This is a genomic window from Mycobacterium malmoense (assembly GCF_019645855.1).
Lineage (GTDB): Bacteria > Actinomycetota > Actinomycetes > Mycobacteriales > Mycobacteriaceae > Mycobacterium > Mycobacterium malmoense.
On the sequence record NZ_CP080999.1, the window covers coordinates 2,451,480 to 2,509,150 of the forward strand.

Annotated in this window: 45 protein-coding genes (2 of these 45 cut by a window edge); 33 read left to right on the forward strand and 12 right to left on the reverse strand. The window is 68.9% G+C overall.

All coding sequences use genetic code 11. From position 1 onward, the window contains the following. The 7 genes from K3U93_RS11395 to K3U93_RS11425 form a co-directional block, all read left to right on the forward strand. Window positions 1–270, forward strand: the 3' portion of a protein-coding gene (locus K3U93_RS11395) for an argininosuccinate synthase (RefSeq protein WP_071511904.1). 927 nt of this gene lie to the left of the window's left edge; 270 of the gene's 1,197 nt are visible here — the last part of the coding sequence; its start codon lies off the left edge, out of view; its stop codon occupies window positions 268–270. 94 nt (window positions 271–364) lie between these two features. Continuing rightward, on the forward strand, window positions 365–1,786 hold the full coding sequence (argH, locus tag K3U93_RS11400; protein ID WP_083012683.1) for an argininosuccinate lyase: 1,422 nt from the start codon (window positions 365–367) through the stop codon (window positions 1,784–1,786). A 105-nt stretch (window positions 1,787–1,891) separates the two neighbouring features. Next, complete coding sequence (locus tag K3U93_RS11405) at window positions 1,892–2,953, forward strand: type III polyketide synthase (protein ID WP_071511902.1); 1,062 nt, start codon at window positions 1,892–1,894, stop codon at window positions 2,951–2,953. Between the two features lie 44 nt (window positions 2,954–2,997). Further along, window positions 2,998–9,378, forward strand: coding sequence for a type I polyketide synthase (locus tag K3U93_RS11410; RefSeq protein ID WP_083012676.1), 6,381 nt, complete (start codon window positions 2,998–3,000; stop codon window positions 9,376–9,378). A gap of 16 nt (window positions 9,379–9,394) precedes the next feature. Beyond that, complete coding sequence (locus tag K3U93_RS11415; RefSeq protein ID WP_220688612.1) at window positions 9,395–15,739, forward strand: type I polyketide synthase; 6,345 nt, start codon at window positions 9,395–9,397, stop codon at window positions 15,737–15,739. A gap of 28 nt (window positions 15,740–15,767) precedes the next feature. Then, window positions 15,768–18,842, forward strand: coding sequence for a type I polyketide synthase (locus tag K3U93_RS11420; protein ID WP_083009795.1), 3,075 nt, complete (start codon window positions 15,768–15,770; stop codon window positions 18,840–18,842). Window positions 18,843–18,990: 148 nt separating this feature from the next. Next, window positions 18,991–20,052, forward strand: a complete 1,062-nt coding sequence (locus K3U93_RS11425; protein ID WP_083009794.1) for a type III polyketide synthase — start codon at window positions 18,991–18,993, stop codon at window positions 20,050–20,052. Window positions 20,053–20,069: 17 nt separating this feature from the next. Here K3U93_RS11425 and K3U93_RS11430 read toward each other — a convergent pair whose 3' ends face one another. Then, window positions 20,070–21,851, reverse strand: a complete 1,782-nt coding sequence (locus tag K3U93_RS11430; RefSeq protein ID WP_083009793.1) for an ABC-F family ATP-binding cassette domain-containing protein — start codon at window positions 21,849–21,851, stop codon at window positions 20,070–20,072. Between the two features lie 291 nt (window positions 21,852–22,142). Here K3U93_RS11430 and lpqS point away from each other — a divergent pair, with 291 nt between their 5' ends. Beyond that, window positions 22,143–22,511: a putative copper homeostasis (lipo)protein LpqS gene (lpqS, locus tag K3U93_RS25790; protein WP_083009792.1), complete on the forward strand. Its 369-nt coding sequence runs from the start codon at window positions 22,143–22,145 to the stop codon at window positions 22,509–22,511. Here the strand turns inward: lpqS and K3U93_RS11440 are convergent. Then, complete coding sequence (locus K3U93_RS11440) at window positions 22,463–22,615, reverse strand: hypothetical protein (RefSeq protein WP_176219892.1); 153 nt, start codon at window positions 22,613–22,615, stop codon at window positions 22,463–22,465. The genes lpqS and K3U93_RS11440 overlap by 49 nt on opposite strands. An 84-nt stretch (window positions 22,616–22,699) precedes the next feature. Between K3U93_RS11440 and K3U93_RS11445 the strand changes: the two genes are divergently transcribed. Further along, window positions 22,700–23,812: an FAD-dependent oxidoreductase gene (locus tag K3U93_RS11445; RefSeq protein WP_083009827.1), complete on the forward strand. Its 1,113-nt coding sequence runs from the start codon at window positions 22,700–22,702 to the stop codon at window positions 23,810–23,812. Window positions 23,813–23,862: 50 nt separating this feature from the next. Then, the gene (locus K3U93_RS11450; RefSeq protein ID WP_230981637.1) at window positions 23,863–24,675 is read left to right on the forward strand and encodes a DUF4396 domain-containing protein; all 813 of its coding nucleotides are present in this window, start codon (window positions 23,863–23,865) and stop codon (window positions 24,673–24,675) included. On the opposite strand, the gene K3U93_RS11455 is transcribed toward K3U93_RS11450, so the two are convergent. From K3U93_RS11455 to K3U93_RS11475, 5 genes are all read right to left on the reverse strand, one after another. Beyond that, window positions 24,609–25,730 carry an enolase C-terminal domain-like protein gene (locus tag K3U93_RS11455; protein ID WP_083009825.1) on the reverse strand — a complete coding sequence of 374 codons (1,122 nt, stop codon included), beginning with the start codon at window positions 25,728–25,730 and terminating at the stop codon, window positions 24,609–24,611. The genes K3U93_RS11450 and K3U93_RS11455 overlap by 67 nt on opposite strands. A gap of 1 nt (window position 25,731) precedes the next feature. Continuing rightward, window positions 25,732–26,733, reverse strand: coding sequence for an SDR family oxidoreductase (locus K3U93_RS11460; protein ID WP_083009791.1), 1,002 nt, complete (start codon window positions 26,731–26,733; stop codon window positions 25,732–25,734). A 29-nt stretch (window positions 26,734–26,762) separates the two neighbouring features. Then, entirely contained in the window at window positions 26,763–28,556 is a 1,794-nt protein-coding gene (locus K3U93_RS11465; protein ID WP_083009790.1) for a glycoside hydrolase family 15 protein, read from the reverse strand. 261 nt (window positions 28,557–28,817) lie between these two features. Beyond that, window positions 28,818–29,321 (reverse strand): GNAT family N-acetyltransferase, encoded by a 504-nt coding sequence (locus K3U93_RS11470; protein WP_083009789.1) that lies wholly within the window; start codon window positions 29,319–29,321, stop codon window positions 28,818–28,820. A gap of 8 nt (window positions 29,322–29,329) precedes the next feature. Continuing rightward, a complete protein-coding gene (locus K3U93_RS11475) occupies window positions 29,330–29,593 on the reverse strand; it encodes a type II toxin-antitoxin system TacA family antitoxin (RefSeq protein ID WP_071509118.1) in 264 nt (87 codons plus the stop codon). Window positions 29,594–29,797: 204 nt separating this feature from the next. Between K3U93_RS11475 and K3U93_RS11480 the strand changes: the two genes are divergently transcribed. Together K3U93_RS11480 and K3U93_RS11485 are read left to right on the forward strand one after the other, a co-directional pair. After that, window positions 29,798–32,788, forward strand: coding sequence for an acyl-CoA synthetase (locus K3U93_RS11480; protein WP_083009824.1), 2,991 nt, complete (start codon window positions 29,798–29,800; stop codon window positions 32,786–32,788). Further along, on the forward strand, window positions 32,788–33,015 hold the full coding sequence (locus K3U93_RS11485; RefSeq protein ID WP_083009788.1) for a Trm112 family protein: 228 nt from the start codon (window positions 32,788–32,790) through the stop codon (window positions 33,013–33,015). The genes K3U93_RS11480 and K3U93_RS11485 overlap by 1 nt, the downstream gene beginning before the upstream one ends. Here K3U93_RS11485 and K3U93_RS11490 read toward each other — a convergent pair. The 4 genes from K3U93_RS11490 to K3U93_RS11505 form a co-directional block, all read right to left on the reverse strand. Next, window positions 32,981–33,595, reverse strand: coding sequence for a TetR/AcrR family transcriptional regulator (locus K3U93_RS11490; protein ID WP_083009787.1), 615 nt, complete (start codon window positions 33,593–33,595; stop codon window positions 32,981–32,983). The genes K3U93_RS11485 and K3U93_RS11490 overlap by 35 nt on opposite strands. A gap of 79 nt (window positions 33,596–33,674) precedes the next feature. Then, on the reverse strand, window positions 33,675–34,424 hold the full coding sequence (locus K3U93_RS11495) for an ABC transporter permease (RefSeq protein ID WP_230981674.1): 750 nt from the start codon (window positions 34,422–34,424) through the stop codon (window positions 33,675–33,677). A gap of 2 nt (window positions 34,425–34,426) precedes the next feature. Next, window positions 34,427–35,200, reverse strand: coding sequence for an ABC transporter ATP-binding protein (locus K3U93_RS11500; RefSeq protein WP_083009786.1), 774 nt, complete (start codon window positions 35,198–35,200; stop codon window positions 34,427–34,429). Between the two features lie 31 nt (window positions 35,201–35,231). Continuing rightward, window positions 35,232–36,494, reverse strand: a complete 1,263-nt coding sequence (locus K3U93_RS11505) for an ammonium transporter (protein WP_083009785.1) — start codon at window positions 36,492–36,494, stop codon at window positions 35,232–35,234. 80 nt (window positions 36,495–36,574) lie between these two features. Between K3U93_RS11505 and K3U93_RS11510 the strand changes: the two genes are divergently transcribed. From K3U93_RS11510 to xerD, 14 genes are all read left to right on the forward strand, one after another. Beyond that, the gene (locus K3U93_RS11510; protein WP_420915390.1) at window positions 36,575–37,204 is read left to right on the forward strand and encodes a DNA-3-methyladenine glycosylase; all 630 of its coding nucleotides are present in this window, start codon (window positions 36,575–36,577) and stop codon (window positions 37,202–37,204) included. A gap of 11 nt (window positions 37,205–37,215) precedes the next feature. Continuing rightward, window positions 37,216–38,499 carry a tyrosine--tRNA ligase gene (tyrS, locus tag K3U93_RS11515; RefSeq protein ID WP_083009783.1) on the forward strand — a complete coding sequence of 428 codons (1,284 nt, stop codon included), beginning with the start codon at window positions 37,216–37,218 and terminating at the stop codon, window positions 38,497–38,499. 79 nt (window positions 38,500–38,578) lie between these two features. Then, window positions 38,579–38,941 (forward strand): DUF732 domain-containing protein, encoded by a 363-nt coding sequence (locus K3U93_RS11520; protein WP_176219891.1) that lies wholly within the window; start codon window positions 38,579–38,581, stop codon window positions 38,939–38,941. A 63-nt stretch (window positions 38,942–39,004) separates the two neighbouring features. Next, window positions 39,005–39,787 carry a tetratricopeptide repeat protein gene (locus K3U93_RS11525; RefSeq protein ID WP_083009782.1) on the forward strand — a complete coding sequence of 261 codons (783 nt, stop codon included), beginning with the start codon at window positions 39,005–39,007 and terminating at the stop codon, window positions 39,785–39,787. 1 nt (window position 39,788) lies between these two features. Beyond that, entirely contained in the window at window positions 39,789–40,793 is a 1,005-nt protein-coding gene (locus K3U93_RS11530) for an HAD-IIA family hydrolase (RefSeq protein WP_083009781.1), read from the forward strand. 23 nt (window positions 40,794–40,816) lie between these two features. Then, the gene (locus tag K3U93_RS11535) at window positions 40,817–41,011 is read left to right on the forward strand and encodes a hypothetical protein (protein ID WP_071509111.1); all 195 of its coding nucleotides are present in this window, start codon (window positions 40,817–40,819) and stop codon (window positions 41,009–41,011) included. An 8-nt stretch (window positions 41,012–41,019) separates the two neighbouring features. Continuing rightward, window positions 41,020–41,829, forward strand: coding sequence for a TlyA family RNA methyltransferase (locus K3U93_RS11540; protein ID WP_083009780.1), 810 nt, complete (start codon window positions 41,020–41,022; stop codon window positions 41,827–41,829). Further along, window positions 41,826–42,761 carry an NAD kinase gene (locus tag K3U93_RS11545; RefSeq protein ID WP_083009779.1) on the forward strand — a complete coding sequence of 312 codons (936 nt, stop codon included), beginning with the start codon at window positions 41,826–41,828 and terminating at the stop codon, window positions 42,759–42,761. The genes K3U93_RS11540 and K3U93_RS11545 overlap by 4 nt, the downstream gene beginning before the upstream one ends. A 12-nt stretch (window positions 42,762–42,773) precedes the next feature. Beyond that, window positions 42,774–44,534, forward strand: coding sequence for a DNA repair protein RecN (gene recN / locus K3U93_RS11550; RefSeq protein WP_083009778.1), 1,761 nt, complete (start codon window positions 42,774–42,776; stop codon window positions 44,532–44,534). 209 nt (window positions 44,535–44,743) lie between these two features. Next, a complete protein-coding gene (gene steA / locus K3U93_RS11555) occupies window positions 44,744–45,925 on the forward strand; it encodes a putative cytokinetic ring protein SteA (protein WP_071509107.1) in 1,182 nt (393 codons plus the stop codon). A gap of 25 nt (window positions 45,926–45,950) precedes the next feature. Continuing rightward, a complete protein-coding gene (locus K3U93_RS11560) occupies window positions 45,951–46,904 on the forward strand; it encodes a copper transporter (RefSeq protein WP_083009777.1) in 954 nt (317 codons plus the stop codon). 162 nt (window positions 46,905–47,066) lie between these two features. Beyond that, window positions 47,067–48,827 carry a CTP synthase gene (gene pyrG / locus K3U93_RS11565; protein WP_071509105.1) on the forward strand — a complete coding sequence of 587 codons (1,761 nt, stop codon included), beginning with the start codon at window positions 47,067–47,069 and terminating at the stop codon, window positions 48,825–48,827. Beyond that, the gene (locus tag K3U93_RS11570) at window positions 48,820–49,452 is read left to right on the forward strand and encodes an NUDIX domain-containing protein (protein WP_083009776.1); all 633 of its coding nucleotides are present in this window, start codon (window positions 48,820–48,822) and stop codon (window positions 49,450–49,452) included. Before pyrG ends, K3U93_RS11570 begins: the two co-directional genes overlap by 8 nt. Beyond that, window positions 49,449–50,396: a site-specific tyrosine recombinase XerD gene (gene xerD, locus K3U93_RS11575; RefSeq protein ID WP_071509103.1), complete on the forward strand. Its 948-nt coding sequence runs from the start codon at window positions 49,449–49,451 to the stop codon at window positions 50,394–50,396. Before K3U93_RS11570 ends, xerD begins: the two co-directional genes overlap by 4 nt. A gap of 332 nt (window positions 50,397–50,728) precedes the next feature. On the opposite strand, the gene K3U93_RS11580 is transcribed toward xerD, so the two are convergent. Beyond that, complete coding sequence (locus tag K3U93_RS11580) at window positions 50,729–51,481, reverse strand: O-methyltransferase (RefSeq protein ID WP_083009775.1); 753 nt, start codon at window positions 51,479–51,481, stop codon at window positions 50,729–50,731. Between the two features lie 281 nt (window positions 51,482–51,762). On the opposite strand from K3U93_RS11580, the gene K3U93_RS11585 reads away from it, so the two are divergent. From K3U93_RS11585 to K3U93_RS11615, 7 genes are all read left to right on the forward strand, one after another. Then, window positions 51,763–52,626 (forward strand): ParA family protein, encoded by an 864-nt coding sequence (locus tag K3U93_RS11585; protein WP_071509101.1) that lies wholly within the window; start codon window positions 51,763–51,765, stop codon window positions 52,624–52,626. Continuing rightward, complete coding sequence (locus K3U93_RS11590) at window positions 52,623–53,465, forward strand: segregation/condensation protein A (RefSeq protein WP_071509100.1); 843 nt, start codon at window positions 52,623–52,625, stop codon at window positions 53,463–53,465. The genes K3U93_RS11585 and K3U93_RS11590 overlap by 4 nt, the downstream gene beginning before the upstream one ends. 49 nt (window positions 53,466–53,514) lie before the next feature. Beyond that, window positions 53,515–54,219 carry an SMC-Scp complex subunit ScpB gene (gene scpB, locus K3U93_RS11595; protein WP_083009774.1) on the forward strand — a complete coding sequence of 235 codons (705 nt, stop codon included), beginning with the start codon at window positions 53,515–53,517 and terminating at the stop codon, window positions 54,217–54,219. Beyond that, a complete protein-coding gene (locus tag K3U93_RS11600; RefSeq protein WP_083009773.1) occupies window positions 54,219–54,962 on the forward strand; it encodes a pseudouridine synthase in 744 nt (247 codons plus the stop codon). The genes scpB and K3U93_RS11600 overlap by 1 nt, the downstream gene beginning before the upstream one ends. Continuing rightward, complete coding sequence (gene cmk / locus K3U93_RS11605) at window positions 54,959–55,648, forward strand: (d)CMP kinase (RefSeq protein ID WP_083009772.1); 690 nt, start codon at window positions 54,959–54,961, stop codon at window positions 55,646–55,648. Before K3U93_RS11600 ends, cmk begins: the two co-directional genes overlap by 4 nt. Next, window positions 55,645–57,042, forward strand: a complete 1,398-nt coding sequence (der, locus tag K3U93_RS11610; protein ID WP_083009771.1) for a ribosome biogenesis GTPase Der — start codon at window positions 55,645–55,647, stop codon at window positions 57,040–57,042. Before cmk ends, der begins: the two co-directional genes overlap by 4 nt. A 462-nt stretch (window positions 57,043–57,504) precedes the next feature. After that, window positions 57,505–57,671, forward strand: partial view of a helix-turn-helix domain-containing protein gene (locus tag K3U93_RS11615; RefSeq protein ID WP_071509094.1) — the 5' portion only. Its footprint extends 61 nt past the window's final position; 167 of the gene's 228 nt are visible here — the first part of the coding sequence; the start codon lies at window positions 57,505–57,507; its stop codon lies beyond the right edge, outside the window.

Consider the following 57,671-nt stretch of genomic DNA (forward strand, 5'->3'; position numbering starts at 1 on the left):
CTGGTCTACGACGGGCTGTGGTACTCGCCGCTGAAAGCCGCGCTGGAAAGCTTCGTCGCCACGACCCAGGAGCACGTCTCCGGTGAGGTGCGGATGGTGTTGCACGGCGGCCACATCGCCGTGAACGGCCGCCGCAGCGCCGAATCCCTCTACGACTTCAACCTGGCCACCTACGACGAGGGCGACAGCTTCGACCAATCCAAGGCGAAGGGCTTCGTCTACGTGCACGGGCTGTCGTCCAAGATCGCCGCCCGCCGGGACTTGCGGTGACGGTGCCTCCTACCTCCGCGAGCGTGCGTGTCTGTACTGCGACACGCCGCGTTTCGTGTACAAGTGTGCACACTCGCGCCGCGGTGAGAAGCCGGTGACCACCAACGAGGGGTCACTGTGGGGCGGCCGGTTCGCCGACGGGCCGTCCGAGGCGCTGGCGGCGCTGAGCCGCTCCACCCACTTCGACTGGGTGCTGGCGCCCTACGACATCGTCGCGTCGCGGGCCCACACCGTGATCCTGTTCCGGGCCGGGCTGCTCGACGAGCAGCAGCGCGACGGGCTCTTGGCCGGCCTGGACAGCCTGGCCCAGGACGTCGCCGACGGCAGCTTCACGCCGCTGGTGACCGACGAGGACGTGCACGCCGCGCTGGAGCGCGGGCTGATCGACCGGGTCGGGCCCGAGCTGGGCGGGCGCCTACGGGCCGGGCGGTCGCGCAACGACCAGGTGGCCACCCTGTTCCGGATGTGGCTGCGCGACGCGGTACGCCGCGTCGCCAAAGGGGCGCTCGACGTCGTCGCGGCCCTGGCCGCCCAGGCCGCGGCGCACCCGAGCGCCGTCATGCCCGGCAAGACCCACCTGCAGTCGGCCCAGCCGATCCTGCTGGCCCACCACCTGCTCGCGCACGCCCACCCGCTGCTGCGCGACGTGGACCGCATCGTCGACTTCGACAGACGCGCGGCGGTGTCCCCGTACGGCTCGGGCGCGCTGGCCGGCTCGTCGCTGGGTCTGGACCCCGACGCGATCGCCGCGGAGCTGGGCTTCACGGCCGCCGCCGACAACTCCGTCGACGCGACCGCGGCCCGGGATTTCGCCGCCGAGGCTGCGTTCGTGTTCGCCATGATCGCCGTCGACCTGTCCCGGCTGGCCGAGGACATCATTCTCTGGAGCTCGACGGAATTCGGCTACGTCACCCTGCACGATTCCTGGTCCACCGGCAGCTCGATCATGCCGCAGAAGAAGAACCCCGACATCGCCGAGCTGGCCCGCGGCAAGGCCGGCCGGCTGATCGGCAACCTGGCCGGGCTGCTGGCGACGCTGAAGGCCCAGCCGCTGGCCTACAACCGTGACCTGCAGGAAGACAAGGAGCCGGTGTTCGACTCGGTGGCCCAGCTGGAGCTGCTGCTGCCGGCGATGGCGGGGCTGGTGGCCAGCCTGACCTTCAACGTCGAGCGGATGGCGGCCCTGGCCCCGGCCGGCTACACCCTGGCCACCGACATCGCGGAATGGCTTGTGCGGCAAGGTGTCCCATTCCGATCCGCGCACGAGGCCGCCGGGGCGGCCGTGCGCGCCGCCGAGGACCGCGGCGTCGGACTCGACGAGCTGACCGACGACGAGCTCGCCGCCATCAGCCCCGAACTGACCCCGCGCGTCCGCGACGTACTCACGATCGAGGGCTCGGTGTCATCGCGCGACGCCAGGGGCGGCACCGCGCCGAATCGGGTCGCCGAGCAGCTCGACGCGGTCCTGGCCAGCCGCGCGGAGCTCAAAGACCGGCTGCGGCGGCAGAGGGGATGACGTGGGATCCTGTGCCGGGCGTTGGCAGGCGGACTAAACTTCCGTCATCTAAGCGATTCGGTTGAACCTTTCGGCCGAGATCTTCGTCACCAAGGGGTGGGACCGATGAGCCTCGTCGCAGGAGTATTCGGCGTGGTGCCGCCGCACCGCTATTCTCAGCGAGAGCTCACCGACTTTTTCGTCAGCATTCCCGATTTCCGCGATTACGAGGACATCGTCCGGCAGCTGCACGCCAGCGCCAAGGTCAACAGTCGCCATCTGGTCCTGCCGCTGGAGCGGTATCCCACGCTCACCGATTTCGGGGTGGCAAACCGGATCTTCATCGAGAAGGCCGTGGATCTCGGCTGTGAGGCGCTTTCGGGCGCGCTCGACGAGGCGGGCCTGCAGCCCAAAGACCTCGACGTGCTCGTCACGACGACCGTCACCGGTCTCGCGGTCCCGTCGCTGGACGCCCGGATCGCCGGGCGGCTCGGGCTGCGCGACGACGTGCGACGGGTGCCGCTGTTCGGCCTGGGCTGCGTTGCCGGGGCGGCGGGGGTGGCCCGCCTGCACGACTACCTGCGCGGCGCGCCGGACGACGTCGCGGCCCTGGTCTCGGTCGAGCTTTGCTCGCTGACCTACCCGGGATACAAGCCGTCGCTGCCCGGCCTGGTCGGCAGCGCGCTGTTTGCCGACGGGGCCGCGGCGGTGGTGGCCGTCGGCGAACGCCGCGGCGAACGGATTGATGCCGGTGGGCCCGGCATCCTCGATTCGCGCAGCCACCTCTACCCCGACTCGCTGCGCACCATGGGCTACGACGTCGGCGCCGCCGGGTTCGAACTCGTGCTGTCGAAGGACCTGGCGACGGTGGTCGAGCAACACATCGAGCGGGACGTCACCACGTTTCTCACCGCGCACGGCCTGACCACGACCGACATCGGCGCCTGGGTCAGCCATCCCGGCGGCCCCAAGATCATCGACGCGATCAACGCGAGCCTCAACCTGCCGCCGCAGGCCCTCGAACTGACGTGGCGTTCGCTCGGCGAGATCGGCAACCTTTCGTCGGCGTCGGTCCTACACGTGCTGCGTGACACCATCGCCAAACCGCCGCCCAGCGAAAGCCCCGGGCTGATGATCGCGATGGGCCCGGGTTTCTGTTCCGAGCTCGTGCTGCTGCGCTGGCATTAATTCGCCGTGCCGGTGCGGATGAGTAAGACGAGAGGCCCGGGCGCATGAACGGCACCCAAGAAGAGCTCGTCAAGGCCCTCCGAAAGTCGTTGAAGGAAAACGAGCGGCTAAGGCGGGAGAACCGTCAGTACCTGGCGCCGGCCACGGTGGCGGTGGTGGGGATGGCCTGCCGGTATCCGGGCGGGGTGGATTCGCCCGAGGGCCTGTGGGAGATGGTGGTCGACGGCCGCGACGTGGTGTCGGAGTTCCCGGCGGATCGGGGCTGGGACCTGGCCGGCTTGTTCGATCCGGATCCCGACGCAGCGGGCAAGTCGTATACCAGCTGCGGCGGATTTCTGGCCGAGGTGGCCGATTTCGACGCCGCGTTCTTCGGGATCGCCCCCAGCGAGGCGCTGGCGATGGATCCCCAGCAGCGATTTCTGTTAGAGGTGTCGTGGGAGGCGTTGGAGCGGACCGGGATTGACCCCCTCGCGTTGCGCGGCTCGGCGACGGGTGTGTTCGCCGGGGTGTTTCACGGTTCCTACGGCGGTCAAGGACGGGTGCCAGCGGACCTGGAAAGGTACGGGCTGCGCGGTTCCACCTTGAGCGTGGCATCGGGTCGGGTGGCGTATGCGTTGGGGTTGGAGGGCCCGGCGGTGTCGGTGGATACGGCGTGTTCGTCGTCGCTGGTGGCGATGCATTTGGCGGCGCAGTCGTTGCGGTCCGGGGAGTGTGATCTGGCGCTGGCCGGCGGGGTGACGGTCATGGCCACGCCGGCGATGTTCATCGAATTCAGCAGGCAGCGAGCGCTTGCCGCCGACGGTCGATGCAAGGCGTACGCGGGCGCCGCCGACGGCACCGGGTTTTCAGAAGGCGCCGGGGTGCTGGTGTTGGAGCGGTTGGCCGATGCGCGGCGGTCGGGGCATCCGGTGTTGGCGGTGCTGCGGGGATCGGCGGTGAATCAGGATGGCGCCTCCAACGGACTGGCCACGCCTCACGGGCCGTCGCAGCAGCGGGTGATCCACGCCGCGCTCGCGAACGCGCGGTTGGCCGCCGCCGATGTGGATCTGGTGGAGGGGCATGGGACCGGGACCACGTTGGGGGATCCGATTGAGGCCCAGGCGTTGTTGGCGACGTATGGGCAGGACCGGCCGGTGGGCCGGCCGTTGTGGTTGGGGTCGATCAAATCCAACATGGGGCACACGTCGGCCGCCGCGGGGGTGGCCGGGGTGATCAAGATGGTGCAGGCGCTGCGGCATGGGGTGATGCCCAAGACGTTGCACGTGGATGTGCCGACGCCGCATGTGGATTGGTCGGCCGGGGCGGTGTCGGTGCTGACCGAGCCACGACCGTGGCCCGCGGTGGATCGGCCGCGCCGGGCGGGGGTGTCGTCGTTCGGCATCAGCGGCACCAACGCGCACGTCATCGTGGAACAGGCCCCTTTGGAGGCGGAAAACCCCGGAGCGGCGGGCGATGACGCGGTGGTGCCGTGGGTGTTGTCGGCCCGGTCAGCCGACGCGTTGGCGAGCCAGGCGGCGCGGCTGCACGCTCATGTGACCGCCGATCCCGGCGTGCGCGTGCTCGACGTGGGCTGGTCGTTGGTTTCGACGCGGTCGTTGTTCGAGCATCGCGCGGTGGTGGTGGGCGCCGATCGTGACGACTTGGTGGCGGGTTTGGCGGGCCTGGCCGCCGGTGAGCCGGGCGCGGACGTGGTGGTCGGGCGGGCGCAACCGGTGGGTAAGACCGTGTTCGTGTTTCCCGGCCAAGGCTCGCAATGGGCCGGTATGGGCGCCGAGTTGTTCGCTACGTCAACGGTTTTCGCCGAACAGCTGCGGCGGTGCGACAAGGCGCTCGGCGAGCACGTGGAGTGGTCGCTGATCGACGTCGTCCGCGCCGCGTCGGGTGCGCGGGGGCTCGATCGGGTGGACGTGGTGCAGCCGGCGCTGTGGGCGGTCATGGTGTCACTGGCCGAGTTGTGGCGCTCGCTGGGCGTGACGCCCGACGCGGTGATCGGGCATTCGCAGGGCGAGATCGCGGCGGCGTACGTCGCCGGGGCGCTGTCGCTCGAGGACGCCGCCAGGGTGGTGGCGCTGCGGAGCCAGCTGCTGGTCCGACTGTCGGGTGCCGGCGGCATGGTGTCGGTGGCGTGCGGCGTGCCGCAAGCCCGGGAGTTGGTGGCCGCGTCCGGCGATCGGTTGAACATCGCCGCGGTCAACGGGGTTTCGTCCGTCGTGGTCGCCGGCGACGCGGACGCCCTGGCGGAGCTGATGCGGCGGTGTGAGGCCCAAAACGTCCGGGCCCGCAGGATCGACGTCGACTACGCATCCCACTCGGCGCAGGTCGACGCGATCCGCGAACCGCTCGCCGAAGCGCTGGCCGGCATCCGGGCGCGTTCCTCCTCGGTCGCGTTCTTCTCGACCGTGACCGGCGAGCCCATGGACACCGCGGGGTTGACTGCGGACTACTGGTACCAAAGCATCCGGCAGACGGTGCAATTCGAGCGGGCCGTGCGCAACGCGTGCGGCGCCGGGCATCGCGTCTTCATCGAATCCAGCCCCCATGCCGTGCTGATCGCGAGCATCGAAGAGACGTTGGGCGACTGCCACCCCGGCCACGACGCGGTCGTCATCCCGTCATTGGGCCGCGACGACGGAGGCCTCCAACGGTTTTGGCTGTCGGCAGGGCAGGCGCATGTGGCCGGTGCGAGGGTGGACTGGCGCCCCGCGCTGGCCGGTGGGCATCGGGTGGACCTGCCGACGTATGGGTTTGTCCGACGCCGATTTTGGCTGGCGGCCGGATCGGTGGGGTCGGGGGATGCGGGAAGTTTGGGCCTGACGGGGGCCGAGCACGGCTTGTTGGGTGCGGTGGTGGAGCGGCCCGATTCGGGCGGAGTCGTCCTGGCGGGCCGGTTGTCCGTGGCCACCCAGCCGTGGTTGGCGGGTCACGCCGTGGCCGGCACGGTGTTGTTCCCGGGGACCGGGTTCGTGGAGTTGGCCATCCGTGCCGGTGATGAGGTCGGGTGTGGGGCGATCGAGGAGCTGACATTGTCGGCTCCGTTGGTATTGCCCGCGTCCGGGGGCGTGCAGCTGCAGGTGCTGGTCGGCGCCCCGAGCGAGTCGGGACAGCGGGAGGTGTCGGTGTACTCGCTTGGTCCCCAGTCGGGTTCGGAATGGGTGCTGCACGCTCAGGGGCTGCTGAGCGCGCGGACGGTGACGGCATCCAGTGACCTCACCGCTCTGTCGGTGTGGCCGCCCGTCGGCGCGACCGCGGTGGACGTCGCCGACGCTTATGAGCGGCTGGCGCAACGGGGTTACCAGTATGGTCCCGCGTTTCAGGGTTTGCGGGCGATGTGGCGGCGGGGGGACGAGATCTTCGCCGAGGTCGATACTCCGCAGGACGCCGACGCGCAGGCCGGCGGCTTCGGGATGCACCCCGTGCTCTTGGATGCGGCGTTGCACGCGTTAGGGGTGGCGGGAGAACAGGCCCAGACCGTGTTGCCGTTTTCCTGGCAGGGGGTGTCGCTGCACGCGGCCGGTGCCTCCCGGGCCCGGGTCCGGTTGGCGCCGGCCGGCGCCGAGGCGGTGTCGGTGGAGCTGGCCGACGCGACGGGGCTACCGCTGTTGTCGGTGCAGTCGTTGGTGATGCGTCCGATGTCGGCCACGCAGTTGTCGGCGGCCGGGGCCCCCGCCGAGGGTTTGTTGGAGGTGACATGGTCGCGGATAGCGCTGACCGACAACGAAATTAGCGGCGACACAGATGGCGCAGCGGTGTGGGAACTGCCGAGCGCCGGACCGGACGTGGTGGGTTCGGTGCATGCGGCCACCACCGAGGTGTTGACCGCCTTGCAGTCCTGGCTGGCCGGTGAGGAGTCGGGGGTGCTGGCGGTGCTCACCCGTGGGGCCGTTGCGCTTGCCGGTGAGCATGTGTCGGACCTGGCCGGCGCGGCGGTGTGGGGATTGGTGCGTTCGGCGCAGGCTGAGCATCCCGGCCGGGTGGTGCTGATCGATTCCGATGATTCCGTCGATGCCAAAGCCGCAATCGGCTGCGGCGAGCCGCAATTGGTGATTCGCGCGGGTGTGGTCTATGCGGCCCGCTTGGCGCCCGTAGCAGCGGAGTCGGTCTTCACGCTGCCGTCCCGCGGATGGCGGTTGGACGCCGGAAGCGGCGGCACGCTGGAGGACTTGGCGCTGGGGCCGTGCCCGCGGGTCGAACTGGCCGCCGGGCAGGTGCGGGTGGCGGTGGCCGCGGTCGGGGTGAATTTCCGGGACGTGCTGGTGGCGTTGGGTATGTATCCGGGCGGCGGTCAGCTGGGGGCCGAGGGCGCTGGGGTGGTCGTCGAGGTCGGGCCGAGCGTGACCGGGTTAGCCGTCGGCGACGCGGTCATGGGATTGCTCGGGGTGGTCGGTTCTGAGGCGGTGGTGGACGAGCGGCTGGTGGTGCGGGTGCCGGCGGGGTGGTCGCTGGTCGAGGCCGCGGGTGTGCCGGTGGTGTTTTTGACGGCGCTGTATGGGCTGTCGGAGTTGGCGGGGCTGCGCGCCGGCGAGCGGGTGCTCGTGCACGCCGCCACCGGAGGCGTCGGGATGGCCGCGGTGCAGCTGGCGCGGCATTGGGGCGCGGAGGTTTTCGCGACCGCGAGCCGCGGCAAGTGGGACACGTTGCGCGCCATGGGCTTCGACCACGACCACATCGGCGACTCGCGAACCGTCGAGTTCGAGGAGAAGTTCCGGGCGGTGGCCGGCGGCCGAGGCTTTGATGTGGTGCTGAACTCGCTGGCCGGCGAATTCACCGATGCGTCGTTGCGGTTGCTGGTGGGCGGTGGCCGCTTCATCGAGATGGGCAAGACCGACGTTCGCGATCAGCGGGTCGTTGCCGAGCGGTACCCGGGGGTGGAGTATCGGGCGTTTGATCTGATGGAGGCCGGCCCGGATCTCACCGCGGCGATGCTGGCCGAGATCATCCGACTGTTACGGGACGGCCTCTTACAACCGTTGCCGCTCACAACATTTGATGTTCGGTGCGCGCCGGCGGCGTATCGGTTCGTCAGCTCGGCCCGCCATGTCGGCAAGGTCGCCCTCACGATCCCCAACGGGCCCGGCGGGGCGCTGAGTGGATCCGGCGGAGGGCTTGCTGGGGGCAGCGTCGTGATCACCGGTGGCACCGGCATGGCCGGTTCGGCGCTGGCTCGTCACCTCGTCGACCGCTACGGGGTGGCCCATGTCGCGCTGGTCAGCCGCGCCGGCGCGGACGCCCAAGGGGTTTCGGAACTGGTGGGCCTACTGGAGGAGGCCGGAGCCCGCGTGTCGGTGGCGGCCTGCGATGTGGCCGACCGCGACGCCGTCGCCGCAATGCTCGCACAGCTACCGGAGCAATACCCGTTGCGCGCCGTCATTCACGCGGCCGGGGTGCTCGACGATGGGCTGATCTCCTCGTTGACCCCAGATCGAGTGGATGCGGTGTTGCGGGCCAAGGTCGATGGGGCCTGGTATCTGCATGAGTTGACCAAGGACCTGGACTTGGCGGCGTTCGTGATGTTTTCCTCGATGGCCGGCATCGTGGGCTCCCCGGGCCAAGCCAACTACGCGGCCGCCAACAGCTTCCTCGACGCCCTAGCCACCCACCGACGCGCACACGGACTCCCCGGACTATCACTAGCCTGGGGACTCTGGGAACAAACCAGCACCATGACACGCCACCTCAGCAACACCGACCGCGCCCGGATGAACCGCATCGGGCTAGCACCCATATCGACCGAGCAGGCGCTGGAGTCCTTCGATATTGCCATGTTGGTCGACCGTCCCTTGGTGGTGGCCGCCCGTGTGGACCGAGCCGCCCTGTCCGACAACACGGCTGGGCTGCCCCCGCTATTGCGCGAGTTGGCCGCCCGCCCGACCCGGCGCGTCGTCACCGACACCGACATCGCCGCCTCGACGACCGGCCTGACCGCGCGCCTGAACGGACTGAGTCCCGAGGCGCGGCAGCACGAGTTGGTCGACCTGGTCTGCGGCAACGCCGCCACCGTGCTGGGGCTGCCCAACCCCGCGGACATCAACGCCGACAGCGCATTCCAAGAGCTGGGCTTCGACTCACTCACCGCCGTCGAACTACGCAACCGACTCAAAACCGCCACCGGCCTCACCCTCTCACCCACCCTGATCTTCGACCACCCCACACCGGCCGTCCTCGCCGGACACCTCGACACCCAACTCGCCACCACCACAGACCAGTCCAGTCCGATGGCCAGGTTCGACGACATCACCCGCGAACTGCAGGCACTGCTCAACCGGTCCCACTGGAACCCCGAGGAGAAAACGCGGCTGAGCGCCCGCATCCAAAGCCTGCTCACCACCCTCACCTATCATCCGGACGCCGAACGCCTCGATGACGATCTGGACGCCGCCACCGAAAGCCAACTCTTCGCCATCCTCGACGAAGAACTCGGCCGCTGAGACCCCGGGATCAACCATGTCGAGCACCGAGAAGCATGTCGATTACCTCAAACGCCTGACCGCGGATCTCAGGCGGACACGTCGGCGCCTCTCCGAGCTCGAAGGCAAGCTGTCCGAGCCGGTCGCGATAGTGGGAATGGCCTGCCGCTACGCGGGTGGCGTGGATTCACCGGAAGCCTTGTGGCAGATGGTGATCGAAGGCCGCGACGCGGTGGCCGACTTTCCCACCGATCGTGGCTGGGACATCGACGCGTTGTTCGACCCCGACCCCGACGCGGCGGGCAAGATGTACACGCGTCAGGGCAGCTTCTTGCGGAACGCCGCCGACTTCGACGCCGGATTCTTCGGCATCGGACCCAGCGAGGCGCTGGCGATGGATCCACAACAACGGCTGATGCTCGAGGTGTCGTGGGAGGCGTTGGAGCGGGCCGGGATTGACCCGCTCGCGCTGCGTGGCTCGGCGACCGGGGTGTTCGCCGGCGTCATCCACGCCGGCTACGGCGGCGAGGTGAAGGGTGAGCTGGAGGGCTATGGGCTCACCGGCTCCACGCTGAGCGTGGCGTCGGGTCGGCTGTCCTACGTGCTGGGGTTGGAAGGCCCTGCGGTGTCGGTGGATACGGCGTGTTCGTCGTCGTTGGTGGCGATGCATTTGGCGGCGCAGTCGTTGCGGTCCGGGGAGTGCGATCTGGCGCTGGCCGGCGGGGTGACGGTCATGGCCACCCCGGCGGCGTTCGTCGAGTTCAGCCGGCAACGGGCACTGGCCCCCGACGGCCGGTGCAAGGTGTATGCCGGTGCCGCCGACGGCACTTCGTGGTCGGAGGGCGCCGGGGTGCTGGTGTTGGAGCGGTTGGCCGATGCGCGGCGGTTGGGGCATCCGGTGTTGGCGGTGCTGCGGGGATCGGCGGTGAATCAGGATGGCGCCTCCAACGGTTTGACCGCACCGAATGGTCCGTCGCAGCAGCGGGTGATCCGCGCCGCCCTGGCCAACGCGCGGCTGGGCGCGGCGGACGTGGATGTGGTGGAGGGGCATGGGACGGGGACCACGTTGGGGGATCCGATTGAGGCCCAGGCGTTGTTGGCGACCTACGGACAGGACCGGCCGGCGGGTCTGCCGTTGTGGTTAGGGTCGATCAAATCCAATATCGGGCATACGTCGGCCGCCGCGGGGGTGGCCGGGGTGATCAAGATGGTGCAGGCGATTCGTCATGGGGTGATGCCCAAGACGTTGCACGTGGATGTGCCCACGCCGCATGTGGATTGGTCGGCCGGGGCGGTGTCGGTGTTGACCGAGCCACGACCGTGGCCGGCGTCGGACCATCCGCGCCGGGCGGGGGTGTCGTCGTTCGGCATCAGCGGCACCAACGCGCACGTCATCGTCGAGGAACCTCCCGCGGCGCCGACAGCGGTTGCGCCCGAACGTGATCGCCCCGCACCGGTGGTGCCCTGGGTTGTGTCGGCCCGTTCCGAGCGGGCGCTGGCCGATCAGGCGGTACGGCTGCTGGCGCACGTCAGCGCCGACGCGGGCCTGAGTGTGGCCGACATTGGGTGGTCGCTGGCGACCACGCGTTCGGTGTTCGAGCACCGGGCGGTGCTGGTCGGCGCCGACCGCGACACCCTGATGGGCGCGCTGGCGCGCCTGGCGTCCGGGGATCCGGACGCCTCGGTGCGGGTGGGGCGCGCGCGGCCGATCGGCAAGATCGTGTTCGCGTTTCCCGGCCAGGGCTCGCAATGGTTGGGCATGGGCGCGGCGCTGTACGAACGCTTTCCGGTGTTCGCCGGCGCCTTCGACCAGGCCGTGTCGGCGTTGGACGGCCACACGCGGTTGCCGCTGCGCCAGGTGATGTGGGGCGGCGACCCGGAGTTGTTGGAGAGCACCGAATTTGCCCAGCCCGCGTTGTTTGCCCTCGAGGTGGCGTTGGCGGCGCTGTGGCAGTCCTGGAGCGTGGTGCCCGACGTGGTGATGGGACATTCGGTGGGGGAGCTCGCGGCGGCGTACGTGGCCGGGGCGATGTCGCTCGCCGACGCGGCGCGCGTCGTGGCGGCGCGGGGCCGGCTGATGGCGGGGTTGCCCGCCGGTGGGGTGATGATGGCCGTGGCGGCCGGCGAGGCCGAGGTGGCACCCTTGCTGACCGAGGGCGTGAGCATGGCGGCGATCAATGGCCCCGAGGCGGTGGTGCTTTCGGGCGAACGGTCCGCGGTCGAGGCCGTGACGGACCGGCTGGCGAGGCTGGGTCGACGAGTGCATCGACTGGCGGTCTCGCACGCGTTCCACTCACCGCTGATGGAGCCGATGATCGAAGACTTCGCCGCGGTGGTGGCGGGGGTGTCGGCCGCCGAGCCGCGGATCGGGTTGGTGTCCAACGTGACTGGGCGGCTGGCCGAGCCCGGATATGGGTCGCCGGCGTATTGGGTCGAGCACGTGCGCCAACCGGTGCGCTTCCTCGACGGGGTGCGAACCGCCGAGTCGCTGGGGGCCGGCGCGTTTGTTGAGGTGGGCCCCGGTGCCGCGTTGACGGCGGCGCTGGCGCAATCGCTAACCGTCGATCCGGCGGCATCGGCGGTGACGATGGCCAAAGACCGCCCCGAGATCGACTCGCTGCTGCTCGCGGCCGGCAGCCTGTTCGCCGCCGGTGTCGGCGTGGACTGGGCGGCGGTGTTCGACGGCGTGGGCGCCCGGCCGGTCGCGTTGCCGACGTATGCCTTTCAGCGGCGCCGGTTTTGGTTGTCGGCGGGGTTGGTGGGGTCGGGGGATGTGGGCGCCTTGGGGTTGGTGGGTGCTGGGCATGGGTTGTTGGGTGCGGTGGTGGAGCGGCCGGATTCGGGCGGGGTGGTGTTGACGGGTCGGTTGTCGGTGGTCGGCCAGCCGTGGTTGGCCGACCATGCGGTGGCTCGGGCGGTGTTGTTTCCCGGGGCCGGCTTCGTCGAGTTGGTGTTGCGGGCCGCCGATGAGGTGGGTTGTTCGGTGATTGGGGAGTTGACGTTGTCGGCTCCGTTGGTGTTGCCGACGGGCGGTGGGGTGCGGGTGCAGGTGGTGGTTGGTGCTCCCGGTGAGTCGGGAAACCGTGAGGTGTCGGTGTATTCGCTTGGCGCTGCGCCGGGTTCGAGGTGGGTGTTGCATGCCGAGGGGGAGTTGGGCTCGGGTTCGGTGGCGCCGGTCGTTGATCTGTCGGTGTGGCCGCCGGTGGGTGCGACGCCGGTCGATGTGACCGATGGCTATGAACGGTTGGCGGCGCGGGGTTACGCGTATGGGCCGGCGTTTCGGGGTGTGCGGGCGGTGTGGCGGCGGGGGGCCGAGATTTTCGCCGAGGTCGAGGTCCCGCGGGACGCCGGGGTGCAGGTTGGTGGGTTCGGGATACATCCGGTGTTGTTGGATGCGGCGTTGCATGCGCTGGGCATAGATGGCGAGCGGGATCACATCGTGTTGCCGTTTTCCTGGCAGGGGGTGTGCTTGCATGCGGCCGGGGCCTCGCGGGTCCGGGTGCGGTTGGCGCCGCTGGGCGTGGGGGTGGTGTCGGTGGAGCTGGCCGATGGGGCGGGGTTGCCGGTGTTGTCGGTGCGGGAGTTGACCGTTCGCTCGGTGTCGGCAGGGCAGTTGTCGGCCGCCGCTGCGCCTGCCGCGGGGCTGCTGGAGGTGGTGTGGTCGCCGGTCGCCGTGGGGGACAACGGTATTGGTGGTGGTGTGGTGGTGTGGGAGCCGGCGGCGGCCGGTGCGGATGTGGTGGGTTCGGTGCATGCGGCGGCCACCGAGGTGTTGGGGGTGTTGCGGTCGTGGTTGGGCGGTGATGGGTCTGGTGTGTTGGTGGTGCTGACTTGTGGGGCGGTGGGGTTGGCCGGGGAGGGGGTTTCGGATTTGGCGGGTGCGGCGGTGTGGGGGTTGGTGCGGTCGGCGCAGGCTGAGCATCCGGGGCGGGTGGTGTTGGTGGATTCGGACGGATCGATCGATGTCGAGTCTGTGATTGGTTGTGGTGAGCCGCAGTTGGTGATTCGCGGCGGTGTGGTGTATGCGGCTCGGTTGGCGCCGGTAGCGGCGGGTTCGGTGCTCACGCTGCCGTTGGGGGGGTGGCGGTTGGCCGCTGGTGGTGGGGGCACGCTGGAAGACCTGGTGGTTCAGCCGTGTACGCGGGCGCAGTTGGGGGTTGGGCAGGTGCGGGTGGCCGTGGGCGCGGTAGGGGTGAATTTTCGGGACGTGCTGGTGGCGTTGGGCATGTATCCCGGTGGTGGCGAGTTGGGGGCCGAGGGCGCCGGGGTGGTGGTCGAGGTGGGCCCGGGTGTGGCCGGGTTGGCGGTTGGTGATGCGGTGTTGGGGTTGCTGGGGGTGGTGGGTTCCGAGGCGGTGGTGGATGCGCGGTTGGTCGCACCCGTGCCGGCGGGGTGGTCGTTGGAGCGGGCGGCGGGGGTGCCGGTGGTGTTTTTGACGGCCTGGTATGGGTTGTCGGTGTTGGCGGGGTTGGGGGCTGGTCAGCGGGTGTTGGTGCATGCCGCCACGGGTGGGGTGGGGATGGCCGCGGTGCGGTTGGCGCGTCATTGGGGTGCCGAGGTGTTCGTCACGGCCAGCCGCGCCAAGTGGGACACGTTGCGGGCGATGGGGTTTGACGACGACCATATCGGTGATTCGCGGTCGTTGGGGTTTGCCGAGAAGTTTTTGGCCGCCACCGGTGGGGCCGGGGTCGATGTGGTGCTCAACTCGCTGGCCGGGGAGTTCATTGATGCGTCGTTGCGGCTGCTGGTCGGGGGTGGGTGTTTTGTCGAGATGGGCAAGACCGACCTACGCGATCCGCAGGCGATCGCCCAGCAATTTCCCGGCGTGCGGTATCGGGCGTTTGATTTGATGGAGGCCGGCCCGGACCGGATCGCGGCGATGCTGGCCGAGCTGATGGGCCTGCTGCGCGACGGTGTGTTGGAGTCGTTGCCGCTCAACGTGTTTGACGTGCGGCGCGCGGTCGAGGCCTACCGGTTTGTCAGCCAGGCCCGCCATATCGGCAAGGTGGTGCTCACCGTGCCCGAGGGGCCCGGCGGGCTGGCCGACGCGACGGTGTTGATCACCGGGGGCACCGGCATGGCCGGTTCGGCACTGGCACGCCACCTCGTGGACCGCTATCGGGTGGCCCACGTGATGCTGGCCAGCCGCCACGGCGCGAACGCCGAGGGGGCCACCGACCTGGTCGCCCAGCTCGAAGACGCCGGCGCGACCGTGTCGGTCATCGCCTGCGATGTCGGTGACCGGGATGCGGTAGCCGAACTGCTGGCCCGGGTGCCGGAGCGCTATCCGCTGCGTGGGATCATTCATGCCGCGGGGGTTCTCGATGATGGGTTGATCGCCTCGCTGACCCCGGATCGGATGGATGCGGTGTTACGCGCCAAGGTCGACGGGGCCTGGCATCTGCACGAGCTGACCAAAAACCTGGATTTATCGGCGTTCGTGATGTTTTCCTCGATGGCCGGCATCGTGGGCTCCCCGGGCCAAGCCAACTACGCGGCCGCCAACAGCTTCCTCGACGCCCTAGCCACCCACCGACACGCACACAGACTCCCCGGACTGTCACTAGCCTGGGGACTCTGGGAACAAACCTCGGCGATGACACGCCACCTCGGAGACGCAGACCGCGCCCGGATGAGGCGAATCGGGTTGGCGCCGTTGTCCGGTCAACAGGCGCTGACGCTTTTCGATGACGCGATGCTGGCCGGCCACCCGGTGCTGGCGGCCGCCCGACTGGACACGGCGGCGCTGGCCCACGCCGGCGCCGCGCTGCCGCCCATGCTGTCCGAGTTGGCGACCCGCCCAACCCGACGCATCGCCGACGCCGGCACCGCGTCGACGGCGGGCCTGCGTGCGCGCCTGCAGGGACTCACCGCGGAGCAGCGCTACCGCGCGCTGGTCGACGTGGTGTGCGGCAACGCCGCCACCGTGCTGGGACACAGCACCGCCGACATCAACGCCGACCACGCCTTCCAAGACCTCGGCTTCGACTCACTCACCGCCGTCGAACTACGCAACCGACTCAAAACCGCCACCGGCCTCACCCTCTCACCCACCCTGATCTTCGACCACCCCACACCCGCCGCCCTCGCCGAACACCTCGACACCCAACTCGCGACCACAATCGCGGACGACCGACCCGACCGCATGGCCCGCTTCAACGACGTCGCCCGCGAACTTCAAACGCTGATCGGTCAACCCGGCTGGAGTCCCGAAGACAAGACGCTGCTGAACGACCGGATCCACACCCTGCTCACCGCCCTCGGCGCACCCCGCCTAGACCCCCAAGAGTCCATTCATCCCGACGGCCTTTACGACGACGACATCAACACCGCCACCGAAAGCCAACTCTTCGCCATCCTCGACGAAGAAGTCGGGCCCTAACACCCTCCCGACGAGTTGAGGGAATGCCTTGCCACCGACAGCCATAGCGATCATCGGGCTCGCATGCAGATTCCCCGCCGCCGCCAACCCCCGCGAATTCTGGCACGTCATTCGCGACGGACTCGAAGCCACGGAGCTGCCCACCGACGTCGCCGAGTTCGACGCGGACTTCTTCAACGTATCGCCGCGCGAGGCCCGCGCGATGGACCCGCGGCAGCGACTGGCGCTGGAACTGACGTGGGAACTGTTCGAAGACGCATTCGTCGTGCCGGAAACGCTACGCGGAGAACGGGTCGCCGTACATCTCGGGGCGATGAACGACGACTACGCCGTGCTAACGCTTCGCGAGGGTGCCGAGAACCTCGATCATCACTCGTTTGCCGGCATCAGTCGCGCACTGATCGCAAACAGGGTCTCGTATGCCTTCGGACTGTGTGGCGCCAGCACGACCGTTGACACCGGCCAATCGTCGTCCCTGGTGGCCGTTCACCTCGCGTGCGAAAGTCTCCGCGCAGGCGAGTCGACGCTGGCGATCGCCGGTGGCATCCATCTGAACCTGGCGAGCGAAACCGCATTGCTGGAAAGCGAATTCGGGGCGGTGTCAACGTCGGGTCACACCTATGCGTTTGACGAACGCGCCGACGGTTACGTGCGAAGCCACGGCGGTGGCCTCGTGCTCCTCAAGCCGCTACCCGCCGCCCTCGACGATGGAAACCGCATCCGCGCAATCATCCGCGGCGGCGCGGTCGGCAACGCCGGGCACGGCACCGCCGGACAGGCCGTTCCCTCCGTTACCGGCCAAGCCGACGTCATCCGGCACGCCCTGTCGAATGCGGGCCTGGACGCCGGCCGGCTGCAGTACGTCGAGGCCCACGGCACCGGCACCGAAGTCGGCGACCCGGTGGAGGCGAAGGCGCTGGGGGAAGTGTTCGCCGAGCGTCGACATCGCCCGGTGAGCCTGGGGTCGGTGAAAACCAACATCGGCCACACCGGCGCCGCCGCCGGCATCGCTGGTCTGCTCAAGGCCGTGCTGGCGATCGAAAATGCCGTGATTCCACCAACTCTCAACTACGCCAGGCCAAGTCGCGGAATCGATCCGGATGCCCTGGGGCTGCACGTCAACACCGTGCCGATGCCCTGGCCGGTGGGGGATGGGCCGCGGCGCGCCGGGGTGTCGTCGTTCGGCATGGGCGGGACGAACGCGCATGTGATCGTCGAGCAGGCTCCCGAACCACCGGAAAGTGTTGTGGCCGAACGCGATGACGTCCCAACAGCATGGGTGCTATCGGGACGCTCGGAGAGGGCGTTGGCCAATCAGGCGGCACGGCTGCTCGCACACGTGGCCGACGACGCGGGGCCACGGGTCGGCGATGTCGGATGGTCGTTGGCGACGACGCGTTCGGTGTTTGAGCATCGGGCGGTGCTGGTGGGCTCCGACCGCGAGGACCTGATGGCGGGGCTGGCGGGATTGGCCGCCGGTGAACAGGGTGCGAATGTGGTGGCCGGCCGGGCCCGCCCGGCCGGCAAGACGGTGTTCGTGTTTCCCGGCCAGGGCGCCCAGTGGCTGGGGATGGGAGCCGAGTTGCATGCCCGGTTCCCCGTTTTTGCACGGGCTTTCGATCAATCCGCCGAGGCGCTGGATCGCCATTTACGGTTGCCGTTGCGCCAGGTGATGTGGGGTGCCGACCCAGAGTTGTTGCAAAGCACCGAGTTTGCGCAGCCCGCGCTGTTCGCCCTCGAGGTGGCGTTGGCGGCCCTGCTGCGGCACTGGGGCGTAATCCCGGATGTGGTGCTGGGTCATTCGGTGGGCGAGATCACCGCGGCCCATGTGGCGGGGGTGCTGTCGCTGGCCGATGCGGCCAAGGTGGTGGCGGGGCGGGCCCGGTTGATGGCGGGGTTGCCCACCGGCGGGCTGATGGTCGCGGTGGCCGCCGGCGAGGCCGAGGTGACCCCGTTGCTGACCGAGGAAGTCGCGGTCGCGGCGGTCAATGGCCCGAAGGCGGTAGTGATCTCCGGTGCCGAGGCTCCGGTGAGTGCGATCGCGGATGGCTTGGCGCGGCGGGGCAGGCGGGTGCACCGGCTGGCGGTCTCGCACGCTTTTCATTCACCGCTAATGGAGCCCATGATTGACGACTTCGCGACGTTGGTGGGCGATGTTTCGCCAAATGAGCCTCGGATTGTGTTGGTGTCCAACGTGACCGGTCGGCCGGCGGGGACGGGGTATGGGTCGGCGCCATACTGGGTTGACCATGTACGCTGTCCGGTGCGTTTTATCGACGGGGTGCGAGCCGCCGAGTCGATCGGTGCTGGGACGTTTGTCGAGGTAGGCCCCGGTGGTGGGCTGAGCGCGGCGGTGGAGCAGTCCTCGACGAGCGAGCAGCCGGCGACGGTGGTCACCATGCCCGAAGACCACCCCGAAGCGGATGGACTGCTCACCGCGGTCGGCCGCCTGTTCACCGTCGGAGTGCCGGTCCATTGGGGCGCGGTCCTGGCGGGCGGGCGACGGGTTTCGTTGCCCACGTACAGCTTTGTGCGCCAACGCTTTTGGCTGGGAACCGACCCTGGCCACCCAGGCGCGCCCGCGGCTCGGCAGACCGGATTGGCCGAGCGTTTGCAAGAACTCGCGCCGAGCGAACAGCACCGCCGGCTGGTCGAGCTGGTGTGCGCGCATGCGGCCGCCGTCCTGGGACATGCGGAGAGCCACGCCGTGGATGCCGAACACGCCTTCCAGGACCTCGGCTTTAACTCGATGGCCGGGGTCGAACTGTGCAACCGCCTCAAAACCGACACCGGGTTGGCGTTGTCGCGCACCCTGATTTTTGACTACCCGACCCCCGCGGCGTTGGCCGATCATCTGCGGCGACGACTGCTGAGCGGCGATCACGAGGAGCCCGACGACGAAAAAATCTGGTCGTCGCTGAGAAAGATTCCACTGCAAGAACTTCGAAGAACCGGATGGCTCGACCAACTGCTGCTGTTGGCCGGCGGCGCCGAAAAGCCGCTTACGGATTCAACTATCAGCGACGACGTCATCGACTCGTTGAGCCCCGACGCCCTGATCGCGATGGCACTCGAACCGGACGACACCGATCAAGCTGGGTGACGAAATCAACGCTGGCGGACCCGAATACGGCAGCGTCACAAGGATATATGCGACATATGTTGAATAAGACCAACTTTGCGCGCCCCTACACGACCGCTTAAGCTTCCACCATCGGGGGACTCCTCGTGATTGCTAAGAGGGTAGGGGCATGAGCGTCATCGCAGGTGTGTTCGGTGCGTTGCCACCGCATCGGTATAGCCAGGGCGAGATCACCGACCGGTTTGTCGAGTTCCCGGGACTCAAGGAGCATGAGGAGATCGTTCGGCGCCTGCACGCCGCGGCGAAGGTCAACGCCCGCCACTTTGTGCTGCCGTTGGAGCGCTACCCGTCGCTGACCGACTTCGGCGAGGCCAACGAGATCTTCATCGACAGCGCCGTGGACCTTGGCTGCGAGGCGCTGCTGGGCGCGCTCGACGAGGCGGGCCTACAACCCCAGGACATCGACATGATCGCCACCACGACGGTTACCGGCGTCGCGGTGCCGTCGCTGGATGCCCGGATCGCCGGACGGCTCGGATTGCGACCGGACGTCCGCCGGATGCCGCTGTTCGGCCTGGGTTGTGTGGCCGGTGCGGCGGGAGTGGCCCGGATACACGACTACCTGCGCGGCGCACCCGACGCGGTCGCGGTTTTGGTGTCCGTCGAGCTTTGCTCGCTCACCTACCCGGCGGTCAAACCGACCGTGTCGGGACTGGTCGGGAGCGCGCTGTTCGGTGACGGGGCGGCCGCCGTGGTGGCCGTCGGCGAACGTCGCGCCGAACGGGTTCGTGCCGGCGGGCCCGACATTCTCGACTCGCGCAGCCGCCTGTATCCCGAATCGCTGCACATCATGGGTTGGAACGTCAGTTCCGCCGGGCTCCGGCTGGTGCTGTCCCCGGAACTCACGACGTTGATCGACCGGTATCTGGCCGACGACGTCAACGGGTTCCTCGCCACCCACGGGCTGACCACGGACGACATCGGCGCGTGGGTGAGCCATCCGGGTGGCCCCAAGGTCATCGACGCGATCGCCAGGACCCTCGAATTGGGCCCCGACGCGCTCGAATTGACGTGGCGCTCGCTGGGCGAAATCGCGAACCTCTCGTCGGCCTCGGTGCTGCACATCCTGCGCGACACCATCGCCAAGCCGCCGCCCAGCGGCAGCCCCGGGCTGATGCTGGCGATGGGTCCCGGGTTCTGTTCCGAACTGGTGCTACTGCGCTGGCATTGAGCCGGTGACGTCGGCGGTCAGAGCATCTCCGATAGCTCCAGCCAGCGGCTCTCCGTCGCGGCGACCTCGTCTTCCAGGCCGCGCAACTCCCTGGTCAGCCGCGTCAAGGCGACGTGATCGGACTGGTCATGCTCGGCGAGTTCGCGATGTTTGGCCGCGATCCGGTCGGCGAGGCGCGCGAGCTGACGGTCGACCGCCGCCAGCTCCTTCTCGGCGGTGTGTCGCTGGGCGCCGGACATCGCCCGCGGCTCGGCGGGCGGCGGCCCGGCGGGCAAAGCGGCCGTCCGGTGGGCGGCCAGCCGCAGATATTCGTCGATGCCGCCGGGCAGATGCCGCAGCCGGCCGTCGAGGATCGCGTACTGCTGATCGGTGACCCGCTCGAGCAGATAGCGGTCGTGCGAGACGACGATCAAGGTGCCCGCCCAGGAGTCGAGCAGGTCCTCGGTGGCGGTGAGCATGTCGGTGTCGGCGTCGTTGGTGGGCTCGTCGAGCAGCAGCACGTTGGGTTCCGACAGCAGCGTGAGCATCAGCTGCAGCCGCCGTCGCTGACCGCCGGACAGGTCGCCGACTCGCGCGGACAACTGGCCTTGAGACATGCGCCCGCTGAATCCGAGTCGCTCCAGCAGCTGAGCCGGGGTCACCTCCCGGCCGTCGACCCGATAGCCGCCGCGCAGCCTGCCCAGCACATCGGCGATCCGGTCACCGGCCAGCGCTTCCAGTTCCTCGCCCCGCTGGTCGAGCACCGCCAGCCGAACGGTCTTGCCGCGCTTGACGCGTCCGGTGTCCGGCGCGATGGTGCCGGCGATCAGCCCCAGCAGCGTCGACTTCCCGGCGCCGTTGGCCCCGACGATGCCGGTGCGTTCGCCCGGGGCGATCCGCCATTCGACATCGCGCAGCACGGGACGGCCGTCAAAGGCGACCGACACGTCGAGCAGGTCGATGACGTCTTTTCCGAGCCGTGCGGTCGCCAACTTGGCCAACTCGACGGTGTCGCGTAGCGGCGGCACGTCGGCGATCAGCTGGTTGGCCGCGTCGATCCGGAACCTGGGCTTGGAGGTCCGCGCCGGTGGGCCCCGGCGCAGCCAGGCCAGCTCCTTGCGCATCAGGTTCTGCCGCTTGGCCTCGGCCGCGGCCGCCAGCCGGTCACGCTCGACGCGCTGCAGCACGTACGCCGCGTACCCGCCGTCGAACGGTTCGACGATCCCGTCGTGCACCTCCCAGGTCGTGGTGGCGACCTCGTCGAGAAACCAGCGGTCGTGCGTCACCAGCAGCAGCCCGCCGGTGTTGCGGGCCCAGCGCTGCCGCAGGTGGCCGGCCAGCCAGGTGATGCCCTCGATGTCCAGATGGTTGGTTGGCTCGTCGAGCGCGATCACGTCCCATTCACCGATCAGCAGCTTGGCCAGTTGCACCCGCCGGCGCTGGCCGCCGGACAGCGTGGCGACCGTTGCGTCCCAATCGATATCGGCTACCAGCCCGCCGACCACGTCGCGGACCCGCGCGTCGCCCGCCCACTGGTGCTCGGGCCGGTCGCCCACCAGGGTCCAGCCCGCGGTGCGATCCGGGTCGAGGGTGTCCGCCTGGCTCAGCGCGCTCACCCGCAGCCCGCTGCGCCGGGTGACCCGGCCGGAGTCCGGTTGCAGTTGACCGGTCAGCAAGCCCAGCAGGCTGGACTTGCCGTCCCCGTTTCGCCCGACGATGCCGATGCGGGCGCCGTCGTTGACCCCGAGCGTGACCGACTCGAATACCACCCCGGTCGGATATTCCAGGCGTACGGCCTCGGCTCCCAATAGGTGCGCCACCGGGCCGACCCTAGCGCGGTGACGATGCCGGCCGGTTCGGCCGCGTCGGGATCGGCCTCCCAAAACACACCCATACCCGCTACGGGTAAGCCTCATTTGGCGGATTCGACGGACGACGACACACTCACCGCCGATCACCAATTCCGGTCATATCACTGGTGGTATGCGCCAGCCGTGGTTGTGGCCGACTCGGCCTCGGGCGTCGCTACTGGGGTATACCCCCCGGATCGTGTTAGTGTGAACGCTGCTATGCAGGCTGGGAGACGTCACCCGAGACGGTGGCCGTGGTGCATGATCGCCGTGGCCGCCGCCGTGTGGCTGCTCGGCATCGCCGCCGGGTGTCACCTTTCGCATGCGGGGTTCGCGGCTCCCCAGCATTCTTCCGCCTCGGCCGCCCATGTATTCGCTGAGCCGCTCGGCTCCATCCATGCCGACGCCGACTGCTGCTGGGCGGGGATCCGCGACTGCACCCCGGTGATGCACTCATGGTGGACGACCGGCTTGGCCGCCCTGGCCGTCACCGTCGCGGTGCTGGCGTTGGCCGGCTGGTCAGCCGCGCCGGTGCCGGCACCCATGCGAGGCCCACCTCGCCCCGTTCGCACCGCCATCCCTCACACGGGTCGGAACATCCTGACCCGGATCTGCATCTCTCGCCGCTGATCGGTCAGCGCCACGCCGTGCGCATCGCGATGCCACGGCCGGTCGCCGCTGTCCAGATCCGTTGCCGCACAGTCGCGGCGTTGATGCAGAAAAGAGAATTCCATGAATTGTGTCCTGTCCACGTATCGAGCCCGGGCCGGCGCCGGCCGGCGTCCGGCGAACACCAACGCGCGGCGGGAGGTGTGGTCATGACGCCGCTGGACCACCCGAGGGCCCTGGTGATCGGGGCTGGCGTCAGCGGATGGACGTCCGCGGTGGTGATGGCGCGGCGGGGCTGGCGGGTGACCGTGGTCGCCGACCGCTTCGGCGCCGACACGGTGTCGACGGTGGCCGGTGCGTTGTGGGAGTGGCCACCGTCGGTGTGCGGCCGCCACCACGATGACACCGCCCTGGTGCGCTCCGCCGGCTGGGCGATGCGCTCCTACATCCGCTTCGCCCAGCTCGCCGCCGACCCACGTACCGGGGTGAGCCTGCGGCCGGCGGTGTTCTACTTTCGCCACCTCATCGAGGAAGATCCGGCCGAGCTCGCGAAAATGCTTGAAGTTCAACAGCATCTGCCCGGATTCGTACACGACGCCGCCCTGATCGACGCCCACGGGGTCAGCCCCGACGCTGGCGTGGTGGACGCCTATTCCTACCTGGCGCCCACCGTCGACACCGACTGGTACCTAGCCTGGCTGGCCCGCGAAGCCGAGGTGGCGGGCGTGACCGTCGCCCGGCGCCACATCCGCGGGCCGCTCGTCGAGCAAGAGCGCGAGCTGCGCACCGAGTTCGGGGCCGACGTCGTCGTCAACTGCGCGGGCCTGGGCGCCCGTGAGCTTGCCGACGACCCGGCGCTGGATCCGCACCGCGGCGCACTGCTGCGGGTGATCAACGACGGTAGCCACATGTCGCGGGTGACCGCGGCCCATGCTGTGGCAAACAATGCGGGCACCGACGGCCAGGACATGGTCTTCATCGTGCCTCGCGGAGCCGACTGGCTCCTGCTGGGTGGGCTGGTCGAACCGGGCCAATACGACACCGATCTCGACTTGGCCGGCTACCCACCGCTGCGGGAGATGCTCGACCGCTGCATCGAGTTTCTGCCGGTCCTGCGGGGCGCTCGGCTGGATGCGGTCGACCCGGTGCGGGTGGGGCTGCGGCCATTCCGCCACGGTGGCGCGCGGCTGGAAACCCAGCCCGGCACCCGGATCGTGCACAACTACGGCCACGGCGGCGCGGGCGTCAGTCTTTCCTGGGGCTGCGCCCACGAGGTTGCCGACCTGGCCTACGACCTGCTGGCCAAGCGGGGCGTTGCCTGAAGCGGGCACGGACAGCATACGAATAGCAAAGAAAAAGCAAAGGACAAGCAATGTTTGATTTGAGCTTCGCGCCAAGTTACCCCGCGGGCGAGATGACCGCGATGACCAGCATGACCGACATGGTCGCGGCGCCCGCGTGGGTGACGCTACTGGGCTGGATTGTCACCGGAGTTGGGGTGCTGATCGCCGGTGGCATCCTCGTCGACGTCTATGTGGGCGGCTACCGCCAGCCGATGTGGGCCATGGAGCTGGTCTGGGCGATCACCGCGGTCTACGCCGGCCCCCTGGCGCTGTGGGCCTACTGCCGCTGGGGCCGGCCGAGTACCCGAAAATGGCAGCGGCTGCACGGGTCCGTACCCCAATGGGGGCTGCCGGTAACGGCCGTGGTCCAGACCATCCCGGGCGGGGCCGCCTCGTTCACTGGTCATCTCATCGCCATACCGATCGTGATGTCGGCCGGGCTGACGATCGGCGGCAGGGCTGTGTGGCCGATGATCTTGCTCATCGCGGCGTTCGCACTGCCACTGCTGACGGCCTTCGAGTGGCGCTCGCTGTCGCTGGCCGGTCAGGTCGCTTCCCCGCGCCGGCGCCTGGGTTTGGCGGTACGGATTTCCGTGCTGGCGGTGGCCGCTTTCGACCTCGGCATGGGCGCGGCCATGTTGCTCGTGGCTTTCGTGTTGGGATATGCCCACACGTCAATCGCGTTCTGGCTCGTCATGTGGGGCGGAATGCTGCTGGGTTTTGTCACCGCCTACCCGATGGTCTGGTGGCTGTTGGCCCGAGACCGCGAAGCCCCTCACGCCACCCGGTACCGCTCGGCGTCACGGTGTTTGAAGTCCAGTCCTAGCCCGGGCCGATACTGATCCGGCCGCAACGCGCCGCCATCGGGGGCCAGTGCACCGTCGAACAGCATGCGTTCGATGCGGTGGTGGTCGTGAAAGTACTCCAGGTGCCGCAGGTTTGGGACCGCGGCGGCGACGTGGGCGTGCAGGTTCGGGGCGCAGTGCCCGGAAACGTCGACGTTGCGCGCGGCGGCCAATGCCGCGGCGCGCAGCCAGTCGGTGATGCCGCCGCAGCGGCTGACGTCGACTTGCAGGCAGTCGACCGCCCCGGCGGCCAGCATCCGGTCGAAATAGGCCAGGTCGTAACCGTATTCACCGGCCGCGACGTCCGGCGTCACCTGGTCGCGGACTTCCCGTAACCCGGCGAGGTCGTCGGAGGAGACGGGTTCCTCGAACCAGGTGACGTCGTGCTCGGCCATGGCGTGGGCGACCCGGATCGCCTGCTTGCGGCGGTAACCGCCGTTGGCGTCGACGTACAGTTCGGTGTCGGGCCCGATCACCTTGCGCGCGAAGGCGATCCGGTCCAGGTCGCGACGCACCTCGGAGCCCCATGACTCGCCGATCTTGATTTTCACGCGGGGGATATTCCACTCGTCGACCCAGCGTTCGAGTTGGGCGCGGGCGGTGCGGTCATCGTAGGTGGTGAAGCCGCCGCTGCCGTAGATCGGCACCTCCGGATGCGCCACGCCGAGCAACCGGCACACCGGCACGTCCAGGAGTTTGCCCTTGAGGTCCCACAGCGCGGTGTCGATTGCAGAGATCGCGCAGGACACCAGGCCCGGGCGCCCGCTGTTACGGATCGCCCTGACCATCGAGTCCCATACGCCGGTGATATCGAGGGCGCTGCGTCCGGTCACCGCGGAGGCGAGCGGACCGGTGATCAGCCGGCGGCAAGCCCCCGCGGCATAGGTGTAGCCGGTCCCGCGTCGGCCGCCACCCACCGCCTCAACGAGGATCAGCGTCGTCGACGACCAGTCGAGGGTACCGTCGGCTTCCGGTGCGTCCGTGGGGATTTCGTAGACCTGCGCGGTGACCTCGTCGATGCGAGCGTCCAGGTCGGTGGGCCTCCTTGTCACGTCAACGTGCCCGCCGACGGGCCAGCAGCGCACCCAGTCCCAGACTTAGCGCGCTCGTCCCGCTGACAACGGGATGGTGGGACGCCCACATTTGCGGGCTGTGCGCGTGCGACCGGTCGTCGAACCCGCCGTGGGCGCCGTGGTCGGTGCCGGGCTCGTGGTCTAGCGGCCGCCACAGGTTGTGCGGCCGTTGACGGTCGACGCGTTCGCCGGTCTGCTGCGAATCGTATCCGGTGCGGCCGAGGTAACGGTCCAGCAGCGGGGCGACGAACTTCTGCGCGAGCAGCGTGACCGCGGTGCTGTCACCAACCCAATATTGTTTGCGCTCCGGATGATCGGCGGCGTGGACGACGCCGCGGGCGGCGACCTTGGGCTGGTAGATCGGCGGCACCGGCTGGGGATGCCGCGGCAGGCGGGAGAGCACCCAGGAAAACTGCGGCGTGTTGACCGCGGGCATCTGCACCAGGGTGATGCGCACCTTCGAACGCTCATGCAGCAGCTCGCAGCGTACCGATTCGGTGAACCCGTTGATGGCGTGCTTGGCGCCGCAGTAGGCGGACTGCAGCGGGATGGATCGCTCGCCGAGCGCCGAGCCGACCTGCACGATGGTGCCGCGATCACGTGGCCGCATTTTCGCCAGCGCCGCCATGGTGCCGTGCACGAACCCGAGGTAAGACACCTCGGTCACGCGCTTGAATTCCTCGGCGCTGATTTCGCTGAAGGGCGCGAACACGGAAGTGAACGCGACATTGACCCAGGTGTCGATGGGCCCGAATGCGGCTTCGGCCTCGTCGGCGGCGGCGGCCACGGCCGGATAGTCGGCCACGTCGGTCGGGATGGCCAGCGCCTTGCCGCCGCCGGATTCGACGTCGCGGGCAGCGCCGTCCAGCCCGGCGGCGCCGCGGGCGAGCAGCACGACATTCGCGCCGCGCTGCCCGAATAGTTGAGCGGCGGCGCGACCGATGCCGGCGCTGGCTCCGGTGATCACCACTGTCCGTGTCATCAGGGGGTGCCTTTCGTTCGGTGCGGCGGTCAGTCGTGGTGGGCCGCGTCCTCGGTGAGGGTGGCCGTGCATTCCAGCAGCAAGGCGTGCGCGAACGCTTGCGGCAGGTTGCCGCGAAGCTGGCGCTGCCTAATGTCGTATTCCTCGCAAAACAGGCCGGGAGGCCCGCAGGCGGCGCGGTTGCGCTCGAACCAGCGCATCGCGCAACGGGCGTGGCCTATCTGGTGTTCGGCCAGGGCCATCATGAATCCGCACAGCAAGAAGGCTCCTTCGGCGTCGCCGAGGGCACGCTCGTCGTGGCGGAAGCGGTAGACGAACCCGTCATGGCTGAGCTGGTCGCGAACGGCGTCGATGGTGGCGCGGGTGCGGAGGTCGGTGGCGGGCAGGGCGCCGCGCACGGGTGGCAGCAGGAGCGACGCGTCGACCCCGGCCAGCCACGGGCTGCGTTGCCAGTATCCGCCCCGCGGATGCAGGCTGCTGGCGCCGGTGTCGGCGAGGATCGCGTCGGCCAGGAACTCGCAGGCGGCAACCTCCGGGCCGGCGCCCGCCAGCTCGGCGATGCCGCGTAGCCCGGCCACACAGGCCAGCCGGGATTGCGTCCAGTGCTGCTCGTCGATTTCCCAGATCCCGGCGTCTGGGTCCCGCCAGCGCTTGTCGATGGCGCTGATGGCGGCCTGCGCGGCGCGCCATCCCTGGGCGTCGAGCCGGTCGGCGCGTCCGGCCTCGGCCAGCAGCTGCAGCGCCTCGCCCAGGACGTCGAGCTGGAACTGCTGATCGACCCGGTTGCCGAGCTTGTCGGTGCCGCCGGGGTAGCCGGGCAAGTCGAGGGTTTCTTCGCTGGGCACGCGACCACCGGTGACGGTGTAGGCGGGTTTGAGGTTCGGGCCGTCCTCGAGGAGCCGGGCACCGACGAACCCGACGGCGCGATCGAGCAGCTCGGTCGCCCCGGCGGCCGCGGCTCCCATGCCGGCATAAACCTGGTCCCGGATCCAGGCGTAGCGGTAGTCGTAGTTCTGGTTGGTGTGCGCGCGTTCGGGCAGGCCCATGGTGGCGGCGGCGACCATGCCGCCACTGGCGCTGGTCAGCCCGCGCAGCACCGCGTAGGCGTGGCGCCCGTCGCGGGCGGCGATCGCGCAATTCAGCTCCGGCACGCTGCGCCGCCACGCCGCCGCCGTGGCATCCCAGGCGATGCCGGGGTCGGGCGGGCGACCGGGCAGCGCGCGCTCGGACAACTCCAGCACGAGATCGCGCTGCTGGCCCTCGTCGACGGTGATGTCACAGGTGAGCAGTTCACTTCCGTCGCGCGCCGACCGCGCGGTGCGCGCATCGGGGCCGCCCGACCACCGCCACCGCAACGGCCCGGAGATGCCGCTCCACACCCCGTCGTCGAAGGACGGCCGGCCCGGGCCATGGCGACCGAACCCGGCGTTCGGCTGCAGCAGCACCCGCAGCCGTGCCGTGCCGCGGCAGCCCATGATGCGCCGCAGCAGCACCACCCGGTCGGGCTCGCCCGGAAAGGCAAGCGCCTCACGGCATTCCACGGTGCCGTCGTGCGTGACCCACCGGCTGTGCCAGATCAGAGTGCCCGGCTCGTAAAAGCCGCCCCACACGTGCCGCACCTCGGTCGGAGTGATCGCGTAGACCCCGCCGCCCCCGATCAGGCTGGAGAAGACGGCGTCGGAATCCCAGCGCGGCGCGCACATCCAGGTGACCTCGCCCTGCGGCCCGATCAACGCGCCGCGCTCCCCGTCGGCAAGCAGCGCGTACTCGCGCAGCACCCGCGGCGGGAAGGCCGCCTCGACGTCGATCGTCTCGTCAGCCACGGGCCCATTTCTTCGCCGCGCGTCCCGCACGGCTCGCGCTGGTCCGCGACGCCATGGTCGTCAACGCCGGATTGGTACCGCCAATGCTTGGCAATGTCTTTCCGATCCGTGGCTGGCTAGGGGTTGTTCGGGTATCTACCCGGATTCCCCCGCGTTAACCGCTCCATGCCGGGGATGCCTTTTCCATGTCGGTGGCAGGTCCAATGCCGAATACACGGTCGATACGGTGAACCGCTCCGCCGCCGACTTTGAAACCGTCTTTTACAGGCTATCGACGTCAGCCTGGATATCTTTGATCCTGCGAACCAGACGCACCCACGGCTCGGCCACCGCACGAGTGAAGCCATAGTGCTCATAGAAGCCGACAGCCTCATCGTCGGCGGCGTCAACCACCAGGTACCGGGCGGTTACAGTCCGCGTGGCCGACAACATGCGTTGGTAGGCGTCGAAAAGCAGCTGCCCGCCCAGGCCCCGGCCATGGAGACTGCTGTCCAGGGCGAGTTTCCCGAGCAGGACCGCCGGAATCCGCTCCGGCATGCCGCGCGCGAGACGCCGCGGCAGGTCTGCGGCCACAATCTCGTGTGCCGATAGCGTGAAATACGCCAGCACCGTGGCGTCGCCTTCTTCCGTCCACACGAACACCTGGGCCGTGCGCTTAGCCTGGGCAGTTTTCGCGTGCCGGGTGAGCCATTCATTGAGCGTCGGCTGTCCGCAGTCGAACACCCCAACGAAATGCGGTTCGCCGTACGTCGCGCAGACGAACACGACCCGACTCAGCCGTGCCGGGAAACCCGCGGCGAGCGCGCGATCCGTCGCATCGCCGCGTTGGGACGCGGTGGCTCGGACAGCGCATTAAACATTGCGTCGAAGAACTCAGCGGACAGCGTCGTCTGCCGGGATAGCACGGATTCCGCTCGTTCCTCGGCCGCGGACAGCACGAACTCGGTCAGTGTCTGATGCTCCATCTCCGCCGCACAACGCAACCGCGCCTGGGCATCGGCGCGAACTCTGAAATGGAGCCGTTCGGTGCTAGCCATATCGATCACCTCGTGCGCCAATTGTACATACAGCAGGTACGGTCGCCGTTCGAGATGAGTTCTCCGATGGTGCCGCTGTGCACCTCCACCCGACCACGACGAATCACCGCCCTGCTAACCGCCCGCTGGCAAACACCCTGATCAAAACCCGCAAGCATGGTGATGTGCCATGATGTGCACGCTGTCAAGATTCAGGGAGCAGCGGTGGATCTCAACTTTTCGATGGTCACGCGACCGGTCGAGCGTCTGGTCGCGACTGCCCAGAACGGGCTGGAGGTCTTGCGGCTCGGGGGATTGGAAACCGGCAGCGTCCCGTCGCCGTCCCAGATCGTCGAGAGCGTCCCGATGTACAAGCTCCGGCGGTATTTCCCACCGGACAGCCGTCCCGGACACGCGCCGGTGGGCCCACCGGTGTTGATGGTGCACCCGATGATGATGTCGGCGGACATGTGGGACGTCACCCGCGAGGACGGCGCGGTGGGGATCCTGCACGCCAATGGGCTGGATCCGTGGGTCATCGACTTCGGCTCGCCCGACAAGGTCGAAGGCGGCATGCGCCGCAACCTGGCCGACCACATCGTCGCGCTCAGCCAAGCGATCGACACGGTGAAGGACGAAACCGGCAACGACGTGCACCTGGTGGGCTACTCGCAGGGCGGGATGTTCTGCTACCAGGCCGCGGCATATCGGCGTTCGAAGAACCTCGCCAGCATCGTGGCGTTCGGCTCCCCGGTGGACACCCTGGCCGCGTTGCCGATGGGCGTCCCGGCGAACCTCGGGGCGGCCGCCGCGAATTTCATGGCCGATCACGTGTTCAGCCGACTGGCCATCCCAAGTTGGTTGGCGCGCACCGGTTTTCAGATGATGGACCCGCTTAAGACCGCCAAGGCCCGGGTGGACTTCGTGCGCCAGTTGCACGACCGGGAGGCCCTGCTGCCGCGCGAGCAGCAGCGCAGGTTCCTCGAGTCCGAAGGCTGGATCGCGTGGTCGGGCCCGGCGATCTCGGAGTTGCTCAAGCAGTTCATCGCGCACAACCGCATGATGACCGGCGGTTTCGCCATCAACGGGCAGATGGTCACCCTCACCGATATCACCTGCCCGGTGCTGGCCTTCGTCGGCGAGGTCGACGACATCGGGCAGCCGGCGTCGGTGCGCGGCATCCGGCGGGCGGCGCCGAACGCCGAGGTCTACGAATGCCTCGTCCGCACGGGGCATTTCGGCCTGGTCGTCGGATCCAAAGCGGCAAGGGAGAGCTGGCCCACCGTCGCCGCATGGGTGCGATGGCTCTCCGCCGGCGGCGACAAGCCTGACGGCATCGACGTGATGGCCGACCAGCCGGCCGAGCACACCGACAGCGGCGTCGCCTTCAGCTCTCGGCTCGCGCACGGCATCGGGGAGGTCTCCGGGGCGGCGCTGGGGGCGGTGCGCGGCACGGCCAACGCGGTCGTCGCGGCCAACAAATCCATGCGCAACCTGGCCGTGGAGACGGTCCGCACGCTGCCGCGACTGGTCCGGCTGGGACAGATCAACGATCACACCCGCATCTCGCTGGGCCGCATCATCGACGAACAGGCACACGACGCCCCGCAGGGCGAATTCCTCCTGTTCGACGGGCGCGTGCACACCTACGAGGCCGTGAATCGGCGCATCAACAACGTCGTTCGCGGACTGATCGAAGTCGGGGTACGGCAGGGCGACCGCGTGGGCGTCTTGATGGAGACGCGGCCCAGCGCGCTGGTCGCCATCGCCGCGCTGTCGCGGCTGGGCGCCGTCGCCGTCGTGATGCGGCCCGACGCCGACCTGGCCGCGTCGGTCCGGCTCGGTGGGGTAAGCGAGATCCTGACCGATCCCACCAACCTCGAGGCGGCACGCCAACTGCCGGGGCAGGTGCTGGTGCTCGGCGGCGGTGAGTCGCGCGATCTGCACCTGCCCGAGGACGCGTCTGAGCAGGCCCACGTCATCGACATGGAGCAGATCGACCCCGACGCCGTCAAGCTGCCCGCGTGGTACCGGCCCAATCCGGGGTTGGCCCGCGATCTGGCGTTCATCGCGTTCAGCGCGGCGAGCGGCGAACTGGTGGCCAAGCAGATCACCAACTACCGGTGGGCGGTGTCGGCCTTCGGGACCGCGTCGACCGCCGCCCTGGACCGCCGCGACACCGTGTACTGCCTGACGCCGCTGCACCACGAGTCCGCGTTGCTGGTCAGCCTGGGCGGCGCGGTCGTCGGCGGCACCCGCATCGCGCTGTCACGGGGCCTGCAGCCCGACCGGTTCGTCCAGGAGGTGCGGCAGTACGGCGTCACGGTGGTGTCCTACACCTGGGCCATGCTCCGCGAGGTCCTCGATGATCCGGGCGATCCCGCCTTCGTGCTGCACGGCAACCACCCGGTGCGCCTGTTCATCGGCTCGGGCATGCCTACCGGATTGTGGGAACGGGTCCTCGACGCGTTCGCGCCCGCCCACGTCGTCGAGTTCTTCGCCACCACCGACGGACAGGCGGTGCTGGCCAACGTTTCCGGCGCCAAGGTCGGCAGCAAGGGCCGCCCGCTGCCCGGCGTGGGGCGGGTCGTGCTCGGTGCCTACGACGCCGAGCAGGACCTGATCCTGGAGGACGACCGCGGTTTCGTGCAGATCGCCGAGCCCAACCAGGTCGGGCTGCTGCTCGCCGCGTCCAAAGGGCCGATCGATCCGACGGCGTCGGTCAAACGGGGCGTCTTCGCTCCCGCGGACACCTGGATATCGACCGAGTATCTCTTCTACCGCGACGCGGACGGTGACTACTGGCTGGCGGGCCGGCGCGGTTCGGTGGTCCACACCGCGCGTGGACTGGTGTTTGTCGAGCCGGTCACCGACGCGCTGGGTCGCGTCAACGGTGTCGACCTCGCCGTGACCTACAACGTGCCGGTGGGTGACCGGCAGGTCGCGGTGTCGGCGGTGACGCTGCTGCCTGGAGCCTCCATCACCGCGGCCGACTTGACCGAGGCCGTCGCCAACATCCCGATCGGAGTAGGACCTGACATCGTGCACGTGTGCCGGGAGATGACGCTGAGCGCAACCTATCGTCCCACCGTCAGCGCGCTGCGGGCCGCCGGGATTCCCAAGCCGGGCCGCCAGGCGTGGTACTTCGACGCCGGCAGCACCCAGTTCCGCCGGCTGACCCCGGCGGTGCGGTCCGAGCTGAGCGGCGCGCGGTAATGCTCGACGATTCGCTGCTGAGCATCCTGGTATGCCCCGCCGACCGGGGCCCGTTGCTGCTGGTCTCCCAGGAAAGCGGGGCCGAGTTGCTCTACAACCCGCGGCTGCGGCGCGCCTACCGCATCGAGGACGGCATCCCGGTGCTGCTGATCGACGAGGCCCGCGACGTCGACGACGACGAGCACGCCCGGCTCATGGCGCGGGCACGTCCGGCAGATCCCCGGTGAGGTAGCGCTGCAGATTCGGCGCGATGGTCCGGGCGATCCGCTCGGCCGGCAGCGACGCGAACGGCTCCAACTCCAGGATGTAGCGCGCCATCACCACGCCCACCAGCTGCGACGCGACGAACTGGACGCGGACGGGTCCGCTGCCCGGCGGATTGTCCACGCGCGGGCCCACTTCGGCGGCGATCACGTCCTGGATGAACGAACGGAAGAGGTTGACCTCCGTGCCGGCCAGGATCGAGCGGATCGTGGCGATCATCCCGGCTCCGATCTCGGAGTCCCACAGCGGCAACAACATTGACGGGATTGTGTAGCCGAGTTCCTCGACGGGCGCTTCGCGCAATGGGCCGATGACGTCCATCGGGTCGATCGGGACGCGAACGGCCGCGGCGAACAGCTTTTCCTTGGTGCCGAAGTAGTGATGCACCAGCGCCGAATCGACGCCCGCGTCGGCGGCCACGGCGCGTATCGACGTATTGCCAATCCCGTTGCGTGCAAACAGCTTCCGTGCGCTGGCCAGGATCCGGTCCCGGGTATCGGAGCTCCCGGCCGGCCGGCCGGGCCGCCTGTTGGTCGCCGTCACTGGGACCCTCCGTGGCGACCCGTCCCCCGCAAGCGGGTGGTGCCCCCAGCGCCCGGCTGCGCCGCGCTTGCGATGGCCACTACGGCGTCCGTCGCCGCAGCGTCGCCGCGGCCAGGCACAGCGCGGCGATCGCGAAACCGGACACGACGACGATGTCGCGCACCGCGACGGAGGTCAACTGCGGATGCGCACCCACCTGCCGCAACGCCTCCAGCGCGTAGCTGGCCGGCAGCACGTTGCTGATCCACTGCAGCCAGTGGGCCATCGATGGCCGTGGCACGATGATGCCGGCCAGCAGCAGCTGAGGAACCATGACCAGCGGAATGAACTGCACGGCCTGAAACTCGGTGCGGGCGAACGCGCTACAGAGCAGGCCCAGGCCGACGCCCAGCACGGCGTTGACGATCGCGATCACGAACACCCACACCGGGCTGCCCGCGGTGTCGAAGCCGAGCAGCCAAAACGACACGACGCACGCCACAATGGCTTGCGCCGCGGCGGCGATCGAGAACGCGGTGCCGTAGGCGATCAGCAGGTCGAGCCGTCGTAGCGGAGTGGTCAGGATGCGCTCCAGCGTCCCTGAGGCCCGTTCGCGCTGCATGGTGATGGACGTGATGATGAACATCACGAAAAGCGGGAACAGGCCCAGCAGGATCAGGCAGGCGTTGTTGAATGGCGCCTGCGTGCCCGGGCGGTGCGGGACATTTTCGAACATGAAGTACATCAGCGTGATGACCAGGATCGGCACCAGCAGGATCAGCGCCACGCTGCGGTGATCGGCGGCCAGCTGACGCAGGATTCGTGCTGTGGTCGCGGTGTAACCCTGCAGCGCTAGCCGGCTTGCGGCGTGGTGCTGCGCCTGATGATGGACAGAAACGCGTCCTCCAGTGACGTGCATCCGGTGTCCTCTCGTAGTCGGGTCGGGGTGGTGTGCGCGACCAAGCGGCCCGCGCGCATCAGCAACAGGTCGCCGCAATGGTCGGCTTCGTCCATGACATGGCTGGAGACCAGCAGCGTGGTCCCGCCGCGGGCAAGGTCGGCGAACTGCTCCCAAAGGTTCGCCCGCAGCACGGGGTCCAGGCCCACCGTCGGTTCGTCGAGCACGAGCAGCTCGGGCTGGCAGACCAACGCGCACGCCAGCGACACCCGGGTGCGCTCACCCCCGGAGAGGTTGCCGCAGAAGGCGGCGCGGTGATCGGCCAACCCGACCCGCTCGATGGCGACGTCGGCGGCGTGGCCGTCGAATCCATAGAGCGAGGCGAAGTAGCGGACGTTGTCGACGATCCTCAGGTCGTTGTAGATCGTCGCGTCCTGCGGCATGTATCCGACCCGACGGCGCAGTGCCGGGCTTCCGGCCGGCCGGCCCAGTACCGTAACGGTGCCCTTGGAGCGGCCGGCCACGATCTGGGTGCCGACGATGCACCGCATCAGCGTGGTCTTGCCGCAGCCGGACGGACCGAGCAGGCCGGTGATGGTGCCCCGGGCCATTCGCACCGAGAAGTCATGCAGCGCGGGGTGTTTGAAGCGGACCACGCGCAGGTGCTCGATGCTGACGGCGGCCTCGCACCCCTCCGACAATAATTCATCACTTGATGAACTCATCATAGGATGAATATCCGCTCCCGGTTCGGGGTTGTCAAGGGCCGGGGCGGCGCAGCGGCAGATGCCCGTGCACGCCTTCGGCATAGGCGGTTTCGGCGTGCTGGGTGAGGTCGACGCCGTTGGTCTCGTCTTCGGGGCTGAGCCGGAAACCGATCACCCGGTCGATCAACTTCGCGAGAAGGTACGACATCGTGAACGCATAGAGCGCGACGGCGACGATCGCGAGCGCCTGTTTGCCCAGCTGGGCGACGCCGCCCCCGTAGAAGAGGCCCCGGGGACCCGACGTCATGACCGTCGTGGCAAACAGCCCGATCAAGGACACGCCGACGACACCGCCGACGAAGTGCACACCGACCACATCAAGCGAATCGTCGTAGTTGAGACGGAATTTCGCGCTGACCGCGAACGAGCACACGATGCCGGCCGCGATGCCGACGACCGCCGCGCCGAGCGTGTTGACGGTTCCGCACGACGGGGTGATGGCGACGAGGCCGGCCACCACGCCGGAGGCCGCGCCGAACGTGGTGGGCCGGCCGTCGCGGATCTGTTCGACCGATAACCAGCCGAGCATGCCCAGGCAGCCGGCGACGAGCGTGTTGAGGAAGATGGCCGCGGCAGTTCCGTTGGCGGCCAGGGCGGAACCGGCGTTGAACCCGAACCAGCCGAACCAGAGCAGCCCGACACCGAGCAACACCAGCGGCAGATTGTGCGGCCGCATGGCGTCCTTCTTGAAGCCGATGCGGGGCCCGAGCACCAGCGCCAGGGCCAGGGCGGACGAGCCGGAGACGATCTCGACGACGAGACCGCCCGCGTAGTCGAGCACCCCTAACTTCGCCAGCCAGCCGCCGGGTCCCCACACCCAATGCGCGACAACCGAATACACGACGACCGACCACAGCGAGACGAACGCCATCCACGCCGCGAACTTGGCGCGGTCGGCGATCGCACCGCTCACCAGCGCCGCCGTGATGATCGCGAACGTCAACTGGAACGTGGCATAGAGCAGTTCGGGAACCGCGCCGTGGACGGTGTCGGGGCCGATGCCGAGCATCCCGATGTGTCTGAGGTTGCCGATAAGCCCGCCCGCCCCGTCCTCGGAGAACGCGACGGTGTAGCCGACCAACAGCCACGCCACCGTGACCAGCGGTATGGCGATGAAGCTCATCATGATCATGTTGAGCACCCCGGTGATGCGGACCATGCCGCCGTAGAAGATCGCCAGGCCGGGGGTCATCAGCAGGACCAGTGCGGTGCTGGCCAGCAGCCACGCCGTGGCGGCAGGGTCGATCGCATGCATCGTGTGGGCTCCTTCGTGCGCCCTGGGGGTCCCGGGACACCGGGATACTGCCATGTTTGGGCTGCCGGTAGGTTCGGTTGGTGCAATCGGGCCGAGACGCGGCCGCGGGCCAGCTGTCAGTCGATCCGGTCGCGGCCGCGCATCGACTGCTCGGCGCCACCCTCACCGGCCGGGGCGTGCGCGCCGTCGTCGTCGAAGTCGAGGCCTACGGCGGCGTCCCCGACGGTCCCTGGCCGGACGCCGCGGCCCACTCCTACCGCGGCCGCAACGGCCGCAACGCCGTGATGTTCGGGCCGCCCGGGCGGCTGTACACCTACCGCAGCCACGGGATCCACGTCTGCGCCAACGTCTCGTGCGGACCCGACGGGACCGCCGCGGCCGTCCTGCTGCGCGCCGCGGCCCTGGAGGACGGCACCGACGTCACGCGGGCCCGCCGCGGCGAGCTGGTCCGCACCGCCGCGCTGGCGCGCGGCCCGGGAAACCTGTGCTCAGCATTGGGAATCACCATGGCCGACAACGGAGTTGACCTGTTCGGCCCGGACAGTCCGGTGACGCTCGAACTCAACGCCCCGCTGATCGCCGCGTCCGGTCCCCGCGTTGGGATCAGCCAGGCCGCCGACCGGCCCTGGCGATTGTGGCTTGCGGGCCACCCGGAGGTTTCGGCGTACCGGCGAAGTCCGCGGGCGCCCGCGCCCGGGACCAGCGACTAGAGTTTTGCGCGATGTCTGCCGGGATCCTCAACGAGCTGGGCTGGCGAGAGTTGATCGCCCAGTCCACCGACCTCGACGCCCTGGCCGCCGAAGCGCGGCGCGGGCCGATGACCGTGTACGCCGGCTTCGACCCGACCGCGCCGAGCCTGCACGCCGGGCACCTGGTTCCCCTGCTGGCGTTGCGCCGGTTCCAGCGCGCCGGGCATCGTCCGATCGTGCTCGCCGGCGGCGCCACCGGCATGATCGGTGACCCGCGCGACGTCGGCGAGCGCAGCCTCAACGAGGCCGACACCGTCGCCGCATGGACCGGGCGGATCCGCGGACAGCTGGAACGCTTCTTGGAATTCGACGCCTTTGACCCGACCGGCGCCATCGTCGTCAACAACCTGGAGTGGACGGGCCGACTGTCGGCGATCGAGTTTCTGCGCGACGTCGGCAAGCACTTTTCGGTCAACGTGATGCTGGACCGCGACACCATCCGACGGCGCCTGGAAGGGGAGGGGATCTCCTACACGGAGTTCAGCTACATGCTGCTGCAGGCCAACGACTACGTCGAGTTGCACCGGCGCCACGGCTGCACGCTGCAGATCGGCGGCTCCGATCAGTGGGGCAACATCATCGCCGGCGTCCGCCTGGTCCGCCAGAAGCTGGGCGCGACGGTGCACGCGCTCACGGTCCCGCTGGTGACCGCCGCCGACGGCACCAAGTTCGGCAAGTCCACCGGCGGCGGCAGCCTGTGGCTGGACCCGCAGATGACCAGCCCGTATGCCTGGTACCAGTACTTCGTCAACACCGTCGACGCCGACGTGATCCGCTACCTGCGCTGGTTCACCTTCCTGCCGGCCGAGGAGCTGGCCGAGCTGGAACGCGCGACGGCCGAGCGCCCGCAGCAACGCGCCGCCCAACGGCGGCTGGCCGCCGAGCTGACCGCTCTGGTGCACGGCGAGGCGGCCACCGAGGCGGCCGAGCACGCCAGCCGGGCGCTGTTCGGGCAGGGCGAGCTGGGCCGCCTGGACGAGGCGACGCTGGCCGCGGCGCTGCGCGAGACCTCGGTGGCCGAGCTCAAGCCCGGTGGTCCCGACGGGATCGTCGACCTCCTGGTGGCCAGCGGCCTGTCGGCCAGCAGGGGGGCCGCCCGGCGCACCATCGGCGAGGGCGGCGTCTCGGTCAACAACGTCCGCGTCGACAGCGACGAATGGGTGCCGCGGCCCTCGGACTTCCTGCACGGCCGGTGGCTGGTGCTGCGGCGCGGCAAACGCAACATCGCCGGGATCGAAAGGGTCGAGAACGGGTAGCCAGCGCAAAACGCGTTGGTGCGCAAACCTTTACCTCACCGTGTCGTCGATGTGATCGTCGTTGGCCACTGTTATCACGGTGAGATTGGCGACACGTGTGCAACTAGCCGGCCTGCGGTTCGTGGGGGTGAGCACGGGCCTGGCCGCGTTGGTTGCGGCGCCGGCGGCGCCCGTGCGCGCCGACATGATGGGCAACGCGTTTCTGGTGGCTCTCGCGAATGCCGGCGTCTCCTATTCACAACCGGCGAGCGCGACGGCGTTGGGGCAGTCGGTGTGCCCGATGGTCGTCCAGCCGGGTGGGTCGTTCGACTCGGTTACCGCCAAAATGGCCGACGGCCACGGAATGTCGTACGATGCGGCGGGCGTGTTCACCCTCATCGCGATCGCCACGTATTGCCCGGCGGTGATGCAGCCGCTGCTGCCGCACCGGCTGCAGGCCTAGCCTTGGCCCAGCCTTGTTGTAGGCCCGGCCCGGCGCCACGAACGTGCCCGTATCCTTTCGAGAGTGGTCGACGACAGGCAGAGGCACGACGGTGAGCGACGACCGCGCCCGGCGGCCGGCGGCTGGTCGGGACCTGGCCGGGCGCGCCCGGTTCAACCGCAAAACGCCGGCCACAATGCCCAACACGACGGGCCCCCGGTACCGGCCAGCGTGGACGCCAGGCAGCTGGCACCCGAAATCCGCCGCGAGCTGAGCACCTTGGACCGTGCCACGGCCGACGCGGTGGCGCGCCACCTGGTCGCCGCCGGTGAGCTGATCGACGAGGACCCGGAAACCGCGCTGAGTCATGCCCGCGCGGCGCGGGCCCGATCCAGCAGGATCGCCGCGGTCCGCGAAGCCGTCGGAATCGCCGCCTACCGCTGCGGCGACTGGGCCCAGGCGCTGGCCGAATTGCGCGCGGCCCGCCGCATGGGCAGCAAGTCCGCATTGCTTGCGCTGATCGCCGATTGCGAACGCGGACTTGGCCGTCCAGAGCGGGCGATCGAACTGGCGCGTGGACCCGAGGCGGCGCAGCTGTCCGGTGACGATGCCGACGAGTTGCGCATCGTGGCCGCCGGCGCGCGCGCGGACCTCGGGCAGCTGGAGCGGGCGTTGACCATCTTGGCCACGCCGCAGCTGGACCCTAGCCGCAGGGGCTCGACGGCGGCGCGGTTGTTCTACGCCTACGCGGACACGCTGCTGGCGCTTGGCCGCGACGACGAGGCGCTGCAATGGTTCCTGCGCTCCGCGGCCGCCGACACCGAAGGCGTCACCGACGCCGAAGATCGGGTCAGCGAACTGGGCTGACATGAAAAGCATTGCGCAGCAATATGATTGCCTGCTGATAGATCTGGACGGGACGGTATTTCGCGGCGCTCAGCCCACCGACGGCGCGGTGCAGTCGCTGGACAAGGTACACAGCCGCAAGCTCTACATCACCAACAACGCCTCGCGCAGCGCCGACGAGGTGGCGTCGCACCTGCGCGAGCTGGGCTTCAGCGCCACCGGCGAGGACGTCGTCACCAGCGCGCAGAGCGCGGCGAAGCTGCTGGCCGATCAGTTGCCGCCGGAGTCCCGAGTGCTGATCGTGGGCACCGAAGCGCTGGCCAACGAGATCGCCGCCGTCGGATTGCGTCCCGTGCGCCGGTACGACGACAACCCGGTCGCCGTCGTCCAGGGCCTCTCCGCGACCATCGGCTGGTCCGACCTTGCCGAGGCCGCCCTGGCCATCCGGGCCGGCGCGCTGTGGGTCGCGACCAACGTCGACGTCACCCTGCCCACCGAACGTGGTCTGCTGCCTGGGAACGGGTCGCTGGTGGCCGCGCTGCGGGCGGCCACCGGCGCCGAGCCGCGGGTGGCGGGCAAACCGGCGCCGCGACTGCTGGACGATGCGGTGGCCCGCGGCGACTTCCGGGCGCCCCTGGTGATCGGCGACCGATTGGACACCGACATCGAGGGCGCCAACGCGGCCAAGCTGCCCAGCCTGATGGTGCTCACCGGGGTTAGCACCGCGCGGGACGCGGTGTACGCCGAACCGGTCCGCCGGCCCACCTACATCGGCCACGACCTGCGTTCGCTGCACCAGGACGCCCAGCGGCTCGCGGTGCGGCCGCAGCCGGGCTGGCGCGTCGACGTCGGCGACAAGGCGGTGACGGTCAGCGTCAACGGCGTGGATGACGGTGACGGGCTGTCGGTCGTCCGCGCCGTCGCCAGCGCGGTATGGGGTGCCGGCAACCGGCCCCTGCGCGTCGCGGCCGCCGACGACCGGGCCCGCGACGCGCTGCGGCGCTGGTCGCTGGTGCGCGGCGACTGAGGGGTGACTACCGTAGGAGCGCAATGACTATCGATCCCGATCAGATTCGCGCCGAAATCGACGCCCTGCTTGCCCGGCTGCCAGACGCCGGGGACCCGGAAAACCCCGAAAACCCCGGGCACCAGCCGTCGCTCGCCGAGCTCGAAGAGATAGCGCGGCGCCTTTCCGACGCGCACGACGTGCTGCTGCAGGCGCTGGAGTCGGCGGAGAAGGGCTGAGTGCGGCGGTGGCACGACGCGCCCGCGTTGACGCCGAGCTCGTCCGCCGCGGGCTCGCGCGATCTCGCCAGCAGGCCGCGGAGCTGATCGGCGCCGGGAAGGTCAGCATCGACGGCCTGCCGGCACGCAAGCCCGGCACCGCCGTCGCCGTCACCGCCGCCCTGACCGTCGCGGACGGCGACGAACGCGGCTGGGTGTCGCGCGGGGCGCACAAACTCATCGGCGCGCTGGACGCCTTCGGGATCGAAGTCGAGGGCCGCCGCTGCCTGGACGCCGGCGCGTCGACGGGCGGGTTCACCGAGGTGCTGCTGGATCGCGGGGCCGCCGAGGTGGTGGCCGCGGACGTCGGCTACGGCCAGCTGGCCTGGCCGCTGCGCCGTGATCCGCGGGTGATCGTCGTCGAGCGCACCAACGTCCGTGACCTGGCGCCCGAGGCGATCGGCGGGCCGGTCGACCTGGTGGTGGCCGACCTGTCGTTCATCTCGCTGGCCACCGTGTTGCCGGCGCTGGTTGGGTGTGCCTGGCCGAGCGCGGATATCGTTCCCATGGTGAAACCGCAGTTTGAAGTGGGGAAGGGCCAGGTCGGCGCCGGCGGAGTGGTCCACGACCCCGGCCTGCGCGCCGGCGCGGTGCTGGCCGTCGCGCGCCGCGCCGGGGAGCTGGGCTGGCACACCGTCGGCGTGGCCGCCAGCCCGCTGCCGGGCCCGTCGGGCAACGTCGAATACTTCCTGTGGCTGCGCGCCCGGACGGATCGTCCGTTATCTGACGACGGGCTGGTGGACGCGGTGCAGCGCGCGGTTTCGGAGGGCCCGCAGTGAGTTCTCAAAAGACCGATCCCCGTACCGTCCTGATGGTGGTACACACCGGCCGCGACGAAGCGACCGAGACCGCACGACGCGTGGAAAAAGTCCTGGGCGACAACGGAATTGCGCTTCGCATGCTGTCCGCCGAGGCGGTCGACAGGGGGCCGCTGCACCTGGCTCCCGACGACATGCGGGCGATGGGCGTCGAAATCGAGGTCGTCGACGCGGCCCCGGACGCCGCCGACGGCTGCGAACTGGTGCTGGTGCTTGGCGGCGACGGCACCTTCCTGCGGGCGGCCGAACTGGCCCGAAACGCCAGGATTCCGGTCCTGGGCGTCAATCTGGGCCGGATCGGTTTCCTGGCCGAGGCCGAGGCCGAGCACATCGACCGCGTGCTCGAGCACGTCGTCGCGCGCGACTACCGGGTGGAAGACCGCATGACGCTCGATGTGGCCGTGCGCCACAAAGGCCGCGTCGCCGACCATGGATGGGCGCTCAACGAGGTCAGCCTGGAAAAGGGGCCGCGGCTGGGCGTGCTCGGAGTGGTCGTCGAGATCGACGGGCGGCCGGTGTCGGCGTTCGGCTGCGACGGGGTGCTGGTGTCGACGCCTACCGGATCCACCGCCTACGCGTTCTCCGCGGGCGGCCCGGTGTTGTGGCCGGACCTCGAAGCGATCCTGGTGGTACCCAACAACGCCCACGCGCTGTTCGGCCGCCCGATGGTCACCAGCCCCAAAGCCACCATCGCGATCGAAATAGAGGCGGACGGCAACGACGCCCTGGTGTTCTGCGACGGCCGCCGCGAAATGCTGATACCGGCCGGCAGCCGGATCGAGGTGAGACGTTGTGAGATACCCGTGAAGTGGGCGCGCCTGGACAGCGCGCCGTTCACCGACCGGCTGGTGCGCAAATTCCGGTTGCCGGTGACCGGTTGGCGCGGGAAGTAACGGCACGCCCTGGTGCTGACCGAAATCCGCATCGAGTCGCTGGGCGCCATCAGCGTCGCCACCGCGGAGTTCGGCCGCGGGCTGACGGTGCTCACCGGTGAGACCGGCACCGGCAAGACGATGGTGGTGACCGGCCTGCACCTGCTCGGTGGCGCCCGCGCCGACGCGACCCGGGTCCGGTCGGGAGCCGACCGGGCGATCGTCGAAGGTCGTTTCGCGACAACCGATCTCGACGACGCCGCGGCCGCCCAGCTGGACGAGATGCTGGAGGCGTCGGGGGCCGAGCGCGACGAGGACGGCAGCGTGATCGCGCTGCGCTCGGTCAGCCGCGACGGACCGTCGCGTGCCTACTTGGGTGGCCGCGGCGTGCCCGCCAAGTCGCTGAGCGGTTTCACCGCCGAACTACTGACCCTGCATGGCCAAAACGACCAGCTGCGGTTGATGCGGCCCGAGGAACAACGCGGTGCGCTGGACCGCTTCGCGGGCGCCGGTGCCGCGTGCGAGCGCTACCGCAAGCTGCGCGACGCGTGGCTGTCGGCGCGGCGCGACCTCATCGACCGCCGCGACCGGGGCCGCGAACTCGCCCAGGAGGCGGATCGGTTGAAATTCGCGCTCAACGAGATCGACGCCGTCGACCCGCAACCCGGGGAAGATGACGAGCTGGTCGCCGATATCCTGCGCCTCTCCGAACTGGACACGCTGCGTGAGGCCGCGGCCACGGCGCGCGCGGCGTTGGCTGTCGACGACGCGGACGCGCTCGGCCAAAGCGCCACCGACAGCCTGGGGAAGGCAAGGGCCGCACTGGAATCCACCGACGACGCGACACTGCAGGCATTGGCTGGCCAGATCGGCGAGGCGCTGACCGTGATCGTCGACGCGGCCCGCGAACTCGGCGGCTTTCTGGACGCGCTGCCGGCCGATGCCAGCGCGCTGGAATCCAAGCTCGCCCGTCAGGCCCAACTGCGCGCGCTGACCCGCAAGTACGCCGCGGACATCGACGGGGTGCTGCGATGGGCGTGTGAGTCACGGGAACGGCTGGCGCAACTCGACGCCTCCGAAGGAGGGGTAGCGGCGCTGGAACGCCGCGTCGACGAGCTGGCACGCGAATTATGCGAAGCCGCAGTCGATCTCAGCGAGGTTCGGCGCAAGGCCGCCAAACGCCTCGCCAAAGCGGTGACCGCGGAGCTGTCCGCCCTGGCGATGGCCGACGCCGTCTTCACCATCGGCGTGACCACCGATGTCGCGACCGGTCCGGATGATGCCGCCACGCTCAGGCTGCCCTCCGGCGAGCTGGCCCGGGCGGGCGGCGACGGCGTGGACCAGGTCGAGTTCGGCTTCGCGGCGCACCGCGGGATGACCGTGCTGCCGCTGGCCAAGAGCGCGTCCGGTGGCGAGCTGTCCCGGGTGATGCTGGCGCTGGAAGTGGTGCTGGCCACGTCGCGAAAGCAGGCCGCCGGCACCACGATGGTGTTCGACGAGGTCGACGCCGGCGTCGGCGGCTGGGCCGCGGTGCAGATCGGGCGGCGGCTGGCCCGGCTGGCCCGCACCCACCAGGTCATCGTCGTCACCCACTTGCCGCAGGTCGCGGCCTATGCCGACGTGCACCTGGTGGTGCACGGCGAGGGGCCCAAAGGGGCCAGCGGGGTGCGGCCGGTGACCGGCGACGACCGGGTGGCCGAGCTGGCGCGGATGCTGGCCGGGCTGGGCGAATCCGACAGCGGTCGCGCCCACGCCCGCGAACTGCTCGACGCGGCACAAAAGGACCAGATCTAATACCGCGAGCGTGGGCACCGGCCCACCGGCGAGCGTGCGTGTTTGTACGCCGACACGCCGCAAAGCCTGTACAACTGCGCACCCTCGCCGACCGAGTCGATGCCCACACGTTATTCATCTGTGACAGCTGTGACTATAGATAACTTCTGAGGCTGGTGTTACGGCGCGCCTCCCCGCCTCACCCGTGCTTCGCGGACAGAATCGCCCCCATGAAGATGTCAGGGCTGCTATCGCGTAACACCGCCCGGCCGGGCCTTGTCGGCACCGCGCGGGTCGACCGGAACATCGACCGCTTGTTACGCAGGGTCTGCCCCGGCGACATCGTGGTGCTCGACGTCCTGGATCTGGACCGCATCACCGCGGACGCGCTGGTCGAAGCCGACATCGCCGCTGTCGTCAACGCCTCACCGTCGGTCTCGGGCCGCTATCCCAATCTCGGCCCCGAGGTGTTGGTCAACAACGGGGTGACCCTGATCGACGAGACCGGGCCGGACGTTTTCAAGAAGGTCAAGGACGGTGCCAAGGTTCGCCTGTACGAAGGCGGGGTGTATTCCGGCGACCGCCGGCTGGTCCGCGGCACCCAACGCACCGACCACGACATCGCCGACCTGATGCGCGAGGCCAAAAGCGGGCTGGCCGCCCACCTGGAGGCGTTCGCCGGCAACACGATTGAGTTCATCAAGAGCGAAAGCCCGCTGTTGATCGACGGCATCGGAATCCCCGACGTCGACGTCGACCTGCGCCGGCGGCACGTGGTGATCGTCGCCGACGAGCCCAGCGCCGAGGACGACCTGAAGTCCCTCAAGCCGTTCATCAAGGAGTACCAGCCGGCGCTCATCGGTGTGGGCACTGGCGCGGATGTGTTGCGGAAGGCCGGTTATCGACCCCAGATCATCGTCGGTGACCCCGACCAGATCAGCACCGAAACCCTCAAGTGCGGTGCCCAGGTCGTGCTGCCCGCCGACGCCGACGGCCACGCGCCCGGTTTGGAACGAATCCAGGATCTCGGCGTCGGGGCGATGACCTTTCCGGCCGCGGGTTCCGCGGTCGATCTGGCCCTGCTGCTGGCCGACCACCACGGCGCCGCGCTGCTCGTGACGGCCGGCCACACCGCCAACATCGAGACGTTCTTCGACCGGACCCGCGCGCAAAGCAACCCCTCGACGTTTTTGACCAGGCTCCGGGTAGGGGAGAAGGTGGTCGATGCCAAGGCCGTTGCCACCTTGTACCGCAACCACATCTCGGCGGGCGCGATTGCGCTCTTGGCGCTGACGATGCTGATCGCGGTCATCGTCGCCCTGTGGGTGTCGCGCACCGACGGCGTGGTGCTGCACTGGATCGTCCAATACTGGGACCGCTTCTCCCTCTGGGTGCAGCACTTGGTCACCTAAGTCTTTTTCGAGGACGGTGCGTTAAATGATCTCGTTACGCCAACACGCGTTATCGTTGGCTGCCGTCTTTTTGGCGTTGGCCGTGGGAGTCGTGCTGGGTTCCGGCTTCTTGTCGGACACCCTGCTGTCCAGCCTGCGTGACGAGAAGCGCGACCTGTACAGCCAGATCAGCGGGCTCAACGACCAGAAGAACGCGCTCAACGAAAAGCTCACTGCAGCAAATAATTTCGATAATCAACTGGCCGGACGGATAGTGCACGACGCGCTCGGTGGCAAATCGGTGGTCGTGTTTCGCACCCCGGACGCAAAAGACGACGATGTTGCCGCGGTGTCGAAGTTCATCGACCAGGCCGGCGGCACGGTCACCGGGACGGTGTCGCTGACGCAGGAGTTCGTCGACGCCAACTCCGCGGAAAAACTGCGGACCGTGGTGAACTCGTCGATCCTGCCCGCCGGTCAGCAGCTGAGCACCAAGCTCGTCGACCAAGGTTCGCAGGCCGGTGACCTGCTGGGCATCGCCTTGTTGATCAACGCCAACCCGGCCACGCCGCCCGTCTCAGAGGTCCAAGACCCCCAGCGCGATACCGTGCTGGCGTCGCTGCGTGACACGGGATTCATCACCTATCAGCCCACCGATCACATCGCGGCGGCAAACGCCGCGCTGGTCATTACCGGCGGTGGGTTACCCCAGGATGCCGGCAATCAGGGCGTCAGCGTGGCCCGATTCTCCGCGGCGCTGGCGCCGCACGGTTCGGGCACCCTGCTCGCCGGGCGCGACGGTTCGGCAACCGGAGGCGCCGCGGTCGCCGTGACCCGCGCCGACGCCGGCATGTCCTCGGCGGTCAGCACCGTGGATGACATCGACACCGCACCCGGGCGGATCACCGCTGTGCTGGGCCTGCACGATCTCATCAATGGCGGCCACGTCGGGCAGTACGGCACCGGTCACGGGGCGACGTCGATCACGGTGCCCCAGTAAGGTCCAGTAAGGCCGCAGTAGGGCCCCAGTGGGTCCCCCGCTAGGGCGTGTTCCCAACGCCACGGCGTGCCGGGTGTTAGGGTGGGTTTCCGTGGGTCGGCAGGCCCAGCTAGTCAAGGCTAGAAAAATTTTAAGCCCTGCCCGTCTTCACGGAGGTCGTCAGTGCGCAAGCACCCGCAAACCGCCACCAAGCATCTCTTCGTCAGCGGTGGCGTCGCCTCCTCGCTGGGCAAGGGGCTGACCGCCAGCAGCCTTGGGCGGCTATTGACCGCCCGCGGGTTGCACGTGACGATGCAAAAGCTCGACCCCTACCTCAACGTCGACCCGGGCACCATGAACCCGTTCCAGCACGGCGAGGTGTTCGTCACCGAGGACGGCGCCGAGACCGACCTCGACGTCGGCCACTACGAGCGGTTCCTGGATCGTGACCTGTCCGGCTCGGCGAATGTCACTACCGGGCAAGTGTATTCGACCGTCATCGCCAAGGAACGACGAGGCGAATACCTCGGTGACACCGTCCAGGTGATCCCGCACATCACCGACGAGATCAAGCGGCGCATCCTGGCGATGGCCCAACCGGACGCCGACGGCAACCGGCCGGACGTCGTCATCACCGAAATCGGCGGCACCGTGGGCGATATCGAGTCGCAACCCTTTCTGGAGGCGGCGCGGCAGGTCCGCCACGACCTCGGCTGGGAAAACGTGTTCTTCCTGCACGTGTCGCTGGTGCCCTACCTGGCCCCATCGGGTGAGCTGAAGACCAAGCCCACGCAGCACTCCGTGGCCGCATTGCGCAGCATCGGTATCACCCCGGACGCGCTGATCCTGCGCAGCGACCGAGACGTCCCCGAAGCGCTGAAGAACAAGATCGCGCTGATGTGTGACGTCGATATCGACGGCGTCATCTCCACCCCGGACGCACCGTCGATCTACGACATCCCCAAGGTGCTGCACCGCGAGGAACTCGATGCCTTTGTGGTACGCCGGCTCAACCTGCCGTTCCGCGACGTCGACTGGACCGAATGGGACGATCTGCTACGCCGGGTTCACGAACCGCACGAGACCGTGCGAATCGCCTTGGTGGGCAAGTATGTTGAGCTTTCCGACGCCTACCTGTCGGTCACCGAGGCGCTGCGCGCCGGTGGGTTCAAGCACCACGCCAAGGTCGAGATGGTCTGGGTGGCCTCCGACGACTGCGCGAGTGCCACCGGTGCCGCGGCCGCTCTGAGCGACGTGGACGGCGTGCTGATCCCGGGCGGGTTCGGCATCCGCGGGATCGAGGGCAAGATCGGCGCCATCCGGCACGCTCGGGCGCGCGGATTGCCGGTGTTGGGGCTGTGTCTCGGCCTGCAGTGCATCGTGATCGAAGCCGCGCGCTCGGTCGGTCTCACGGAGGCCAACTCGGCCGAATTCGAGCCGGGCACACCGGATCCCGTCATCTCCACGATGGCCGACCAGGAACAGATCGTCGCGGGTGAGGCCGACCTCGGCGGCACCATGCGGCTGGGGGCCTACCCCGCGGTGCTGGAGCCGGATTCGATTGTGGCCCAAGCGTATGGGACGACGGAGGTGTCCGAGCGGCACCGGCACCGCTACGAGGTCAACAACGCCTACCGTGAACGGATCGCCGAGAGCGGCCTGCGTTTCTCTGGGACCTCGCCCGACGGTCACCTGGTGGAGTTCGTCGAATACCCGCCGGACGTGCACCCGTTCATCGTCGGCACCCAGGCCCACCCCGAACTGAAGAGCCGACCCACCCGGCCGCATCCGCTGTTCGTCGCGTTCGTCCGGGCGGCCCTCGACTACAAAGCGGGCGAGTTGCTGCCCGTCGAGATGCCCGAAATCCCTGAGCACTCGCCCAACGGCAACCAGCATCGGGACAGCGTTCGGCGGCCGCAACCCGAGCCCGCGGCCCGTGGCTGAGCACGTCTTCGAGACGGCGTCATCCGAAACGCTGCACACCGGAAAGATTTTCGCGCTCCGCCGCGATCGGGTGCGGATGCCGGGCGGCAAGCTCGTCACCCGGGAGGTCGTCGAGCACTTCGGCGCGGTGGCCGTGGTGGCGATGGACGACGACGGCAACATCCCGATGGTCTACCAGTACCGCCACGCCTTCGGCCGCCGGCTGTGGGAATTGCCCGCCGGGCTGCTCGACGTCGGCGGCGAGCCGGCGCACCTCACGGCCGCCAGGGAACTCAAGGAGGAGGCGGGACTGCAGGCCGACACCTGGCGGGTGCTCGTCGACCTCGACTCAACGCCCGGTTTCAGCGACGAATCGGTGCGCGTCTACCTGGCCACCGGACTGACCGAGGTGGACCGGCCCGAGGCCCACGACGAAGAGGCCGACATGACGCTGGCCTGGTATCCCCTCGAGGAGGCCGCCCTCAAGGTGCTCAACGGCGAGATCGTCAATGCCATTGCCGTGGCAGGCATTCTGGCCGCGCACGTCGTCACCACCGAGTTCATGTTGACGCGGCAGGTGGGCAGCCCGTGGATCGACAAGCCGACCGCGTTCGCCGCGCGAAATGCGGGGACGGCCGCGCAATGACGGCGGCTCTCGACACGCAACTGCAGGGCTACCTCGACCACCTGACAATCGAGCGGGGCGTGGCGAAAAACACGCTGAGCTCCTATCGCCGCGACCTACGCCGCTACACCAAACACTTGTCCGACCGTGGAATTCACGATCTGGCCAAGGTCGGTGAGGACGACGTCAGCGACTTTCTGGTGTCGCTGCGGCGCGGCGACCCCGATTCCGGGACGGCGGCGCTGTCGGCGGTGTCGGCGGCGCGGGCACTGATCGCGGTGCGCGGCTTGCATCGGTTCGCCGCCGCCGAAGGGCTGGCCGAACTGGACGTGGCCCGGGCCGTCAGGCCACCGACACCCGGCCGCCGGCTGCCCAAAAGCCTGACGGTCGACCAGGTGCTGGCGCTGCTGGAGGCCGCGGGCGGCGACAGCCCGGCCGACGGTCCACTGACCCTGCGCAACCGAGCGCTGCTGGAACTGTTGTACTCCACCGGATCACGGATCTCCGAGGCCGTCGGTCTCGACGTCGACGACATCGACACCCAGGCCCGCTCCGTACTGCTGCGCGGCAAGGGCGGCAAGCAGCGGCTGGTACCGGTGGGGCGCCCCGCCGTGCAGGCGCTGGACGCGTACCTGGTGCGCGGCCGCCCCGACCTGGCGCGCCGGGGCCTTGGAACGCTCACGACGCCCGCGATCTTCCTCAATGCGCGCGGCGGGCGGCTGTCGCGGCAAAGCGCATGGCAGGTGCTGCAGGACGCCGCCGACCGTGCCGGCATCACGTCGGGAGTGTCGCCGCACATGCTGCGGCATTCCTTCGCCACCCACCTGCTCGAGGGCGGCGCGGACGTGCGGGTCGTGCAGGAGTTGCTGGGACATGCCTCGGTGACGACGACGCAGATCTACACCCTGGTCACCGTGCACGCGCTGCGCGAAGTGTGGGCCGAAGCTCATCCGCGGGCGCGCTGAGGCGGGCGACCTGGCTCTGGCCCGGATCGCGCGTCACAGCGGTGGTCGAAGCTACGCACGACCCAAACGCGTTCGCAAGAGATGGGAAAGCGATGACCAGCGTACCGATGCCGGGATCGAACACTGCTGGATCGTCGAGCTTGGCCCTTCCACGAAGCTCACCGCACTCACCGGCACATTCACAACCAGCGCTCCGGTTCCCTTGCGCCTCGACCTCGATGCGCTGGGCAAGTGAGAGCAGCGCCCCGCCATCGCCTGTTCAGGTGAGGTTGCAACGCCGCCTGGCGCTATATGGCGATAGTCGGCCGCAATGACCGAGGCGCCACTCTCGGCTAGCCCAGGTAGTCGGACTCCAGCACCAGGTCGGATACCAGCGACTGGTACTCCAGGTGTGCCTTGTGCTCGACGGTGTTCCACAGTGTGCCCTGCTGCCGGCGCATGTACTCGCGGTACTTCGGCGATCCCGGCACCCCGACGTTGTCGGCGACCACGATCGCGCCCGGATGCAGCCAGCCCCGGTCCAGGATGCTCGTCAGGTCGTCCAGGTAGGCGTTTTTATCGTGGTCGATGAACACGAAATCGAGTGCGCCGGAAGCGAATCCGTGCTCATTGGCGAGCCTGTCGAGGGTGCGCCCGCCGTCGCCGATGGTGCCGACGACACACGTCACCCGGTCAGCCACACCGGCGTGATCCCAGATCTTCCGGGCGTTGATGGCGTTGGCCTCGGCGAGCTCGACGGAGTGCACCTTGGCGTTCGGGGCCGCGCGGGCGATCCGCAGCGCGCTATAGCCGCAGTAGGTGCCCAGCTCGAGCGCGAGCGTCGGGTTGGCCCGGCGCACGGCGGCGTCGAGAAGCAGCCCTTTTTCGTCGCCGACGTTGATCAGGATCGACTTTTCGTAGGCGAACTTGTCGATGGTGGCCAGCACGTCGTCGATGTCGCCGGCCCGGGCGTTCTTGAGGACGTATTCGACGGCGGCCGCTTCGCGTCCGTCGCCGATCTGGCCCGTGGTGGTGATGTTGCGATTGCCGACGGCCATCCGCCAGACGGACCACCGCAGCAGGGGTAGCCGTCGCTTGAGATCCATAGAGCACCACAATAGGCGGGGGAGATTCACGAAGCGTGTGCACTCACGACTTTGGCTGTGCGCTCGGGGCGCAATCCATCGGCGTGTCGTCGCCGCGAACTCACACAAGGGCGACCACTCCAATGGTGCTGATGGGACTGATGTGACCAGGTGGGTGACGACGCGTCCGTTACGAGCGATTTCCGCATGTATTGGCTGGTTAATTGCCTGCGGGTCGCCCGGCGTAGGCGCGCGAAGCCGTTAGACTTTCCTGCGATGTTCACCTCCCGAACACCCCCGCCATGACCGAGCAGCCGGACGGCGTCGTCGAGGTCGGCCTGACCGGACGTCCGCCGCGGCCGATCCCGGAGCCCGAGCCGCGCACCTCGCACGGTCCGGCCAAGGTCGTCGCGATGTGCAACCAGAAGGGCGGCGTCGGGAAGACCACGTCGACGATCAACCTGGGCGCCGCGCTCGCCGAGTACGGCAGGCGGGTGCTGCTGGTCGACATGGACCCGCAGGGCGCGCTGTCCGCGGGCCTCGGCGTTCCGCACTACGAGCTGGAAAAGACCATCCACAACGTGCTGGTGGAGCCGCGGGTGTCGATCGACGACGTGCTGATCTCCACCCGGGTCAAGCACATGGACCTGGTGCCCAGCAACATCGACCTGTCGGCCGCCGAGATCCAGCTCGTCAACGAGGTGGGCCGCGAGCAGACCCTGGCTCGGGCCCTGCACCCGGTGCTGGACCGCTACGACTATGTGCTGATCGACTGCCAGCCGTCGCTGGGGCTGCTCACCGTCAACGGGCTGGCCTGCGCGGACGGCGTGGTGATCCCCACCGAGTGTGAGTACTTCTCGCTGCGCGGGCTGGCGCTGCTCACCGATACTGTCGAGAAGGTGCGCGATCGGCTCAACCCGAAGCTGGAGATCAGCGGTATCCTGCTCACCCGTTACGACCCGCGCACCGTCAACGCGCGCGAGGTGATGGCCCGCGTCGTGGAGCGGTTCGGCGACCTGGTGTTCGACACCGTGATCACCCGAACCGTCCGCTTCCCGGAGACCAGTGTGGCCGGCGAACCCATCACCACCTGGGCCCCGCGCTCCACGGGCGCCATTGCCTACCGCGCGTTGGCTCGCGAGTTCATCCACCGATTCGGCGCGTGAAGGGCCTCCAGAACGGCCCAGTGAACGGTGAGGCGCCAACCAAAAACGGCTACCCGGACGGTTTTCGGGTCCGGCTGACCAACTTCGAGGGGCCGTTCGACCTGCTGCTGCAGCTGATCTTTGCCCATCGCCTCGACGTCACCGAGGTGGCGCTGCACCAGGTCACCGACGACTTCATCGCCTACACCCGGGAGATCGGCTCCCAGCTGGAGCTCGAGGAGACCACCGCGTTCCTGGTAATCGCCGCGACGCTGCTCGACCTCAAGGCGGCCCGGCTGCTGCCGGCCGGACAGGTCGACGACGAAGAGGACCTGGCGCTGCTGGAGGTGCGCGACCTGCTGTTCGCCCGGCTGCTGCAGTACCGGGCGTTCAAGCACGTCGCGGAGATGTTCGCCGAGCTGGAGGCCGCCGCGCTGCGCAGCTATCCGCGGGCGGTGTCGCTGGAGGACCGGTTCACCGACCTGCTCCCGGAGGTGATGCTGGGCGTCGACGCCGAACGGTTCGCCCAGATCGCCGCCGTCGCCTTCACCCCGCGGCCGGTCCCGACGGTAGTCACCGAGCACCTGCATGACCTGAAGGTCTCGGTTCCCGAGCAGGCCAAGAAGTTGCTGGCGATCCTGGAGGCGCGGGGCAGCGGCCGATGGGCCACGTTTTCCGAGCTGGTCGCCGACTGTGAGGCGCCGATGGAGGTCGTCGGGCGCTTCCTGGCGCTGCTCGAACTGTATCGGACCCGGACGGTAGCATTCGACCAATCGGAGCCGCTTGGCGTGCTCCAGATTTCGTGGACCGGGGAACGTCCGACCTGGGAAGCCGTGCTAGAAGTGCGGGACGAATCATGAGCCGCGCCGACGACGATGCAGCGCGGAGCGATGAGAAGGAGCGGCGCTCATGAGCGAAGAGTTGCCGGGCATCGATCTCGACCCAGACATCCCAGGCATCCCGGACATCGCCGAGGCGGCGCCGATGGATCCCGAGGAACTCGGCTCGGTGCTGGAGGCGCTGCTGTTGGTGGTGGACACCCCGGTCACCGCCGAGGCGTTGGCGGCGGCCACGCAGCAACCCGTCTACCGGGTCGCCGCCAAGCTGCAGCAGATGGCCGAGGAACTCGCCCAGCGCGACAGCGGCATCGACTTGCGGAAAAACAGCGAGGGCTGGCGGATGTACACCCGGGCCCGCTTCGCGCCCTACGTGGAGAAGCTGCTGCTGGACGGAGCGCGATCCAAGCTAACCCGGGCGGCGCTGGAGACGTTGGCCGTGGTCGCCTACCGCCAGCCCGTGACGCGGGCGCGGGTGAGCGCGGTCCGCGGCGTCAACGTGGACGCCGTCATGCGCACCCTGCTGGCGCGCGGCCTGATCACCGAGGCCGGCGTCGACGACGACACCGGCGCGACGACGTTCGCCACCACCGAGCTGTTTCTGGAGCGCTTGGGGCTGACGTCGCTGGCCGACCTTCCCGACATCGCGCCGCTGCTTCCCGACGTCGACACGATCGAGGACCTGAGCGAATCCCTGGACAGCGAGCCACGTTTCATCAAACTCACGGGCCACGCGGCGCCCGACCAGTCGCCATCGTTCGACCTGGACCAGGATTGATGGTCGAAACCCAAGGGATCCGGCTGCAAAAAGTGTTGTCCCAAGCCGGAATCGCGTCGCGGCGGGCGGCCGAGAAGTTGATCGTCGACGGCCGCGTCGAGGTGGACGGACACGTGGTCACAGAGTTGGGCACCCGCGTCGACCCGGACCTTTCGGTAATCCGTGTCGACGGGGCCAGGGTGGTCGTCGACGACTCGCTGGTCTACTTGGCCCTGAACAAGCCGCGTGGTATGCACTCGACCATGTCGGACGATCGCGGCCGGCCGTGCATCGGCGACCTGATCGAACGCCGGGTGCGGGGCAGCAAGAAGCTGTTTCACGTCGGGCGGCTGGACGCTGACACCGAGGGGCTGATCCTGCTGACCAACGACGGTGAGCTGGCGCACCGGCTGATGCATCCCTCCCACGAGGTCTCCAAGACGTATCTAGCCACGGTGACCGGATCGGTGCCGCGCGGGCTGGGCAAGAAACTGCGGGCCGGAATCGAGTTGGACGACGGACCGGCGCGGGTCGACGACTTCGCGGTGGTGGACGCCATTCCGGGTAAGACGTTGGTGCGGTTGACGTTACACGAGGGACGCAACCGCATCGTGCGCCGGCTGCTGGCGGCTGCAGGGTTTCCGGTGGAGGCGCTGGTGCGCACCGACATTGGACCGGTGTCCCTGGGTAAGCAGCGGCCGGGCAGCATCCGCGCGTTAGGCCGTGACGAGATCGGGCAACTGTACAAAGCGGTGGGCCTGTGAGCAGCAACGGAATCGTTGTCGCCATTGACGGTCCAGCGGGAACCGGAAAGTCCTCGGTGTCAAGGGAATTGGCGCGTGTGCTGGGAGCTCGCTACCTGGACACCGGGGCGATGTATCGGATGGTGACGCTGGCGGTGCTGCGCGCCGGAATCGACCCGGCGGACGCCGAAGCCGTCGGGCGGATTGCCTCGGCGGTGCGGATGTCGGTGGACCACAACCCTGGTGGGGATCACTATTTCCTTGACGGAGAGGATGTTTCGTCGGAAATCCGCGGAAACGAGGTGACTCGCGCGGTCTCGGCGGTGTCGTCGATTCCTGCAGTGCGCACTCGGCTCGTCGGGCTACAGCGGGCTATGGCCGCCGGCCCGGGATGCGTCGTCGTCGAGGGCCGTGACATCGGAACCGTGGTATTGCCCGACGCGCCGGTGAAGGTCTTCTTGACCGCGTCGGCCGAAACCCGGGCCAGGCGACGCAACGACCAGAACGTTGCGTCGGGTCTGTCCGATGACTACGAGGGCGTGCTGACCGATGTGCGCCGCCGCGACCATCTCGATTCCACCCGGCCGGTGTCGCCGCTGCGCGCGGCCTCGGATGCGGTGGTCGTCGACACCAGTGACATGACCGAGGCGCAGGTGCTCGCCCACCTGCTGGAGTTGGTCAAGCAGCGAAGCGGGGCGGTGCGGTGACCGAGGGCACGTGGAGCGACGAAAGCGACTGGGAGACCGTCGATTCCGACTTTGAGCTAGCCGAGGAGGCCGGCCCCGCGCCCGTGGTGGCGATCGTGGGCCGGCCCAACGTCGGAAAGTCGACGTTGGTCAACCGCATCCTGGGCCGGCGTGAGGCGGTGGTGCAGGACACTCCGGGGGTGACGCGGGACCGGGTGTTCTATGACGCGCTGTGGACCGGACGCCGGTTCGTCGTGCAGGACACCGGGGGATGGGAGCCCGACGCCAAGGGCCTGCAGCAGCTGGTGGCCGAGCAGGCGTCGGTGGCCATGCGCACCGCCGATGCGGTGATCCTGGTGGTGGACGCCACCGTCGGCGCCACCGCGGCCGACGAGGCCGCCACCCGCATCCTGCTGCGTTCGGGTAAGCCAGTCTTCCTGGCCGCCAACAAGGTTGACAGCGAGAAGGGCGAAGCGGATGTCGCGGCGCTGTGGTCGCTGGGACTCGGTGAGCCGCACGCAATCAGTGCGATGCACGGTCGCGGCGTCGCCGATCTGCTCGACGAGGTGCTGGCCGCGCTGCCGGTGGTGTCCGAAGCGGCGCCGGCGCCGGGTGGTCCTCGGCGGGTGGCGCTGGTCGGCAAGCCGAACGTGGGCAAGAGCTCGTTGCTGAATAAGCTTGCCGGAGACCAGCGTTCGGTGGTGCACGAGGTCGCCGGGACCACGGTGGACCCGGTCGACTCGCTCATCGAATTGGGCGGCAAGGTGTGGCGGTTCGTCGACACTGCGGGCCTGCGGCGCAAGGTCGGTCAGGCCCGTGGGCACGAGTTCTACGCCTCGGTGCGCACCCACTCCGCCATCGATGCGGCCGAGGTGGTGATCGTGCTGATCGACGCGTCGGAGCCGCTGACCGAACAGGATCAACGGGTGTTGTCCATGGTGATGGAGGCCGGCCGCGCGCTGGTCTTGGCCTTCAACAAGTGGGACCTGGTCGACGAGGACCGGCGCGAGCTGCTGGAGCGCGAGATCGACCGCGAGCTGGCGCAGCTGCGGTGGGCGCAGCGGGTCAACGTCTCGGCCAAGACGGGTCGGGCGGTGCAGAAGCTGGTGCCGGCGATGGAGACCGCGCTGGCGTCCTGGGACACCAGGATTGCCACCGGTCCGTTGAACTCCTGGCTGAAGGAGGTGGTGGCGGCCACACCGCCCCCGGTGCGCGGGGGCAAGCAGCCGCGCATCCTCTTCGCCACCCAGGCCACCGCACGCCCGCCGACGTTCGTGCTGTTCACCACCGGTTTCCTGGAGGCCGGCTACCGGCGATTCCTGGAGCGGCGACTGCGCGAGACGTTCGGGTTCGAGGGCAGTCCGATCCGGATCAACGTGCGGGTGCGCGAGAAGAGGGGGCCGAAGCGGCGTTAACGCAGTCGGGTAGGTCGTCGACCGGTGCAGCGGCGAGCAGCCGTACTCCGAATACGCCGCGAGCCGGATCGCCGTCAGACCGCTGACGGCCGCGACGGGGATCAGGTAGTAGCCGAAGTCACCGTCGATAACGAAGAAGTAGTCGATCTCGTCCGGGCCATATGCCGCGCGTTCCCTGCCGGAATTGGAAATCCATGCGGTCCACGCGCCCCTTTGCTTCACCGTGGTCGTCTTGACTTGGATGCGTTGGGCTGCGGCGCCAGTCCAAACCCTCAGATGGAATGGTTCTGAAGCCAATCCGAGCTCGAAACCTTCCGGTGTCCAGAGACACCATGCGGTTGGGCTGACGGGATTTGAACCTGTGACCACTTGCCCCAGAAGTAGCGGTAGCACGCTTTTCCCAGTTCGTGGGTGGTGTTCGCGGCTTCGGCACAATGTGACATTCATGCGTCCACAGATGCCATGATCCCAGCGGCGTCCGACGTTTCCCGACAGTCGGCTTCCGCGTCCGGAAGCCGACTGTCCGTTCCCGCCGATGTTCGCGAACGACTGGCCGAGGAGCTCCTTGTCACTCAGGGCCTACCGGTCGCCGAGATCGCCATTCGACTCGGCTACGTCGAGGTGTCGAG

Excerpts from the sequence above, each read along its gene's own strand:
- K3U93_RS11585 (WP_071509101.1), top strand. The coding sequence starts at position 51,763 with ATGACCGAGCAGCCGGACGGCGTCGTCGAGGTCGGCCTGACCGGACGT.
- K3U93_RS11425 (WP_083009794.1), top strand. The coding sequence starts at position 18,991 with ATGAGCGTCATCGCAGGTGTGTTCGGTGCGTTGCCACCGCATCGGTAT.
- scpB (WP_083009774.1), top strand. The coding sequence starts at position 53,515 with ATGAGCGAAGAGTTGCCGGGCATCGATCTCGACCCAGACATCCCAGGC.
- K3U93_RS11560 (WP_083009777.1), top strand. The coding sequence starts at position 45,951 with ATGATCTCGTTACGCCAACACGCGTTATCGTTGGCTGCCGTCTTTTTG.
- K3U93_RS11505 (WP_083009785.1), bottom strand. The coding sequence starts at position 36,494 with ATGCATGCGATCGACCCTGCCGCCACGGCGTGGCTGCTGGCCAGCACC.
- K3U93_RS11535 (WP_071509111.1), top strand. The coding sequence starts at position 40,817 with ATGACTATCGATCCCGATCAGATTCGCGCCGAAATCGACGCCCTGCTT.
- K3U93_RS11460 (WP_083009791.1), bottom strand. The coding sequence starts at position 26,733 with ATGACACGGACAGTGGTGATCACCGGAGCCAGCGCCGGCATCGGTCGC.
- K3U93_RS11580 (WP_083009775.1), bottom strand. The coding sequence starts at position 51,481 with ATGGATCTCAAGCGACGGCTACCCCTGCTGCGGTGGTCCGTCTGGCGG.
- K3U93_RS11450 (WP_230981637.1), top strand. The coding sequence starts at position 23,863 with ATGTTTGATTTGAGCTTCGCGCCAAGTTACCCCGCGGGCGAGATGACC.
- K3U93_RS11405 (WP_071511902.1), top strand. The coding sequence starts at position 1,892 with ATGAGCCTCGTCGCAGGAGTATTCGGCGTGGTGCCGCCGCACCGCTAT.
- K3U93_RS11500 (WP_083009786.1), bottom strand. The coding sequence starts at position 35,200 with ATGATGAGTTCATCAAGTGATGAATTATTGTCGGAGGGGTGCGAGGCC.
- K3U93_RS11475 (WP_071509118.1), bottom strand. The coding sequence starts at position 29,593 with ATGGCTAGCACCGAACGGCTCCATTTCAGAGTTCGCGCCGATGCCCAG.
- K3U93_RS11485 (WP_083009788.1), top strand. The coding sequence starts at position 32,788 with ATGCTCGACGATTCGCTGCTGAGCATCCTGGTATGCCCCGCCGACCGG.
- K3U93_RS11530 (WP_083009781.1), top strand. The coding sequence starts at position 39,789 with ATGAAAAGCATTGCGCAGCAATATGATTGCCTGCTGATAGATCTGGAC.
- tyrS (WP_083009783.1), top strand. The coding sequence starts at position 37,216 with ATGTCTGCCGGGATCCTCAACGAGCTGGGCTGGCGAGAGTTGATCGCC.
- xerD (WP_071509103.1), top strand. The coding sequence starts at position 49,449 with ATGACGGCGGCTCTCGACACGCAACTGCAGGGCTACCTCGACCACCTG.
- steA (WP_071509107.1), top strand. The coding sequence starts at position 44,744 with ATGAAGATGTCAGGGCTGCTATCGCGTAACACCGCCCGGCCGGGCCTT.
- K3U93_RS11415 (WP_220688612.1), top strand. The coding sequence starts at position 9,395 with ATGTCGAGCACCGAGAAGCATGTCGATTACCTCAAACGCCTGACCGCG.
- K3U93_RS11600 (WP_083009773.1), top strand. The coding sequence starts at position 54,219 with ATGGTCGAAACCCAAGGGATCCGGCTGCAAAAAGTGTTGTCCCAAGCC.
- K3U93_RS11440 (WP_176219892.1), bottom strand. The coding sequence starts at position 22,615 with ATGGAATTCTCTTTTCTGCATCAACGCCGCGACTGTGCGGCAACGGAT.
- K3U93_RS11445 (WP_083009827.1), top strand. The coding sequence starts at position 22,700 with ATGACGCCGCTGGACCACCCGAGGGCCCTGGTGATCGGGGCTGGCGTC.
- lpqS (WP_083009792.1), top strand. The coding sequence starts at position 22,143 with ATGATCGCCGTGGCCGCCGCCGTGTGGCTGCTCGGCATCGCCGCCGGG.
- K3U93_RS11410 (WP_083012676.1), top strand. The coding sequence starts at position 2,998 with ATGAACGGCACCCAAGAAGAGCTCGTCAAGGCCCTCCGAAAGTCGTTG.